This window comes from Geoglobus acetivorans, from assembly GCF_000789255.1.
GTDB classification, from domain to species: domain Archaea; phylum Halobacteriota; class Archaeoglobi; order Archaeoglobales; family Archaeoglobaceae; genus Geoglobus; species Geoglobus acetivorans_B.
Genome location: NZ_CP009552.1, coordinates 442,747 through 496,968 on the forward strand (window position 1 = coordinate 442,747; position 54,222 = coordinate 496,968).

65 protein-coding genes (2 of these 65 cut by a window edge) are annotated in these 54,222 nt (G+C 47.9%); 36 read left to right on the forward strand and 29 right to left on the reverse strand.

The window, feature by feature from the left end; genetic code table 11:
• On the reverse strand, positions 1-345 hold the 5' portion of the coding sequence (locus tag GACE_RS02575) for an aspartate/glutamate racemase family protein (RefSeq protein ID WP_048090930.1). It extends 312 nt beyond the left edge of the window; the window shows 345 of its 657 coding nt (coding positions 1-345); the start codon lies at positions 343-345; the stop codon falls past the left edge of the window.
• 71 nt (positions 346-416) lie between these two features.
• On the opposite strand from GACE_RS02575, the gene GACE_RS02580 reads away from it, so the two are divergent.
• The 11 genes from GACE_RS02580 to GACE_RS02630 all read left to right on the forward strand — a co-directional run bounded on the left by GACE_RS02580 (position 417) and on the right by GACE_RS02630 (position 8,689).
• On the forward strand, positions 417-956 hold the full coding sequence (locus GACE_RS02580) for a molybdopterin-dependent oxidoreductase (RefSeq protein ID WP_052400193.1): 540 nt from the start codon (positions 417-419) through the stop codon (positions 954-956).
• Entirely contained in the window at positions 889-1,800 is a 912-nt protein-coding gene (locus tag GACE_RS02585; RefSeq protein ID WP_084063651.1) for an EamA family transporter, read from the forward strand. The genes GACE_RS02580 and GACE_RS02585 overlap by 68 nt, the downstream gene beginning before the upstream one ends.
• A 15-nt stretch (positions 1,801-1,815) precedes the next feature.
• Entirely contained in the window at positions 1,816-2,889 is a 1,074-nt protein-coding gene (gene priS / locus GACE_RS02590; protein WP_052400195.1) for a DNA primase catalytic subunit PriS, read from the forward strand.
• A gap of 2 nt (positions 2,890-2,891) precedes the next feature.
• A complete protein-coding gene (locus tag GACE_RS02595; RefSeq protein WP_048093552.1) occupies positions 2,892-3,446 on the forward strand; it encodes a hypothetical protein in 555 nt (184 codons plus the stop codon).
• Positions 3,443-3,721, forward strand: a complete 279-nt coding sequence (locus GACE_RS02600; RefSeq protein WP_048090933.1) for a 50S ribosomal protein L44e — start codon at positions 3,443-3,445, stop codon at positions 3,719-3,721. The genes GACE_RS02595 and GACE_RS02600 overlap by 4 nt, the downstream gene beginning before the upstream one ends.
• A gap of 6 nt (positions 3,722-3,727) precedes the next feature.
• Positions 3,728-3,892 (forward strand): 30S ribosomal protein S27e, encoded by a 165-nt coding sequence (locus GACE_RS02605; RefSeq protein WP_048090934.1) that lies wholly within the window; start codon positions 3,728-3,730, stop codon positions 3,890-3,892.
• On the forward strand, positions 3,885-4,529 hold the full coding sequence (locus GACE_RS02610) for an N-glycosylase/DNA lyase (protein WP_048090935.1): 645 nt from the start codon (positions 3,885-3,887) through the stop codon (positions 4,527-4,529). The genes GACE_RS02605 and GACE_RS02610 overlap by 8 nt, the downstream gene beginning before the upstream one ends.
• 58 nt (positions 4,530-4,587) lie before the next feature.
• Positions 4,588-6,084 carry a hydantoinase/oxoprolinase family protein gene (locus tag GACE_RS02615; protein WP_048090936.1) on the forward strand — a complete coding sequence of 499 codons (1,497 nt, stop codon included), beginning with the start codon at positions 4,588-4,590 and terminating at the stop codon, positions 6,082-6,084.
• Entirely contained in the window at positions 6,081-7,166 is a 1,086-nt protein-coding gene (locus tag GACE_RS02620; RefSeq protein WP_048090937.1) for a histone deacetylase family protein, read from the forward strand. The genes GACE_RS02615 and GACE_RS02620 overlap by 4 nt, the downstream gene beginning before the upstream one ends.
• A gap of 117 nt (positions 7,167-7,283) precedes the next feature.
• Positions 7,284-8,348 carry a 4Fe-4S binding protein gene (locus tag GACE_RS02625; RefSeq protein ID WP_048090938.1) on the forward strand — a complete coding sequence of 355 codons (1,065 nt, stop codon included), beginning with the start codon at positions 7,284-7,286 and terminating at the stop codon, positions 8,346-8,348.
• 74 nt (positions 8,349-8,422) lie between these two features.
• Positions 8,423-8,689, forward strand: a complete 267-nt coding sequence (locus tag GACE_RS02630; RefSeq protein ID WP_052400196.1) for a MoaD/ThiS family protein — start codon at positions 8,423-8,425, stop codon at positions 8,687-8,689.
• On the opposite strand, the gene GACE_RS02635 is transcribed toward GACE_RS02630, so the two are convergent.
• Entirely contained in the window at positions 8,686-9,450 is a 765-nt protein-coding gene (locus tag GACE_RS02635) for an ATP/GTP-binding protein (RefSeq protein WP_048090942.1), read from the reverse strand. The two genes, GACE_RS02630 and GACE_RS02635, sit on opposite strands and share 4 nt — an antisense overlap.
• Before the next feature lie 128 nt (positions 9,451-9,578).
• Between GACE_RS02635 and GACE_RS02640 the strand changes: the two genes are divergently transcribed.
• From GACE_RS02640 to GACE_RS02665, 6 genes are read left to right on the forward strand one after another with little or no spacing between them, the layout of a single operon-like run.
• Positions 9,579-9,971, forward strand: a complete 393-nt coding sequence (locus tag GACE_RS02640; RefSeq protein WP_048090944.1) for a DsrE/DsrF/DrsH-like family protein — start codon at positions 9,579-9,581, stop codon at positions 9,969-9,971.
• A gap of 21 nt (positions 9,972-9,992) precedes the next feature.
• Complete coding sequence (locus GACE_RS02645) at positions 9,993-10,229, forward strand: sulfurtransferase TusA family protein (RefSeq protein WP_048090946.1); 237 nt, start codon at positions 9,993-9,995, stop codon at positions 10,227-10,229.
• Positions 10,230-10,256: 27 nt separating this feature from the next.
• A complete protein-coding gene (locus GACE_RS02650) occupies positions 10,257-11,396 on the forward strand; it encodes an NAD(P)/FAD-dependent oxidoreductase (protein ID WP_048090948.1) in 1,140 nt (379 codons plus the stop codon).
• A 10-nt stretch (positions 11,397-11,406) separates the two neighbouring features.
• The gene (locus GACE_RS02655) at positions 11,407-11,817 is read left to right on the forward strand and encodes a DUF1641 domain-containing protein (protein WP_048093553.1); all 411 of its coding nucleotides are present in this window, start codon (positions 11,407-11,409) and stop codon (positions 11,815-11,817) included.
• A gap of 36 nt (positions 11,818-11,853) precedes the next feature.
• Positions 11,854-12,285, forward strand: a complete 432-nt coding sequence (locus tag GACE_RS02660; RefSeq protein WP_048090950.1) for a hypothetical protein — start codon at positions 11,854-11,856, stop codon at positions 12,283-12,285.
• Complete coding sequence (locus GACE_RS02665; RefSeq protein WP_048090952.1) at positions 12,252-12,779, forward strand: PUA domain-containing protein; 528 nt, start codon at positions 12,252-12,254, stop codon at positions 12,777-12,779. Before GACE_RS02660 ends, GACE_RS02665 begins: the two co-directional genes overlap by 34 nt.
• On the opposite strand, the gene GACE_RS02670 is transcribed toward GACE_RS02665, so the two are convergent.
• From GACE_RS02670 to GACE_RS02680, 3 genes are all read right to left on the reverse strand, one after another.
• Positions 12,776-13,768 carry an L-threonylcarbamoyladenylate synthase gene (locus GACE_RS02670; protein ID WP_202962746.1) on the reverse strand — a complete coding sequence of 331 codons (993 nt, stop codon included), beginning with the start codon at positions 13,766-13,768 and terminating at the stop codon, positions 12,776-12,778. The two genes, GACE_RS02665 and GACE_RS02670, sit on opposite strands and share 4 nt — an antisense overlap.
• A 79-nt stretch (positions 13,769-13,847) precedes the next feature.
• On the reverse strand, positions 13,848-14,237 hold the full coding sequence (locus GACE_RS02675) for a DUF473 domain-containing protein (protein WP_048093557.1): 390 nt from the start codon (positions 14,235-14,237) through the stop codon (positions 13,848-13,850).
• A gap of 5 nt (positions 14,238-14,242) precedes the next feature.
• Positions 14,243-14,959: a proteasome assembly chaperone family protein gene (locus GACE_RS02680; protein ID WP_048090954.1), complete on the reverse strand. Its 717-nt coding sequence runs from the start codon at positions 14,957-14,959 to the stop codon at positions 14,243-14,245.
• 50 nt (positions 14,960-15,009) lie between these two features.
• On the opposite strand from GACE_RS02680, the gene GACE_RS02685 reads away from it, so the two are divergent.
• Positions 15,010-15,318, forward strand: coding sequence for a DUF5611 family protein (locus tag GACE_RS02685; protein WP_048090956.1), 309 nt, complete (start codon positions 15,010-15,012; stop codon positions 15,316-15,318).
• Here the strand turns inward: GACE_RS02685 and GACE_RS02690 are convergent.
• Positions 15,315-15,959: a Yip1 family protein gene (locus GACE_RS02690; protein WP_048090958.1), complete on the reverse strand. Its 645-nt coding sequence runs from the start codon at positions 15,957-15,959 to the stop codon at positions 15,315-15,317. The genes GACE_RS02685 and GACE_RS02690 overlap by 4 nt on opposite strands.
• A 246-nt stretch (positions 15,960-16,205) precedes the next feature.
• Between GACE_RS02690 and GACE_RS02695 the strand changes: the two genes are divergently transcribed.
• The gene (locus tag GACE_RS02695) at positions 16,206-17,687 is read left to right on the forward strand and encodes an ATPase, T2SS/T4P/T4SS family (protein WP_084063747.1); all 1,482 of its coding nucleotides are present in this window, start codon (positions 16,206-16,208) and stop codon (positions 17,685-17,687) included.
• On the forward strand, positions 17,671-19,578 hold the full coding sequence (locus tag GACE_RS02700; protein ID WP_048093559.1) for a type II secretion system F family protein: 1,908 nt from the start codon (positions 17,671-17,673) through the stop codon (positions 19,576-19,578). Before GACE_RS02695 ends, GACE_RS02700 begins: the two co-directional genes overlap by 17 nt.
• Here the strand turns inward: GACE_RS02700 and GACE_RS02705 are convergent.
• On the reverse strand, positions 19,528-20,355 hold the full coding sequence (locus tag GACE_RS02705; RefSeq protein ID WP_048090962.1) for an EamA family transporter: 828 nt from the start codon (positions 20,353-20,355) through the stop codon (positions 19,528-19,530). The genes GACE_RS02700 and GACE_RS02705 overlap by 51 nt on opposite strands.
• Positions 20,356-20,551: 196 nt before the next feature.
• Between GACE_RS02705 and GACE_RS02710 the strand changes: the two genes are divergently transcribed.
• Positions 20,552-22,054, forward strand: a complete 1,503-nt coding sequence (locus tag GACE_RS02710; RefSeq protein ID WP_048090964.1) for a Na+/H+ antiporter — start codon at positions 20,552-20,554, stop codon at positions 22,052-22,054.
• 14 nt (positions 22,055-22,068) lie between these two features.
• On the opposite strand, the gene GACE_RS02715 is transcribed toward GACE_RS02710, so the two are convergent.
• The 8 genes from GACE_RS02715 to trpC all read right to left on the reverse strand — a co-directional run bounded on the left by GACE_RS02715 (position 22,069) and on the right by trpC (position 29,263).
• Positions 22,069-22,992 carry a phosphoribulokinase gene (locus GACE_RS02715; protein ID WP_048090966.1) on the reverse strand — a complete coding sequence of 308 codons (924 nt, stop codon included), beginning with the start codon at positions 22,990-22,992 and terminating at the stop codon, positions 22,069-22,071.
• A 219-nt stretch (positions 22,993-23,211) separates the two neighbouring features.
• Complete coding sequence (gene trpA, locus GACE_RS02720) at positions 23,212-23,976, reverse strand: tryptophan synthase subunit alpha (RefSeq protein ID WP_048090968.1); 765 nt, start codon at positions 23,974-23,976, stop codon at positions 23,212-23,214.
• The gene (gene trpB / locus GACE_RS02725) at positions 23,969-25,135 is read right to left on the reverse strand and encodes a tryptophan synthase subunit beta (RefSeq protein ID WP_048090969.1); all 1,167 of its coding nucleotides are present in this window, start codon (positions 25,133-25,135) and stop codon (positions 23,969-23,971) included. Before trpB ends, trpA begins: the two co-directional genes overlap by 8 nt.
• Positions 25,132-25,773 (reverse strand): phosphoribosylanthranilate isomerase, encoded by a 642-nt coding sequence (locus GACE_RS02730; protein WP_048090971.1) that lies wholly within the window; start codon positions 25,771-25,773, stop codon positions 25,132-25,134. The genes trpB and GACE_RS02730 overlap by 4 nt, the downstream gene beginning before the upstream one ends.
• Complete coding sequence (locus GACE_RS02735; RefSeq protein ID WP_048090973.1) at positions 25,770-26,327, reverse strand: aminodeoxychorismate/anthranilate synthase component II; 558 nt, start codon at positions 26,325-26,327, stop codon at positions 25,770-25,772. The genes GACE_RS02730 and GACE_RS02735 overlap by 4 nt, the downstream gene beginning before the upstream one ends.
• Positions 26,324-27,619, reverse strand: coding sequence for an anthranilate synthase component I (locus GACE_RS02740; protein ID WP_048090974.1), 1,296 nt, complete (start codon positions 27,617-27,619; stop codon positions 26,324-26,326). Before GACE_RS02740 ends, GACE_RS02735 begins: the two co-directional genes overlap by 4 nt.
• Entirely contained in the window at positions 27,592-28,572 is a 981-nt protein-coding gene (gene trpD / locus GACE_RS02745; RefSeq protein ID WP_048090975.1) for an anthranilate phosphoribosyltransferase, read from the reverse strand. The genes GACE_RS02740 and trpD overlap by 28 nt, the downstream gene beginning before the upstream one ends.
• On the reverse strand, positions 28,565-29,263 hold the full coding sequence (gene trpC, locus GACE_RS02750) for an indole-3-glycerol phosphate synthase TrpC (protein WP_048090976.1): 699 nt from the start codon (positions 29,261-29,263) through the stop codon (positions 28,565-28,567). Before trpC ends, trpD begins: the two co-directional genes overlap by 8 nt.
• A gap of 98 nt (positions 29,264-29,361) precedes the next feature.
• On the opposite strand from trpC, the gene GACE_RS02755 reads away from it, so the two are divergent.
• The gene (locus GACE_RS02755) at positions 29,362-29,946 is read left to right on the forward strand and encodes a [protein ADP-ribosylglutamate] hydrolase (RefSeq protein ID WP_048090977.1); all 585 of its coding nucleotides are present in this window, start codon (positions 29,362-29,364) and stop codon (positions 29,944-29,946) included.
• Here GACE_RS02755 and larB read toward each other — a convergent pair.
• The 8 genes from larB to hisG form a co-directional block, all read right to left on the reverse strand.
• Positions 29,930-30,661 carry a nickel pincer cofactor biosynthesis protein LarB gene (gene larB, locus GACE_RS02760; protein WP_048090979.1) on the reverse strand — a complete coding sequence of 244 codons (732 nt, stop codon included), beginning with the start codon at positions 30,659-30,661 and terminating at the stop codon, positions 29,930-29,932. The two genes, GACE_RS02755 and larB, sit on opposite strands and share 17 nt — an antisense overlap.
• Positions 30,658-33,888, reverse strand: coding sequence for a carbamoyl-phosphate synthase large subunit (carB, locus tag GACE_RS02765; protein WP_048090981.1), 3,231 nt, complete (start codon positions 33,886-33,888; stop codon positions 30,658-30,660). Before carB ends, larB begins: the two co-directional genes overlap by 4 nt.
• 9 nt (positions 33,889-33,897) lie before the next feature.
• Positions 33,898-34,980 (reverse strand): glutamine-hydrolyzing carbamoyl-phosphate synthase small subunit, encoded by a 1,083-nt coding sequence (gene carA / locus GACE_RS02770; protein WP_048090983.1) that lies wholly within the window; start codon positions 34,978-34,980, stop codon positions 33,898-33,900.
• Positions 34,973-35,998 (reverse strand): phosphoribosylaminoimidazolesuccinocarboxamide synthase, encoded by a 1,026-nt coding sequence (gene purC, locus GACE_RS02775; protein WP_048090986.1) that lies wholly within the window; start codon positions 35,996-35,998, stop codon positions 34,973-34,975. Before purC ends, carA begins: the two co-directional genes overlap by 8 nt.
• A gap of 26 nt (positions 35,999-36,024) precedes the next feature.
• Positions 36,025-36,495: an AIR carboxylase family protein gene (locus GACE_RS02780; RefSeq protein WP_048090987.1), complete on the reverse strand. Its 471-nt coding sequence runs from the start codon at positions 36,493-36,495 to the stop codon at positions 36,025-36,027.
• Positions 36,495-36,776, reverse strand: a complete 282-nt coding sequence (locus tag GACE_RS02785; protein WP_048090988.1) for a winged helix-turn-helix domain-containing protein — start codon at positions 36,774-36,776, stop codon at positions 36,495-36,497. The genes GACE_RS02780 and GACE_RS02785 overlap by 1 nt, the downstream gene beginning before the upstream one ends.
• Complete coding sequence (locus tag GACE_RS02790; protein ID WP_048090989.1) at positions 36,776-38,329, reverse strand: acetyl-CoA carboxylase biotin carboxylase subunit; 1,554 nt, start codon at positions 38,327-38,329, stop codon at positions 36,776-36,778. Before GACE_RS02790 ends, GACE_RS02785 begins: the two co-directional genes overlap by 1 nt.
• Positions 38,330-38,485: 156 nt before the next feature.
• Positions 38,486-39,328, reverse strand: coding sequence for an ATP phosphoribosyltransferase (gene hisG, locus GACE_RS02795; protein WP_048090991.1), 843 nt, complete (start codon positions 39,326-39,328; stop codon positions 38,486-38,488).
• A 52-nt stretch (positions 39,329-39,380) separates the two neighbouring features.
• On the opposite strand from hisG, the gene GACE_RS02800 reads away from it, so the two are divergent.
• Positions 39,381-39,779: a hypothetical protein gene (locus GACE_RS02800; RefSeq protein WP_048090993.1), complete on the forward strand. Its 399-nt coding sequence runs from the start codon at positions 39,381-39,383 to the stop codon at positions 39,777-39,779.
• On the opposite strand, the gene GACE_RS11870 is transcribed toward GACE_RS02800, so the two are convergent.
• Positions 39,771-39,905, reverse strand: coding sequence for a hypothetical protein (locus GACE_RS11870; protein ID WP_318249274.1), 135 nt, complete (start codon positions 39,903-39,905; stop codon positions 39,771-39,773). The two genes, GACE_RS02800 and GACE_RS11870, sit on opposite strands and share 9 nt — an antisense overlap.
• 134 nt (positions 39,906-40,039) lie before the next feature.
• Here GACE_RS11870 and GACE_RS12015 point away from each other — a divergent pair, with 134 nt between their 5' ends.
• Together GACE_RS12015 and GACE_RS02805 are read left to right on the forward strand one after the other, a co-directional pair.
• The gene (locus tag GACE_RS12015; protein ID WP_346297626.1) at positions 40,040-40,135 is read left to right on the forward strand and encodes a symporter small accessory protein; all 96 of its coding nucleotides are present in this window, start codon (positions 40,040-40,042) and stop codon (positions 40,133-40,135) included.
• Between the two features lie 4 nt (positions 40,136-40,139).
• Positions 40,140-41,708 carry a sodium:solute symporter family protein gene (locus tag GACE_RS02805; protein ID WP_048090995.1) on the forward strand — a complete coding sequence of 523 codons (1,569 nt, stop codon included), beginning with the start codon at positions 40,140-40,142 and terminating at the stop codon, positions 41,706-41,708.
• Here the strand turns inward: GACE_RS02805 and GACE_RS02810 are convergent.
• The gene (locus tag GACE_RS02810) at positions 41,671-42,948 is read right to left on the reverse strand and encodes a tRNA (N(6)-L-threonylcarbamoyladenosine(37)-C(2))-methylthiotransferase (RefSeq protein ID WP_052400197.1); all 1,278 of its coding nucleotides are present in this window, start codon (positions 42,946-42,948) and stop codon (positions 41,671-41,673) included. The genes GACE_RS02805 and GACE_RS02810 overlap by 38 nt on opposite strands.
• A gap of 77 nt (positions 42,949-43,025) precedes the next feature.
• On the opposite strand from GACE_RS02810, the gene GACE_RS02815 reads away from it, so the two are divergent.
• Positions 43,026-44,753, forward strand: a complete 1,728-nt coding sequence (locus tag GACE_RS02815) for a long-chain-fatty-acid--CoA ligase (RefSeq protein ID WP_148305903.1) — start codon at positions 43,026-43,028, stop codon at positions 44,751-44,753.
• A 2-nt stretch (positions 44,754-44,755) separates the two neighbouring features.
• Here the strand turns inward: GACE_RS02815 and GACE_RS02820 are convergent, their stop codons facing one another.
• Positions 44,756-45,286, reverse strand: coding sequence for a ribbon-helix-helix domain-containing protein (locus GACE_RS02820; protein ID WP_048091000.1), 531 nt, complete (start codon positions 45,284-45,286; stop codon positions 44,756-44,758).
• Between the two features lie 234 nt (positions 45,287-45,520).
• Between GACE_RS02820 and GACE_RS02825 the strand changes: the two genes are divergently transcribed.
• The 6 genes from GACE_RS02825 to GACE_RS02850 all read left to right on the forward strand — a co-directional run bounded on the left by GACE_RS02825 (position 45,521) and on the right by GACE_RS02850 (position 50,259).
• Positions 45,521-46,714 (forward strand): ammonium transporter, encoded by a 1,194-nt coding sequence (locus tag GACE_RS02825; protein WP_048091002.1) that lies wholly within the window; start codon positions 45,521-45,523, stop codon positions 46,712-46,714.
• The gene (locus GACE_RS02830) at positions 46,711-47,049 is read left to right on the forward strand and encodes a P-II family nitrogen regulator (protein ID WP_048091004.1); all 339 of its coding nucleotides are present in this window, start codon (positions 46,711-46,713) and stop codon (positions 47,047-47,049) included. Before GACE_RS02825 ends, GACE_RS02830 begins: the two co-directional genes overlap by 4 nt.
• Before the next feature lie 91 nt (positions 47,050-47,140).
• A complete protein-coding gene (serA, locus tag GACE_RS02835) occupies positions 47,141-48,727 on the forward strand; it encodes a phosphoglycerate dehydrogenase (protein ID WP_048091006.1) in 1,587 nt (528 codons plus the stop codon).
• Positions 48,728-48,800: 73 nt separating this feature from the next.
• Positions 48,801-49,373: a DUF2150 family protein gene (locus tag GACE_RS02840; RefSeq protein ID WP_318249275.1), complete on the forward strand. Its 573-nt coding sequence runs from the start codon at positions 48,801-48,803 to the stop codon at positions 49,371-49,373.
• The gene (locus GACE_RS02845; RefSeq protein WP_048091008.1) at positions 49,363-49,704 is read left to right on the forward strand and encodes an SWIM zinc finger family protein; all 342 of its coding nucleotides are present in this window, start codon (positions 49,363-49,365) and stop codon (positions 49,702-49,704) included. The genes GACE_RS02840 and GACE_RS02845 overlap by 11 nt, the downstream gene beginning before the upstream one ends.
• Before the next feature lie 51 nt (positions 49,705-49,755).
• Entirely contained in the window at positions 49,756-50,259 is a 504-nt protein-coding gene (locus GACE_RS02850; protein ID WP_048091010.1) for a deoxyuridine 5'-triphosphate nucleotidohydrolase, read from the forward strand.
• A gap of 2 nt (positions 50,260-50,261) precedes the next feature.
• Here the strand turns inward: GACE_RS02850 and GACE_RS02855 are convergent, their stop codons facing one another.
• Positions 50,262-51,227, reverse strand: a complete 966-nt coding sequence (locus GACE_RS02855) for an amidohydrolase family protein (RefSeq protein WP_048091012.1) — start codon at positions 51,225-51,227, stop codon at positions 50,262-50,264.
• Between the two features lie 38 nt (positions 51,228-51,265).
• Here GACE_RS02855 and GACE_RS02860 point away from each other — a divergent pair, with 38 nt between their 5' ends.
• From GACE_RS02860 to GACE_RS02875, 4 genes are all read left to right on the forward strand, one after another.
• Positions 51,266-51,439 carry a preprotein translocase subunit Sec61beta gene (locus tag GACE_RS02860; protein ID WP_048091014.1) on the forward strand — a complete coding sequence of 58 codons (174 nt, stop codon included), beginning with the start codon at positions 51,266-51,268 and terminating at the stop codon, positions 51,437-51,439.
• On the forward strand, positions 51,420-52,010 hold the full coding sequence (engB, locus tag GACE_RS02865; protein ID WP_048091016.1) for a GTP-binding protein EngB: 591 nt from the start codon (positions 51,420-51,422) through the stop codon (positions 52,008-52,010). Before GACE_RS02860 ends, engB begins: the two co-directional genes overlap by 20 nt.
• A gap of 202 nt (positions 52,011-52,212) precedes the next feature.
• On the forward strand, positions 52,213-52,455 hold the full coding sequence (locus tag GACE_RS02870; protein WP_048091018.1) for a MoaD/ThiS family protein: 243 nt from the start codon (positions 52,213-52,215) through the stop codon (positions 52,453-52,455).
• A gap of 100 nt (positions 52,456-52,555) precedes the next feature.
• The gene (locus tag GACE_RS02875) at positions 52,556-53,146 is read left to right on the forward strand and encodes a hypothetical protein (protein WP_148305904.1); all 591 of its coding nucleotides are present in this window, start codon (positions 52,556-52,558) and stop codon (positions 53,144-53,146) included.
• A 33-nt stretch (positions 53,147-53,179) separates the two neighbouring features.
• Here the strand turns inward: GACE_RS02875 and GACE_RS02880 are convergent, their stop codons facing one another.
• The gene (locus tag GACE_RS02880) at positions 53,180-53,767 is read right to left on the reverse strand and encodes a translin family protein (protein ID WP_318249276.1); all 588 of its coding nucleotides are present in this window, start codon (positions 53,765-53,767) and stop codon (positions 53,180-53,182) included.
• A protein-coding gene (twy1, locus tag GACE_RS02885) for a 4-demethylwyosine synthase TYW1 (protein ID WP_048091022.1) crosses the window boundary here: on the reverse strand, positions 53,757-54,222 show its 3' portion. The gene runs 404 nt beyond the window's last position; only the last 466 of its 870 coding nucleotides appear in the window; the start codon falls outside the window, past its right edge — the gene reads right to left on this strand; it ends in the stop codon at positions 53,757-53,759. Before twy1 ends, GACE_RS02880 begins: the two co-directional genes overlap by 11 nt.

A 54,222-nucleotide genomic window follows, 5' to 3' on the forward strand; every position in this document is an offset into this window, starting at 1 on the left:
CCTTTTCGCTCCGATCTCTTCTGCCCTTCCAGCCACCGCATCGATTATGCTTACGAAGTCGGAGTCTGCAATCTCCTTAAGCTCTGGAAGGACTTTGTGCGGTGTGTTGGATGCGATTGCGAGCAGCTCTGCTCCTGCCCTTTCAAGTGATTTTACTGCACTGCTGAGAATCTTTAACCTTGTCTCCCAGTCAGAATTAAGAAATTCGGAGAAGTTGATGCTGTATATCACCACTTCCGGATAAACGTTGCTTTCAAAGTTCTCTCTCGAAAGCCGGATGAACTCCCGGTAGTAATACAGGGTGGACTCGGGACTCAGTCCACCAATAATTCCAATTCTTTTCATGAGCTTGAATTTTTCGCCACACTAAATATATTTTGGGATAAGGTTAAATGCAAAAATGTCCTATCCTGTGCATGCTCCCACCCGGACAGTTTGAAGAGGAAAAGCTCAGAGTGCTTAATATCTCATCCGTCCCAGAAATTGATGCTGATGATTACATGCTCAGAATTGGTGGATGTGTGGATAGTGAACTCGAACTTTCCTACGGGGACTTGCTGGAAATGAGACAGGTTGAGGTCGAAATTCCTGCACACTGCGTTGAGGGATGGAGCGTTACAGGGTTGAAATGGGGAGGGGTTCCGGTTGAGGAGATAATTTCTCTTTCCCGCCCTGCTGAAGCGAAATTCGTCCTTTTGAAGTGTATCGATGGATACACTACCTGCGTATCTCTGGACTATTTCCAGCGAGGAATTTTTGCCCTCAGACTGAACGGACAGACAATTCCTCCCGAACACGGGTATCCTGTCAGGGCGGTAATTCCAGACCTGTATTTCTGGAAGAGTGCAAAGTGGGTGGGAGAAGTGGAATTTCTCGAGGAGTACGTGGATGGGTACTGGGAGAGCAGGGGTTATCACAGCGTGGGTGATGCATGGCTTGAGCAGAGAAGGAAGTGACAGGACAAAGTGGATTGTTCTCACTTTCACGATAATTTTCTGGGGTCTTGCATTCACGGCTATCAAACATGCCGTCCAGAAGCTCAGCCCCTTCGAGCTTGCGTTTCTGAGGTTTCTGGTTGCCGATCTTCTTTTTATACTGACCGTGTTTTTGAAGGGATACAGAATCAGGAGGAAAGATATCCCCACGGTTTTCGTTCTTGGCTTTTTTGGGGTTACCGTCTATCACGTGTGCCTGAATGCAGGGGAGATGTACATCCCGTCGGGAATCGCCAGCCTCATCATCTCCACAGCTCCGGTATTCGTTCTTGTTCTCTCTGCCGTGTTTTTGAAGGAAGGGATAACTTACAGGAAGGTGGCGGGCATAGCGATTGCTCTGGTTGGTGTTTATGTTCTCTCGAGACCTGATAGTGCTGGACATCTGGTTGGAGTTCTTCTTGTACTGATTTCCACGATTTCTGCGGCAATATACACCGTTCTCGGCAAATCCACCCTGAAAAGGTATTCTTCAGGAGTTTTGACGTCCTACGTAATGCTCTTTGGCTCTGTGCCTCTCGCCATCTTTGCACCCTCTTCGTTCGAGAAGCTTCTGGAGCTTGATGCAGTCACCATTCTTTCGGTTGTTTTTCTGGGCGTATTTTCAACATATCTTGCATATCAGGGATGGTATTACGTCCTGAAAAGGGAGGAAGCGTCGAGAGCATCGGTCTTTCTCAATGCAATTCCTGTGGTTTCCATAGTGGCAGGCAGCCTTCTTTTGTCCGAACCGGTAACTCTATCGACTCTGGCTGGAGGGACGATGATACTTGCTGGAATTCTCATGGTGCTGAGGGCAAAAAGTTAAAACCAATTGCCATACATGCCTTTTGTGGATACAATAACCAAATCCTACCTGAAACAGAAATTTTCGGATTACTATTCCAGAAATGAGGTTTACACCCCTGAGAGATTTGAGACCAGAGAATGGGCTTTTGTAAGCGTCGATTCCATTCCTGAATTTATCATGCACAGGCACATTGCATTCCAGAGCGAAATCGAACTCAGAGGCTATCTTATTAAAAACACACCGCTCCATGCATATTTCTCATCTGCATACTACGAAAAGCCGGATGCGGAAAAAATGGACGATAAGATGTGGAAGGGTGCAGACCTCATATTCGACATTGATGCAGACCACCTGCCTAAGGGTGGACTTGAGGAGGCGAAAAAGCAGATTGTAAGGCTTTATGATCTGCTGGAATCTGATTTCGGGATTGAGGATATGATGCTTGTGTTCTCGGGAGGAAGGGGATATCACATACACGTCCATGATGAGGAATTCCTCGCTCTCGGCTCCGCTGAGAGAAGAGAGATTGTGGACTATGTATCTCTTAACGGAGTTTCGTACGATAATCTCATGCTTCAGTCAACCCAGTATTCCAGGGTGTCTGGCTGCATTGCAAAAATACTTGAGAATGCAATAAAAAGAGACATGCTTACTGAAATTTTCAGGATAAAGAAGAAAACTGCCGAAAATCTGAAGGATATTTTTGCCAGAAACAGGGAGAAAATATACTCTGGAGACTTCAGGACCTTGCCCAGAACCGTCAGAAAATCAATGGAGATGGTTTTTGAAAAGTGTGTGGATGCAGTACGGATTCACGTGGATCCGCCCGTTACCGCTGACGTGAAAAGGTTGATCAGACTGCCCGGGTCGCTCCACGGGAAAACGTCTTTGAGAGTTACACCTCTCGCCAGAGATGAGATTGAGGAATTCGAACCATTCAGAGATGCTGTCGTGTTTGGGGATGAGCAGGTTAGAGTCAGAGTGCTCAGCAATGTAAAGTTTAAATTGAAAGGCGAAGTATTCAGGCTCAGGGCGGGCAGACATGAGCTGCCGGAATATGCAGCAGTATTCCTGATATGCAGGAACAGAGCACTGTACGGGTGGTGATCGTGAATATTGACGATCTGCTGATACTGATTGAGAAGAGCAGAGAAAAGATTGAGAAAATAGAGGAAGACCTCTATTTCAGAATAAAGGAGCGAATCGACGAGCTTAATCAGCTCAAAAAAGAAGCGGATGACGATGAATTTACGAAAATCGATGAGGAGCTGAGGACACTCAAAAGAATTCAGAAAAGGATTTTCGAGATGAGGACTTTCAAGATAATCAAACTTGCCTGGGCAGACATTTGCGAGACGGAAAGCGGGATCGAGGGCAGGGAAAATCTGATTGAGGTTGAGAGAGAGTTTTACAGAAAGCTGAGAGACCTTCTGACCGACTTCCGGAAATCGGTTATTGAAGGTCAGCCCGTTCACGAGTCAGCGGAAGAATTGCCTGATTCTGAGAGGGTTCTGGTAAGAGTAAGGCAGGATGTGCCTGAATTCGAGGGTGTTGATGGAAAAACATATAAATTGAGAAGGGAGGATGTGGTATTGATTCCCTCCCTTAATGCTAACGCGTTAATCAAAAGCGGAGTTGCTGAAAAAATAGAGGTGAAAAGATGAAGTATCCGAAAAAGGTCAAGACATATTGCAGATACTGCAACAAGCATACTGTTCATGAAGTGGAAAGGGTAAGCAAGGGCAGGCAGAGTTCGCTCAGATGGATTAACAGGCAGAAGAAGAGGAAAGGCAAGGTTGGCAACCTCGGAAAGTTCAGCAAGGTTCCTGGTGGAGATAAGCCAACAAAGAAGGTGAACATCAGATGGAGATGCACCGAGTGCGGTAAGGCAGAACATCGCCCCACCTGGAGAGCCAAGAGGTTTGAACTTGTGGGGTGATGCGGCATGAACAGGTTCCTGAAGGTGAAGTGTCCGGACTGTGAGAATGAGCAGGTTGTGTTTGAGAGAGCATCCACATACGTGAAGTGCCTCGTTTGCGGGAGAACCCTCCTTGAGCCGACCGGAGGGAAGGCGAGACTGAAAGCAGAGGTGCTTCAGGCATTTGTCTGAACCTGTTCTTTCTTTAATTTCTTCCATTGAAGAGGTTGAAAATCAGGCTGGCCATGTTATTTCAGAGAGAATTGGGCAGTTTCTCGATCTGAACAGAAAGGGTAATGAAGAATGGTTTTCCGAGCTGTGTTTTTGTATTCTCACTGCCAACAGCTCTGCTGAGCTTGGCATAAAAATTCAGAACGAAATTGGGGATGGATTTCTTTATCTGTCTGAAGGCGAACTTGAAAAAGAGCTGAAAAGGCTGGGACACAGATTCTGGAGGACGAGAGCGGAATTCATTGTCAGGGCAAGGAAATTTTCCAGGATCAGAGACATCGTGGTAGATAGCATCGAGAGCAGTGGTGTGATTGAAGCGAGAGAGTGGCTTGTCAAAAACATTAAGGGCATAGGCTATAAAGAGGCCAGCCACTTTCTCAGGAACGTCGGTTATTTTGACCTTGCAATTCTCGACAGGCACATTCTTGCTGTGATGCACAAATATGGCATACTTGATGAGATTCCGAAAACCCTAACGAAGAAGAGGTACCTTGAGATCGAGCAGAAGTTTGTTGAGATAGCTGATCTGGCCGGAATGAAGCCGGGAATCCTTGATCTTTATGTGTGGTATATGCGAACAGGCAGGGTGCTTAAATAGTGTATATAAAAACTCAAATTCAGCAACTTTAAATAATGGGAATTTGACTCAGTGATGGATGATAGTGGGTATAGATGTCGGGGGGACAAATACCGATGTAGCGTTTCTCTCAGAAAATCAGGTTAAAACCTTCAAATTTCCAAATGAGTACGGTGTTGAAAACATTCTGGACAGGATTTCCAGAGAGGTGGACATTAAGCGGTCCAGATTGATCATAAGCACGTCTGTCCCTCTCAATGCCCTTACAAGCGAGTTTGACAGGATAAAGGTTTTGTCTCTCGTTTTTCCCGGTCCCGGACTGGATTACAGCCGTTATGGCATCGTCCTGAGGGGTTACGTCAATCACAGGGGCATTTATGTTGAGGAGATTGACGAGGATGAGATTGTAAAGGCTCTGGAAAGTGGAGAATATGATGCGCTGGCAATCTCGTCAAAGTTTTCGATAAGAAATCCGGTTATAGAACACAAGGTTTCGGAGGTGGCCAGGAGGTTCATAGATGGAGACAGGATAGCCCTGAGCCACCACGTTGGCCTGATAAACTTTCCCCTGAGGATAAATACCACAATTCTGAATGCAAAGATCGCTGAAAAGGTTAAAAAACTCACGGAGAGTGTTAAGGAGATCAAAGAGGAATTTTTCTATTACAAGGGGGATGGCGGAATAATACCCTGGCAGATAGCCCTGAGAAATCCTTTGGAACTTTACAACTCGAGTCCAGCGGCGGTGGCTTACGGAGCGTATTTTCTGACAGGAATTAAGGATGCTCTCGTCATTGATATTGGAGGAACGACGACAGATTTCGTTCTTTTGAAAGAAGGGGCACCGGAAGTTGAGGAAAAGGTGGAAATCAATGGTATGAGGACCCATGTGAGGTGTGTGAGGAGCCTTTCACTTCCCTATGGAGGGGATAGCCTCTACAGCGGTTCTTTGATGCCATACAGGGATGGGAAATCCGTGGCTTTTGGAGGAGACGCCCCGACCCTGACAGACCTGCTCAATGCTCTGGGGGCAGAGATTGGAAGCTTCCAGAGGTCGAGGGAAAAGGTTGGAAGGGAAGAGGCAGAAAGAGAGGTTGAAAAGTATGTGAATTCCGTAGCTGAGGTCGTCAGGAATTATCCGGCAAAGACGATAATCGGAACGGGATATCTCGCCCAGCACCTTGTTCCCAGAATTGCTGAGGCAGCGGGGAAGAGGTACACAATACCCGAGCATTACGGCTCGGCAAATGCCGTGGGTGTTGCGGTATCAAGGATAAGTCTCACGCTCTATGCCAGATTCGATACCGAGAGGAGGTTAGCAATATTCAACGGAGAGGTAGATCAGGAGCAGTTTGAGAGCATATCCGGGCATCCGGATGATGAGGAGCTTGTGGAACTTGCGATTGAGAGAGCTAAAGAACTGGCTTTGAAATATGGTGCAAATGAAAGAGATCTTGCAGACATAGATGTTATGTATTTCAACTCGTTCAATATAGTCAAGGGGGGCATAAAAAGAGGCAAGATTGTCGATGTTATCGTTCAGATAAAGCCGGGATTGTGTTGTGATGTGCTATGAAAACCGGGATCGTTTACCATCCTAAATATCTGGAGCATGAACAGTCGCCAACTCACCCTGAGAGAAGGGAGAGACTCGCATACACTCTGGATCAGCTCATGGAGGAGGGTATCTTTGACCTCGAAAATATTGTCCTTCTCGAGCCTTTTGAAGCTGAGATTCAGGACGTGCTGGAGGTTCATACGAGAGAGTATGTTGACTTTCTGATTAAGACGAGTGAAACAGGGGGTTTCATCGATCTGGACACCAATGTGCCTGTCGGTCTTGTTGATGTGGCTCTGCTGGCTGCTGGAGGTGCAATAAGGGCTGCACAGGCTGTTATCGAATCAGAGGTTGACAACGCATTTGCAATGATTCGTCCACCAGGGCATCATGCAAAGCCCCACACCGGTGCCGGTTTCTGCTACCTCAACAACATGGCCATCATGGTCAGGTGGATTCAGAAAAAGGGCTTCCGGAAGGTGGCGATAATTGACTGGGATGCTCATCATGGGGACGGAACACAGGAGATATTTTATGACGATGATTCAGTTCTCTTCATCTCCACTCACCAGATGCCGCTGTATCCTGGAACAGGGTATCCGTACGAAACCGGAAAGGGTTGCGGTGAGGGATACACGATTAACGTACCTCTGCCTCCAGGTACGTCTGATGAGGGCTATTTCTACGTTTTTGAGAAGGTTATCGAGCCGGTCATCCGGGAATTTGAGCCCGACTTCATTGCGGTATCTGCCGGACAGGACAATCACTTCACCGACCCGATAACGGGCCTCGCACTGACTGCAAAAGGTTATGCCGAGATAATGAAGAGAGCCGTAAATCTTGCCAGCGAGCTTTGCGAGGGAAGGATCGTTACCGTTCTGGAAGGTGGATACAGTGTTGAGCATGCCCTTCCATACACGAATCTTGGAATAATCGCTGCTATGGCTGGGATGGATATTTCAAACATTCGGGAGCCAGAAAACTACCTGTCTGAACTCAGGTGGAGAAAGAAATACTATGCTACCGACAGGGTTGTGGAAAATGTTGAAGAGGTCAGGAAAATTCATTCGAAATACTGGGAATGTTTTGGGGATGATTAATCGTTTTTTAATTCCCCTAAATCACTATTAATTGTTTATTAATTCATTTGTATTTATTTGTTTGCAACTTTGTGCAATACCGCAAATATTAAATACAAAAATCTGTTCGCAAAAAACATGACAGTTTCCTTTAAGCCAGAATACTGCACGGGATGTGGGTTATGTGAAGTGACGTGCCCGAAATCGGCAATAAACGTCATCAAAACCGTTTCAGGTTATCACGCTGATATTGAGGGTTGCATTGACTGTGGTGTTTGCACAGTTTACTGCCAGTATGGTGCGCTGACACTTGAAACCTCACCTTTCAGCCAGATTCTTGACAGGATAAAATATTCCAAGACAGAAGTTAACTTTGAAAACTGTGTTTTTTGTGGAAAATGTGCTGAGAACTGTCCCAGGGGTGCAATCGACGTTGAAAAAAGACTTGAGAAGGACAGGGTCAGGCTCGGTTATGTTCGCATTGGAGAGGGGTGCATTCAGTGCAGGAACTGTGTGATGTTCTGCCCCACCGATGCCGTCAGAATAGTCAGGGGGAGGCCTGAGATTGACGAGAGTAAGTGTATTTACTGCCAGATCTGTCAGGGTGTCTGTCCCAAGGATGTTATTGAGATCCACTGTGATTCCTGTAAGGTCAAGTTCGAGTATGCTGTCTCCGGACACGTGGACGTTGATATTGGCTGTTCTCTCTGCGGAACGTGTGAAGAGGTCTGTGAGTTTGATGCCATTCATGTTAACAGAATATTCGAGGGAGAGCAGAGCTTTGATGGAGACAGGTGCCTTGGGGATGAATGCACGATCTGCATAAACGTCTGTCCAAACAGTGCGATATCATACGAATATGGAGCCGGGAAGATTGTTGCGTTCGATGACTCATGCAATTTCTGTGGCAAGTGTGAAAAGTACTGTCCGGGGAATGCGATAGAGATTGAAAGGTTCGTCTCCGAAAGGTATGAGGAAATCCATCTTCCGGGGAAGATAAGTGATTATCACGAGATTCATCCGGTCATAGAGGTCAGTAGCAAGTGCATAGGATGCCATTTCTGCGAATCTGTCTGTAAAATTGCTAAGGAAATCAACCTGTCTGAAGTCAGGGGTGAGGTCGAACCTGAGAGCTGCACAGCATGCGGGCTGTGTGAGAGTGTTTGCCCGATGGATGCCATAGTTGTCAGGGAGAAGCTGTAATTCTCCGTATTTTCTTATTTTTATTGCCAGAGGATGTGATAAAGTCTAAATAAATGAATAGCCAATCTTGCAGTATGGTTGTGATAGAATTATTTGCAACCCTGAGAGAGAGATACGGGAAGAGAGTTGAGGTTGAGGCGGAGGATTTTGAAGGGGCTATAAGGAAAGCATCTGAGGTTTTTGGTGAGAGCTTTTACAGCGAGGTTTTTGAAGAGGATGGTTCGATCAGGGATGACAGAATAGTTCTCATAAATGGCAGAAACGTTAAGGATCTTGAAAAAATGCCGAAGCTGAAAAAAGAAGATAAGATAAGTATATTTCCTCCGATCGCCGGTGGTTAGTACCTTATGCTCTCGAGGTCCTCCCCGCTGAAATAAATCTCCTGAATGATGTCGTATATGTCGTCCATTCCGTAACCGCTTACTGAAGAAACCGGGATGATGGGCCTGATCAGTCCGAGGTCCTTCAGGACGTGGAACAGATCTCTTGAAAGGCTTTTTTCCTCCTGAATATCGTCATAAAGCGATTCCGGGTCATCGCTCCAGCCCGTAATCTTTCTCAGCGTGTGTTCGGGCAGGAGGTCTGACTTGCTCAGAACAGGGATCTGTGGTATGTTGAGTCTCAGTATTGCCGAGGAATACAGGAAGATCATGGAGATGTATCCTGATGGGTACTGGGAGATTACGGGATCGAAAAGGAACACTGAAACGGAATTATTCACACCGAAAGTTCTCAGAATTATTTCTCCGCTGCTTCTCATCGTGAAAAGTTCCATCTGTCCGGGAGTGTCGACAAGGACGTACTCTGCGCTGTAAAGGTCGAGATCATCGATTATATCCTGGGCCCTTGTGGCAATGAGATCTGCTGAGATTATCTGAGCGCCGTTTGGCCCGACACTGTACTTTTCCATGATGTCCGATACGGTAAACCACTCTCTCACGTCGACATCCGGCTCGTATGGGAGATAATCAGCACCGGGATCGAGATTGACAATGGCATGGTCTATTTTTTTAAAGTCGAGGTAATCTGAAAAAGCCTTGGTGAAATACGATTTTCCGCTACCGGCAGTTCCCACGGCGAATACAAAAATTCTCTCTTCCATGCTCTGTTTATGGGCTACAAACTTTAAAAATGTATACCTTAACGATTAATAGTCTGTTTTGAATGGTATTTCAAAAACCGCTAATATTTATATCCGGCAAGCCCTAATTAAATTTTGAGGTGGTTAGAATGGGGAAACTGGCTATAGTTCTGGCAAGTGGGGAGCTTGAAAAGCTCCAGGCAGCAAGCATCATTGCAAGTGTGGCCTCAACCCTGGGAAATGAGGTTGTGGTCTTTGCAACAATGGATGGATTGCTCGCTTTCAGAAAGGATGTTGTTGAGAATAAGGCGTGGAAGACTGCCGGAGACCTCGGCAAGGGCATGCTGGAAAGCAATGTGCCCTTATTCGTGGATACATTCAGACAGGCCAAAGAGGTGGGGAACCTCAAGATGTACGCCTGCGGTATGATCATGGACATGCTCAAGATGAGCAAGGACGACTTTGTGGACATATTCGACGACGTCGTTGGAGTTTCGGCATTCCTTGGAATGATTGAGGGTGCACAGGTTCTGTTTATCTGAAGTCAGAAGGGGGTGGTTGAGATGGAGGTTAAGGCTGATCGAGTTGTGGATGCAAGGGGCAGCTACTGTCCGGGACCGCTCATGGAGCTGATCAAGGCCATCAGGGAGGAGGACGTTGGCAAGATAATCGAGGTCTGGTCGAGTGATGAAAGCTCAGCCAAAGACATTCCGGAATGGGTTAAAAAGGCTGGACACGAGCTTGTAGGAGTTTTTGAGGCGGACGGATACTGGAGAATTGTCGTGAAGAAAACCAGATAATTTTTTAATTTTTGAAGAGGTGGTTCAATGAAAAGGGTTGTTATTCTCGGTGGGGGTGTTGCAGGCACCCTCACGGCGAACTATCTTGTTCCGAAAATAAAAGAGAGGATTAAAAACGAAGAAGTTCAGATAACGCTCATCTCCGACAGGAATTTTCAGATTTACGAACCTGGCTTTCTCTATATGATTTTCAACAGGCTTGGGGAGGGTGAGCTGAAGAGAAATCTTGGTGAACTGGTGGACCCCGCAGTTCAGCTTGTGATAGACAGAGCGACGAAAATAGATGCTGACAACAGCAGAGTTGTAACCGAAAACGGAAGCTACGATTACGACTATCTTGTAATTGCCACGGGTTCGAGGGTGGTTCCTGAGGAGATTCCGGGTCTGAAAGAAGGTGGCCACTGGTTCTACAATCTCGAAGGAGCCACGAGACTCAGGGAGGCGCTTGCGAAGTTTAACGGAGGAAAGATTGTTGTGAGCGTGATGGGCATCCCGCATAAATGCCCGGTTGCCCCCATGGAGGTTACGTTCATCCTGCACGACTTCCTGAGGAGGAGAAATCTGAGGGATAAGAGCGAGTTGCTTTACACCTACCCGATAAACAAGATATTCACCATGGACCCGGTTGTGGAGCTTATTCAGCCGATGTTCGATGAAAGGGGGATACAGTACAAGACGTTCTTCAACCCAATAGAGGTAGATGCCAAAAACAGAAAGGTTATCACGCTTGAAGGAGAAGAGGAGAGCTATGATCTGCTCATTGCCATCCCGCCGCACAAGGGCGCTCAGGTTATAATCGATTCAGGGCTGGGTGACAAGGGCGGCTGGGTACCGACAGACAAGTACACCCTCAGGGTTGACGGTTACGACAACATGTATGCTCTTGGAGATGCCACAAATCTGCCAGTGAGTAAAGCAGGGAGTGTTGCGCACTTCCAGGCGGAGGTTGTTGCAGAGAATCTCGCTGCAGAGATTGAAGGCATAGAGCCGACAGCGATGTTCAATGGAAAGGCATTCTGCTTCATTGAGACTGGATGGGAGGAGGCAACATACATCTGGTTCGACTACTTCACTCCACCAAGGCCTGTTTTACCGAGCAAGTTCGTACACTTTGTCAAGATGGCGTACAACAAGGCTTACTGGCTAACTGCAAGAGGATTGCTGTGAGGTGGTGAGAATGGAGGATAAGACTCAGGAACTTGTTGAAAAACTTCTCGAAAACCAGGATACGATCGAGAAGATTCTTGAAAAGATCATACTCCTTGAGAAAACAGGAGCGCTCGACACTCTGGCTGACCTGGCAGCCTTCGTCAAGGTTGTACAGGACACTCTCAGTGATGAAATCATCAAAAAGAACTCCGAGCTGATCACGAACCTCGGTCTCGTGTCTGCCAAATTCACCAGCGACAACGCCCTGATGCTGATCGATGCAATTGGAGATGCGATCTGCAGGTGCGACAAGGAGCCTGAACCTGTAGGGCTGACCGGATTGCTGAAGGCCATGAACGACCCCGATGTGAAATTCGCCCTTGGATTTCTCATCAACATGGCCAAGGCCCTCGGCAGGGCCCTCAGAGAGAGGGCGTAAAATTTATTTACCAATTTTTTCAATAAAGAGTTTCTGATGTATTCCTACCCGAAGGAAATTGTTGCGGACACATATCTGTCCAGGCTTGGCGGTTTTAGTGAGGAATTTGCCCGGAACGAAATCGGGATAAATGAGAAGGCAATAGAGCTGAACACCTCACTCATCCCGGATGAGACGAAAGTGAAGATTAGGTTTCTGGACGAGCGGGAAAGGCCCTATTTTCTCAGACCAAGATTTACTGTTGTTCCGATTCCGGCTGGCAGGAAAGCATGCGAGTACTCCCGGGATGGAGAGGTTGTGCTCTCCGCCGAACACGCGGAGGTTCTCGGCAACAGGGTTGGCAGGTTCATGGTTCTGAATTCTGTTGAGAGCTTCAGAATCGATGGTGATTATTCGTCCATGGAAAAAGCCGTTAAATCAATGCGTGAGTGGATATGGAAGTCAGAGAGCCTACGAAAAAGGAGCTGAAAATCATAAGAAACGCATTGAAATTTTTCAGGGCGGCAGACCTTATTGATAAATACAGAATCTTCATCGTGGAATCTGGAAAAAAAGAGGTCTATCTGTGTACGGAAGGGGCTTTTGAGCTTTTAATGAACACAGATGCTGTTCATGCTGGCATAAAGATTGGAGAGGTGGGCAGCCGAAGGTTTAGAATGACACTGGAGGGTGCATTTATCATCGCCAAAGACCGCAGAAGAGTGGTTGTGACTGAAAGAGGAGAAATGCTCTTTCTTTACGGCAGGGACGTTTTTGCGGGTTCGGTTGTCGATGTTGATGATGAAGTGAGGGCAAATGACGTTGTGCTGGTGTGCAACAGATATGGCGATGTACTTGGCCTGGGCAGATCGAGGTATGATGCGGATGTTATTGGAAAGCTTCAGCAGGACAGAGTGGTTGTGGAGAATCTTGTTGATAGAGGGGAGTATCTGAGGAAGGAAAAGCTCTACGATGCCTACTAAACCCTGTAAACTCTGCCCGCCTTCGAAAGCCTGTTCATTATTGCCAGTCCCAGCCCTTTTTCCTCAACTCCCTCGACTATGATCACATCGCAGACTCTGTCAAGCTCCCGAAGAGCATCAAAGAGTCTTTCGGCAAACTCTCTCAGAGTGCTGCCGAGGTTGTAGGTGGCAATGCCCTCGAACTCATCAGCCTTCATTGCAGCAATGCCCACTTTTCTTCCATCTCTGGAAAGCCTCTCTGCAAGCTCACGCATCTCATCTCTTGCCGTATCCCCGACGAGAACAATTACATCTGCCTCGGGAGAATAGTGCCTGTACTTCATGCCCGGACTTCTCGCGACATCGGATTTTTTTATGACCTTCACTTCGAAAAACTCCTCGAGCATTTCCCGTGTAATCGCTCCGGGTCTCAGGATTTCCAGTGGATATGTGGTCGTGTCCACGACAGTGGATTCAAGCCCGATCCGGGTTTTTCCGGCATCGATAATGCAGTCTATCTCATTCCCGAAATCTTCAATTACATGCTCTGCCCGAGTGGGGCTTGGCTTTCCGCTTTTGTTGGCTGAAGGGGCGGCTATTGGAACGCCGGAAAGCTCTATCAGTTTCAGGGCGACTTTGTGGGCAGGCATTCTGACGGCCACCGTGTTCAGACCGCCGGTGGTTTCCCCTGGCACAACCTCTTTTTTCCTCATCACCAGTGTAAGTGGGCCGGGGAAGAATTCTTCAACGAGCTTCTCCGCCACCCTGTTTGGTTTGGCCAATTCATATATTTGTTCATGCTCGTGAACGTGGACGATCAGAGGGTTATCCGATGGCCTACCCTTTGCAGCGAAGATTTTTCTTACAGCCTTCCCTTCAAGTGCATTTGCTCCAAGTCCGTAAACTGTCTCGGTTGGGAAAGCGACAAGATTCCCTGCTTTTATCAATTCCGCCGGATAAGATAGTTCTTCCTCGCTGAATTTTTCGGATGATATTCTTATTATCCTCACTCTGAATACTTGCCACGGCTCTGATTAAAAATATTGGCGGGCGATACATCAGGTCAGTCCGCATTTGTTCTTCCAGTTACTATCTTGCCAGAAAGTGGTCAAGCTGAATAACCTCTGCCTCAACCGGACTTAAAATGTCTTTTCTGAACACCTGGATTATTCTTCCAACTCCCCTTGGCCTTATTTTAAGCCTGACAGCGGTCATCTCACATTCCTCGAAGTAGTCATTTCTTGAGTAATACATCGTGTGGGTGGTAAGCTCCTTTCTCTCCACCTCTGCTATTATTCCCGTAACCCCTCTCGATAGATCTACGTTCTTGGCGGTGGTTATGAAGACGCATTCGCCAATTCCCGCATTCAGGGCGCTTGATATGTTGACGACGTTTCTCAGCTCCAGAGTTCTCAGATTTCCCTTCAGCACCTCCTCGATTGTGTATCGGGAAATGCCGGAGATAACATAGCACCTCATTTCCATCACCCGTACATTGGATGGTAATCTTCTTTTACCTCCTGCATCTGTGTCTGCTCTGCGAGCTTCTGCATCTGTGCCTCAATAAACTCCGCCTCCTTTATCAGTTTCTCCGTGCTTATGTCCCATTTGTAAATTCTGTTGAGGGTCAGGATGACCTCTGCAGCAGCCCTCGGGTCGGGATTGAATCCTGCTGTCTCGCCCAGGAGGGCAAATGCCGGAAACTTTCTTGCCACGCACTCGTTCATCAGACTTCCTGCTATGCCGCTTATCGTTCCTGTTCTGAATACCTCCACATGCTCCCTTATCTCGTTCAGAACTTCCTCGGATGTGGCTGCACCGTACACCCTCTTTTTACCCTCAAACGTTGTCAGTCCAGCGAGCGATACCAGCCTTTTTGCGCTGATTGATTCTGCCCATTCAAGAATTACTGAACTGAGGTCGTATGCTATTCCCGGATGAACCGGCACATCGGAGTGTATCAGAACAAAGTTGAGTTCCGGGCACCTGTATATTCTTACAGGAGGCTGGACGACTCCCTCGAAAAGTGTGGCTATTGGAGGAAGCAGCTTGGATTCGATAACTCCAATCTGTTCGAGTTTGAGTTCCAGTATCAGGTGTCCGCTTGCTATTGTTCCAACGAGACCTATTCCGGGAAAGCTTGTAATCAGAATTGGGTTTTCCATGTCTGTGCTTTCGGAATAGACTCTTGTATCTCCCATGAACACAGTTGGGCGGAAAAATATATTACTCTTACTGAATATCTCATTCCATGCGAGAGTACCGATTTAAAAGGGGTTTCAAGCCCACAGCAGAAAGGCTGGAGGAGATGATAATCAAGCATTTTGGCAGCTTCGAAAAGGACGGTGATGTTTACGTTGTCAGATACAAGGCTCTCGAAGAGCTTAGACTCTGGCTCGAAGGGAAAATCCTGAAGGCTGAGACCAGAACGAATCCAAATGTGGACAATGAGACCGCATTTGAAACCCTTAGAACCTACAACAGGTTCCTTGACGAGCTCACAGGATACACCGCAAAAGAAAGAAAAAAGCACATGATGAAGGATGTGGAGGGAAGTTAGACCGGCATGCTTCCAAGCTGTGTGAGGTTCTGGAGGTTCATTATCGAGTATACTGTGTATCCTAAGTAAAGGGCTGCCGGTATCGAGGCAGATATAATTGCTTTTTTGAGTTCTATTTTTCTAATCTTTGCAATTCCATTGCTCCATATTGCAATACTCCATACGAGCGTTGCCAGGTTGACGAACAATCCGCTGTAAATCAGGTTTTTGTTTGTGATTGCCATCAGAAATTCCTGCAGAGTTTCTGGAGATGCTGACTGCAGGAAGTAGTACTGTATTGCGAATTGAATTACTGATGCGATTGCCAGCGGGTAAAAACCGTAGGCTGTAACACCAATGGTTTTGCCAAATTCGCCCTCTCCTCCAAAAAGGCTGGAGATCACGTGAATTATCCCGGCGATTACGACAAGCAGTATGAAAAGCACTATGAATGCTGAGATGAATCCGATCACCGGAGCAATTGCCAGCATGTTCTGCATCAACTCTGATCCGCTGAAAAGCGGTTTCATGTACGATGAGATCAGGTACTGGCTTACTGCGCCGATCGTGGAAATTATGATAATTGGTGGGAGTGCAGCCCTTATCTTAGGCACACTCTCCTCTTCGAAAAACCTTCCGGGATTTGTTAGAGCTTTTATCATAATACGAACAAAACATTGCGAAATATAAAATTTGTGTTTTTGTGGGCCCTGGAGCCACGGAGCATCATGCTTCTCAGCCCCGTCGGGTTCCGGGCCCTGTTGCATTTATGCAGCGCTCCTTAATAAAGTATCTGTTTCGAACAACGGAAAAGTTTATTAGATTTTGATGATAATAATGATTCGGTGAGGTTGAAACTCTCTTTTCGAAAAAAGGAAAAGGAAGAACCTGCCAGATCAGAAGCTGAGATGAGACTGGAAGAAGTCAAATCAGAAGAAGAGCCCGAATACGTTCTTGTAGAAGAATACTGGATAGATGAGCCTTTCTCCAAGATTCAAATAAGGTTCAATAAAGACACTCAGGAACATGTGTATTATGTTGTAGTTCCCAAGCTTGATGGTTATCTGTTTTCCGTGTATTATGTTCTGAAAAATACTGTTGTGGAATACCTGGAAAGCGATGTGGAGCAGGTGGATGACAGAGTAAAGCATCTTGAAGAGATGTCGAGAAAGCTGCTGAAAGAACTTGGGATAGAAGTCGAGGAGGAAGATTTTCAGAAGATATTTTACCACCTCAAGTCCGACTTCATTGAATACGGCCCCATAACCCCCCTCATGAAGGACCGCCTGATAGAAGACATCTCCTGCAACGGCTACAACAAGCCCATATACATCTACCACCGCAACTACCAGAACATCAGAACAAACCTCACCTTCAGAGAGGACGAGCTTGACATGTTCGTCATAAAGCTTGCCCAGATGTCGGGCAAGCACATAAGCATAGCCGAACCTCTCCTGGATGCATCCCTTCCAGACGGATCAAGAATCCAGATGACCTTGGCCAGGGAAGTCACGGACCACGGCTCCACATTCACCATAAGAAAGTTCAGAGAGGAACCCGTAACTCCAGTGGATCTCATCGCCTGGGGAACCTTCAGCATAGAGCAGATGGCCTACCTCTGGCTCTGCATAGAGAACAAGAGGTCCCTCATCTTCGCAGGAGGAACTGCAAGCGGAAAAACCACGTCCATGAACGCCGTCTCAATCTTCATCCCGAGAAGCTCGAAGATAGTGACCATTGAGGACACGAGAGAGATAATGCTCCCCCACGAGAACTGGATTCCCGCAGTCACAAGGGAAACAGGAAAGGTAGTGGACATGTACGATTTGCTGAGAGCAGCCTTGAGACAGAGACCCGAATACATAATAGTTGGAGAGGTCAGGGGAAAGGAGGCACTGACCCTCTTCCAGGCAATGTCCACCGGCCACACCACCTACTCAACCCTGCATGCCGACTCTGTCAACGGCGTCATCCACAGGCTTGAAAACCCGCCCATAAACGTCCCCAGAGCAATGATCGAAGCTTTGGACATAGTCAGCATACAGGCCCAGGTCTTCATGGGCAAGAAGAGGGTGAGAAGAAACTTAGAGATAGCTGAAATCATAGGCGTTGACCCCCACACCAAGATCATGAGAACCACAACAGTCTTCACCTGGGACTCAAGCAAGGACGAACACGTGATGGTCGGCAGTTCAAAGGCCCTTGAAGAACTCAGAATCATGAGGAACTGGTCGAGAAAGGAACTGGAACAGGAGCTTAAGAGAAGGGAAGCAGTCCTCAAATACATGCTCGACAAAAACATAAGAGACTTTAAGGAAGTCGCCAGAATAATTCAGACCTATCAGGTAGATCCGGATAAGGTGGTGAGTGAATTTGGTATTCAGATCTGAGAATAGTTTTACCAAACTTGCGGACAAATTCTTTGGAGACCGGGCGAGAAGGAGACTTAGTGATTACTATGACATGGGGCAGAAGCTTCAGCAGGCGATGATAAACATTCCGCCAGATGTGTATGTTGCGACTCAAATGCTGTTCTCGATTGCTCTGGCAGCGTTCGGCCTGATTCTCGGTGCAATCGTTGCGATAATCGTTTACTTCTTCGTTGAAATTCCAACATTTGACATATACTTTCCAGAACCTTTCCTGTCCTTCTGGCTGGCATACAGAAAGATATTCATAAGCCTGTTCCTTGCAGTGTTTCTCGGAGTTCTTTTCTTCATGATCGGGCAGTTCATCTTCGCCATCTATCCGGGATACGTTGCCAGCGACAGGAAAAGCAAGATCGACAGACTCATGCCCAATGCGGTAATGTTCATGTACTCTCTAAGCTCGGGTGGCATGCCGCTCATTCAGATATTCAAATCCATTGCGAGCTACGAGGATGTTTACAACGAGCTTGCAAAGGAATTCTCAAGGATCGTCCTGGAAATTGAGGAGCTCGGCCATGACCTTGTAACAACTCTGACAAAGGCGGTTGAGCTGACGCCATCCAAAAATCTTGCTGACCTCCTTCAGGGTCTGATCACTATTATTGAGAGCGGAGGTGATTTTACCAGCTATTTCAGAGAGAGGTCTGACTACTATCTTGAAATGGCGAGACAGGATCAGAAAAGCTTTCTCGAATTCCTCAGCCTGATGGGTGAGAGCTACATAACTGCATTTGTAGCAGGACCGCTATTCTTGATCATCATCCAGACGGTTATGGCCGTCATGGGTGAAAGCGATGTTATGCTCCTTTATGCTGTTGTGTACATGATAATACCCGTTGGAGCGTTCTTCTTTGCCTTTATAATAAAGCTCCTCACACCTGTGGAGGTGGGAAAGGCTCCGGTGATTCAGGAGAAGCATGTTCTCAGGAGAGAGATTGATGAGGACGTTATGAAGAAGTGGAACAGCTGGAAAATGAGAAAGAAGCTCAATCCAAAAGAGCTGTTTATTGAAAATCCTCCGGCTGTGTTTTTGATCTCCATCCCTCTCGCAGTGGCGTTTGCTCTGTTCGGCATAATGCAGTATACCTTTTCTCCAACCATTGACTGGTTCTTTCTGGTTGATGACAACATCTTCATCTCGATTGTAATTGCTCTGCTCCCCTACGCTGTGGTTTATCAGATCAACAAAAGGAGAACCGGGATGGTTCTCAAATTCACGCCCGTTTTTCTGAACAGAATAGCCTCCATGAACGAAAGCGGTATGAATATCACAAGGGCGATAAGGACACTTGCAAAAACAGATACCACACCCTTGAGGAAGGAAATAGAGAAGATAAACAGGGATCTGGAGTGGAATATCAGCCTCGTTGATGCCCTGATCAGGTTTGCAAACAGACTCAGAACATTTGAACTCACGAGAACCACCATTTTGCTTGTTGAGTCTCTGAGGAGTACACCAAATGTTACGGAGATCCTCAGAATTTCAGCAAAGGATGCGAGCAATGCCGAGCTTCTCAGGAGGGAGAGGATAAAGAACATGTCGATGTACGTCATGATCATCTACATCAGTTTCTTCGTTTTCATTGGAATAGTGTACATCATCTCGACCACCTTCCTGTCCGTGCTTGCCGAGAGCACTTCAAAGGTGGCTGCGGCGGGAGGAGGATTCATGTCAATGGGGAGCATTGATGAGGAGTTTTACAAGGGAATCTTCATGCATGCGGCGGTTTTCCAGGGTCTGTTCGCCGGGCTGGTTGCCGGAGTGATGGGTGAGGGAGACTTCTCCTCTGGCGTCAAGCACTCACTGATCATGCTCATCTTTGCCTACGTGCTTTTCACCGTCTTCATTTAATGCGATTATGACTGCCACCATGATCAGAACGGCTCCGATGAGCTGAACTCCTTCAAGCATCTCCCCAAAAATCATGAAGCCGATGAACCCCGCGACAACCGGCTCGATAAGGGCTATTAATGGGCCCTTATCGACTCTGGTTCTGCTCATGCCGTATGTGAGCAGGAGGAAGGGTATTGCTGTAGAAATCAGGCCGAGACCGATAACAAGCGAAGGGTCTGCCGGCGTTATTCTGACAAACGGTATGGCCAGGAGTGTGGGGATGAGCAGGTTTGAGAAGGTTATCTGCAGTGAGGAGTACAGCTTTCCGAACCTGTTCAGAAGAATGAACAGCACAGCGTAGCTTATTCCTGATAGCATGCCCGCAATGATGCCTGTGTTGATATCGTTTTCCGGACTCAGTAGGAGATAGAGGCCAGATATCCCGAGAATAAGGGTGAACAGGCTTTTTTTAGAGAATTCTCCGGTGAATATTGTGTATGCTGTTACATAGACCGGCGCCATGTACAGCAGCAATGCGGCGGTTGCGGCGCTTAGCTGTGATATGGCAGTGATGTAGAAGAAAACAACACCAAAATTGAAGAGACCCAGAATCAGCAGCCTGAGGCTGAAAGCTGGTTTTTCTCTCTTAACGAGCATGAATAGCGAGATGAAGAGGAACGCGATACCCGTCCTGTAAAACGTCATTGTGAGCGGGTGAAGGTTGAGTGATTTGATGAAATAGGGCAGAGTCCCCATGAGGACTGCAGACACCAGCACCGCAAGCTCTCCTCTCATTCTTCAGCCGAATACTCTATTTGCATATAATCTTTTTTCTGCTGAACCGTTTATGTGCCAGTTTGAGCCACACTGATAGGCGATAAAAAATTCTCCGCCTTTTGCGGAAAGGGGACGGTTTAACGCTCCCCACTGCCCTGATGTGTAGAATGATATCAACCGTTTCATTTATTTTCACCCAACACGAAATGTCTGCATGGACATTCTGGTCGAACTTCTATCGCTGCTGCTGATTGCAATACTGATTGCCACCGCGGTAAAGTATATCCGCGTACCCTACACTATAGCCCTCGTTCTTGTGGGCATTGCGGTGGGGCTTTCGGGTCTATTTCCACCAATTCAGCTCACAGAAGAGTTGGTTTTCACTCTCATTCTTCCTCCCCTGCTGTTTGAAGGGGCACTTGCGATGGACATCGGAGAGCTGAGGAGGAACCTTAAACCCATCCTCTCCCTCGCAACCCTCGGACTTGTTGTCTCTATACTGGTCACGGGGTATATTGTGAGTCTTGCGGGACTTCCTCTGCTTTTGGCCTTGATATTTGCCGCAATGGCATCTCCAACAGACCCGGTTTCAGTCCTTGCCACATTCAAGAAGCTCGGAGCGCCCAGAAAGCTGACGACAATAATGGAAGGAGAGAGCATAATAAACGACGGCACGGCCGTGGTAATATATTCGATACTGTTCGGTATGCTGGAAGGCACATCGACGCTATCCCAGGGTGTGATTGAGTTTTTCTTTGTGTGCGTGGGTGGTGCTATCATAGGTTTTCTGCTGGGGTACTCTGCCCACAGGCTTTTGAGGCACATTGACGATGCCCTGATAGAGGTTACACTCACGGTAATCCTTGCCTTTGGAACGTTCCTGGTAGCCGAGAGCCTCGGAGTTTCCGGGGTGATAGCGGTTGTTTCTGCAGGCCTCATTGCAGGTAATTACGGCACCGAGTTTTCAATGTCTCCGACAACGAGAATAACACTGGTCAACTTCTGGAGCGCAATAGTGTTCATAGTCAATTCCCTCGTCTTCATACTCATAGGCCTCGACACTCCGGTTTACAGGCTCGCAGACAACCTCTGGCTGGTCGGACTTGCTATACTTGCCGTTCTTGCCGGGAGAGCGTTTGTTGTCTATCCAACTTTGACGGCATTCCGGATGAACCTCCCGTGGCAGAACATAGTGTTCTGGGGAGGGCTGCACGGCACCATACCGGTCGCACTCGCGCTGAGCTACGAAGGGCCCATGAGGGAAGAGATCGTCTCGATGGTTTTTGGGGTGGTCATATTCTCACTGGTGATTCAGGGATTGAGTCTTGACATCTATGCGAGGAGAGTTTTCAGGAAAGACGAGAGCAGGGCCGAATACGAGGAGCTGAGGGCGAGGCTGTACAGCATCAGAAAGGCGATGGAAGAGGTATCCAGGATGGCGACCAGAGGAGAGATTGACCACGAAGTTGCTGCGCAGACCATCGAAAGACTTGGTAAAATGGCGGAAAGTGTGAAAGCAAAGCTTTCCGTGGTCGTGGACAGAGAGAAGATACGGGAAGAGGAGTACAGAAAAGTCTGGAGAGAGGTTCTCGAAATAAGAAGAAGTGCCGTAGGTGAACTCATTCGAAAGGGTATAATCGGCGAGGATGCTGGCGGGAGGGTAATGCGGGAGATTGACGAGGAACTGGTCGAGCTTGAAAGTGGCGAGAGCGAATAGCTTCGAAAATCAGGCTATAATTTTTCAGAGTTCATGACCTCAACCAGGTTCCAGCATATCATCAGCTTCGCAACCTCTGTGGAGCTTGCATACTCTCCAACGTCCCACTTGAGCTTTTCTCCCGTCTCGTCCCTCAGAACGTCGAGGAGCGATTCGAAAATTTCCACGCTCAGAAAGCCATCCACGTCTATGAAGCTCGCCCTTCTTCCGTGGTAGTAGTCCGAGAAGAAGGATATGGCGAAATCCCTTTCTCCGGCCTTGATCATCCTCGAGAGGTCCAGTTTCAGGCCGACATGCTTCATGTTCACCGAAAGGTTGGTGAAGACGAGCCTTACCCGGTACATCTCCTCCTGGGAGGACAGGTAGGCTATCCTTTCCGAGCTCTTCAGCATGCTGGGGTAGATCTTCACGATTGTGTCGGCATAGATTTTCTGGAAGTCCACGAATCTCTTGTAGTCCGGCTCCCTCAGGATTATCTCCCTGATGACGTCCTCTCTCCTGTAGCCTCTCTCCTCAACATCCCTTTTCAGCTTCCACATCCTCTTGATCTCTCTGGCAGGATCAACGAATATCCTGTAGTCGTAAATCTCGTTGAGCCCTTCGTAGAGGGTGTGCAGCCCCTCGGCGATCACGATTTCCCCTGGCTTAAAGGTCTCGCAGCACCTCCTCTCGCCGAGAGAGTGGTCGTAAACCGGCTTCTCAATCGCTTTTCCATCCCTGAGATTCAGCAGGTGCTCCCTGAACAGCTCCAGGTCAGTCATTTCAGGATTGAGGGGCGTTATTCCCCTCTCAAGCCTCTCCCTCCTGGACAGGGTGTGGTAGTCGTCCATGCTGAACGCTGCAACTCTTCCGGGAAACATCTTCCTGATGCCCTCGGCAAAAGTTGTTTTGCCTGAACCGCTGTCTCCGGCGATGCCTATCAGGAAAACCCTCCCCATCGGGAGGATTTTACACTGAAAAAAGAAAAGCTTTTCTCATTTCATCCCTGTGCTGAGGGCTGTTTTTGAGGTGTGTCTTCATGGCTCCACTACAGCGTTGGAGTGCATTGGGTTCCTGGATGTTCGGCAGAGTTTCCCGCCGCGGAAACTCCTCCACAAAATAGGGTGTAAATGGGCTCAGTGAATGTTTGAAAAACCCTGTGTGTCGATGGGCTTTCATTAGCTTCCAGGATCGTCGGTCAGCCCTTTCGCAAGCTCCCTGACTCTTTCCTCAATGTGCTTGTCCGCATCCTCCCCGTACATCTCAATAAGCTCCACTATCGCGCTGCCGACAATCACTCCATCAGCTCCAGCCTGAATCAGCGCTCTCACATGCTCCTCTTTGGAAACTCCAAATCCCACGCCGACAGGATTCCTGCAGATGGATTTTGCCCTGCTGAGGAGGTCGAACGCCCTCTCTCCGATTCTTTCTCTCTTTCCCGTGGTACCGTAATCAGAGGTGAGGTAAACGAATCCCGTGCTCGCCTCGTCAATGACCCTCAACCTCTCGTCCGTTGTGTTGGGTGAGGCTATGAAAATCGTTCTGATTCCGTGTTTTGTGCAGAGCTCCACGTATTCTCTGCTGCTGTCTGCTGGCAGGTCAACTGCAATTATCCCATCAACCCCAGCCTCAGCTGAAAGCCTGATGAACTTCTCAACACCCATTCTGAATACGGGGTTGTAGTACGTCATCAGCACAACCTTCTTCTCAGAGTGGTCTCTGAACCCCCTGACGATCTCGAAGACGTCTCTTACTCTGAAACCTTTCTTCAAAGCTCTGATGCTGGCTTTCTGAATCACACTGCCATCGGCAACCGGGTCGCTGAAGGGAATCCCGAGCTCGATCACGTCGGAATACCTCTCAAGAACGAGCATGAAGTCCAGGGTTTTTTTCGGGCTGGGATCGCCTGCGGTGATGAATGTAACGAGCGATTTTTCAAGCATTTTCCAGCACCTCCATAACTATGCCCATATCCTTGTCCCCCCTGCCGGAGAGGTTCACCACGATTGCATCGTCCCTGTCAAGCTGCTCCGCGAGTTTCATCCCATATGCCAGAGCGTGGGCAGATTCGAGTGCTGGAATTATCCCTTCGGTCCTTGACAGCTCCATGAAGGCCGATAATGCTTCCCCGTCTGATGCTGTCACGTACTCCGCCCTTCCTGTTTCCATGAGCCACGCATGCTCTGGCCCTACTCCCGGATAATCAAGCCCGGCAGAAATGCTGTGGGTGTCGAGAATCTGACCATCCTCATCCTGAAGGAAGTAGGATAGCATTCCATGCAGCACACCCTTCTCTCCTGCACTGAGGCTTGCAGCATGCTCCCCGCTCTCGATGCTCTTTCCTCCAGCCTCAACACCTATCAGCCTCACCTCTCTGTCTTCGATGAACTCGTGAAACGCACCGATGGCGTTGCTCCCTCCACCGACGCACGCAATTATCGCCTTCGGCAGGCAGCCCTCGGTTTCGAGGATCTGGGCTTTGATCTCTTTCCCGATAACGGACTGAAAGTCCCTGACGATTGTGGGATAGGGGTGGGGACCTACCACAGAGCCAATGAGGTAGTGGGAATGTTCAAAGCTCCTGCTCCAGTCCCTCAGGGCCTCGTTTATCGCATCCTTGAGGGTTCTGCTTCCGCTTTTAACAGGAATGACGTTCGCTCCAAGCAGCTTCATCCTGAACACGTTCTGCCTCTGCCTCTCAACGTCCTCAGCTCCCATGTACACGTCCACCTTCAGTCCGAGCTTCGCTCCGGCCATCGCAGTGGCAACACCATGCTGGCCCGCTCCCGTCTCAGCTATGAGCCTGCTCTTCCCCATGTGTTTCGCGAGAAGAGCCTGGCCGAGAGTGTTGTTTATCTTGTGCGCTCCGCTGTGTAGCAGATCCTCCCTCTTCAGGTATATCCTCGCCCCACCAGTTTTTTTGCTCAGATTCCTGGCATAGTAAAGCGGGGTGGGCCTTCCTGCGTAGCTCCTCAGCAGGTAATCAAGCTCTCTCCTGAACTCCTCACTTTCCTTAAGCTCCTCGTACTTCTCCTCCAGCTCCTCGAGCGGAGGTATGAGCATCTCGGGGACAAACCTTCCTCCAAACTCGCCAAATCTCATCTGATCACCCTTTCTGAGATTCCCGCCTTGACGTTTTTCACAAACCTCCTGACAAGGGATTCGTCCTTCCTGCCGTTTCTCTCAACCCCACCCGAAACGTCAACACCAATAGGCTTCACGAATTCAACCGCCGATCTGACGTTCCCGGGATTGAGGCCGCCAGCAAGGATCACCCTTTCCACCTTTGCCACCTCCCTGCTCACTCTGAGATCGTGGAGCTCACCGGTGCCCCTCCCTGTGTCGAGGAGCGCGAAGTCGGGCTTGTACTGTTCGATTCTTCTGACTGTATTCTCGGCATCCCTTCTGAAGTCCCTGGAACGCTTTGGTATCCTGAACGCTTTAATAAGCCTGAATCCGTGGTCTTTCAGCATTAGAAAATCACTCACAGGAAAAATCCCGGAATGGATCTGCAGACATTCTGCGTTTATTTTCCCTGCGGTTCTGCAGGCATCATCGAAGCTGCTGCATGTGAGAACAGCAAAGACGGGGATTGATGCCACCTCGATTATTTCTCTTGCCACCCCATAATCTACAAATCTTTTAGAGCTGCTGTCCATAACGACTCCGGCAAAATCTGCGTACCTCTCAACGAACTCGAGCTCCTCGATGCTCCTTATGCCGCATACCTTCACGATCATCTGCACACCTCCACGAAATTCTCTATTATCCTGAGACCCTCCTTTTTCGGGGTGAGCACGCTCTCCGGGTGGAACTGAACACCCTCCAGCAGTCCATCCCTGCTCCTGATGCCCATGACCACTCCATCTGAGGTCGCAGTAACCCTGAATCCGTCCGGAACCCCTGTTACCGCGAGAGAGTGGTACCTCCCTGCCTTCAGCGGGTTAGAAACCCTGCGGAAGACCCCTTTTCCATCGTGCCTCACCACACTTGCCTTTCCGTGGGCAGGGTTTATCCTCTCCACTCTGCCTCCAAACACGTGGGCGATAAGCTGGTGTCCGAGACAGACTCCGAGAACTGGCACATCTGACCTGAGAATGATTTCCGGGCTGTTGCCCACATCCTTGCTTCTGGGATGCCCGGGACCGGGAGAGATGATTATGCCATCCGGATTGAGCCTTCTCACCTCTCCTGCATCTACGGTATTCTCCACGACCTTCACCCTGTCGAACAGCGAAACGTATTCGACAAGGTTCCACACGAACGAATCGCGGTTGTCAACGACGAGAATCATCTTTCCACCTTCAGGGCCCTTAAAACCGCCTCCATCTTTCTCTCAGTTTCGAGGTACTCCCTTTCCGGATTCGAGTCTGCTACTATTCCCGCTCCAGCCCTGACCCTGACCTTTTTTCCGAATTCCGCCATCCTGATGGCTATTGCAAAGTCGGCCTCTCTGGAAAAGTAGCCCACCGCTCCACCGTAAACTCCCCTCTTCGAGCGCTCTATCTCGTCTATGATCTCGATCGCCCTGATCTTCGGCGCCCCTGTGAGCGTTCCGGCTGGAAAGCATGCGGAGATCGCGTCGAAAACGTCGCACTCATCTCTCAACCTGCCCCTGACCTCACTTTCGATGTGCATCACGTGGCTGTACTTCAGCACCTCCATGAACCTGACAACCTCGACACTGCCGGCTTTGCACACCTTTCTGACGTCGTTTCTTGCCAGGTCAACAAGCATTACGTGCTCGGCCCTCTCCTTCTCGTCTTTTAGGAGCTTCCTGGAAATTTCAGCATCTTCATCCTGATTTCTGCCCCGTCTCGCAGTGCCCGCTATGGGATTGACCTTCAGGTACCCATCTTCAACGCTCGCAAGGGTCTCGGGGGATGAGCCCGCAAGCGCGACGTCGAACTCGAGGCAGAACATGTAGGGGCTGGGGTTCAGCCTTCTCATGTTCAGGTAGGCCTGAAATGGGGACATGTCTGTGTCCACTAAGTATTCCCTTGAGATAACGACCTGAAAAACGTCTCCTGCAAAAACGTGATCCTTTGCCCTCAGAACGTCCTCGACGAACTCCTCCATCCCCGAATCCTGTCCCGCAATTTCGGAAGTGCAATCCTCGAATTCGGGATCAACTCGCCTTGCCCTCATCACCACGCTCTCAGCCCACTCAATCTGCTCGTCGCTATCAGCGAAGAAGTACAGCCCGTTCTCCAGGTGGTCGAATACGAAAAACGAGCTGTAATGCCCGAAGACGGAGCTCCTTTCCACCTCATTGCCGATGTGCTGAAGGACGCTGTCGTACGGGATGTAGCCAACGAACCCACCGGAAAAGCGCTTTCCGGAAAAGTTCAGGCTGAAACTCTTGAGAGCCCTGAAAGGATTTTTCTCCTTTGAAACGAGCTTTCCGTCAACCCTCGTCCCCCTCTCGCCTGTCTCAACCACAAAGTCGGGATTTGCAGAGATGTAGGTGTATCTGGCTCTCCTGCTGTGTCTGTCGGCAGACTCAAGTATGAACGGGTAGCTTTCCTCCCTCAGGACGCTGTAGAGCTTGACCGGCTCTACCGGTTCGAGCCGCCTGACGCGCATGCTATTTCCTCCAGCTTTTTCATGGCACTGCCATCGAGGGTGCTCTCTGCCACCTCTCTCGCCTCGATGAAGTCGTCAAAACCACAGATGTAGAGTGCGAGAGATGCGTTCAGCAGGATGAACTTCCTGTCCTCCTCCAGACCGTTTCCCGAAAAAACCGCTCTAACTCTCTCCACGCTCTCCTCAGCTGATAGGCATGGAATGAGCCTGCACCTCTTCATGCCGAAGTACTCGGGAGTTACAGTGTAGCTCTCCAGCCTGTCACCGTCAACCTCCCACACGAGAGTTCTTCCGGATGGACTGACCTCGTCAATCGGATAGCCGTGCACGACCGCTGCCCGCTCAACGCCGAGGATGTTCAGAGCCACGGCGATCTTTTCCGCCAGCACCTCCTCACTCACGCCGAGCAGAATCTTTTCTGGCCTTGCGGGATTTGCGAGGGGGCCCAGAATGTTGAAAACAGTCCTTATTCCTAAGCTCTTCCTGACGGGCATCACTTTCGACATGGACGGGTGGTAGAGCGGTGCGAAGAGGAACGTGAAGTTTGTTTTCTCGAGCAGTTGCCTCGCTTCACCCGGGTCGAGCATTATTTTAACTCCAGCTTTTTCGAGAAAGTCTGCCGAACCGCTTTTCGATGTTACAGACCTGTTACCGTGCTTTGCCACCCTTGTAAACAGCGATAGGATGATTGCTGCGGCACTGCTCACGTTTACTGTGGCCATTCCGTCACCACCTGTTCCAACAATGTCCGTAACCTCACCCAGGTTCAGAGAGACGGCACGGTCAATCATCGCCCTTGCGAACCCTGCAATCTCCTCCGCCTCATAACCCCTCACCTCGAGGGCTGAAAGAAAACCTGCAACTCTGTAGGGATTTTCGTCAAAAAGTTGCGAGAACACCTCGTACGCTTCATCGAACGTCATCCTCTTGGGTGAGATTACGTGTTCAAGCATCCTCAACACCCCTCACGAACTGCCTGACCTTCCCTTCCATGTTTTCAGCCACCATGAAGGCCGTGCCAACAAGAACGGCATCCGCATGTTTCAGAGCGCGGCTCAGGTGGTCGAGGGTGAATATTCCGCTCTCGCTGACCTTTAAGGCGGGCGATTTCAACAGGGGTGCGAGCCTCTCGGTTACCTCCACGCTCCCGTCGTCGAGCTCGAGCTTCGAAATGTCCCTGTTGTTTATCCCAACGAGTTTTGCGCTAACCTCGTTTGCAAGTTCCACGTCTTCTGGAGAGTGCACTTCGACGAGAGCCTCGATTCCGTGGTCGTTGCATGCATCAACGAGCTCCGCGGTTCTCTCGCCGAGAAGTCCTGCTATCAGCAGCAGTGCGGAACCTTCAGCCTCAGCTGTCCTTTCCACTTCATCAACGCTCGTTACGAAGTCCTTCCTGAGCACAGGAAGGTCCGTGTTCCTGCAGATCTCCCTGAACGTCCTGAAGTCTCCTCTGAAGTGATCCCTTTCAGTTATGTAGGATATTCCCGCAACGTCGCACCTCTCGTATGTTCTCAGGATGTCCTGGATTTTCCTGCCTCCCAGCAGGTCTCCGTGCTTGGGGGAGTGGACCTTGATCTCGGCTATCACCGCGTTGAGCTTCTCCTGTTTTCTAAGCTTAATCATTTTTGATAGGTATTTTCTCATAATTTGGGAACATACTTGGATAATTTATAAAGCTTTCCAGAATAACGGAAACGTAATGTGCTGGAAATGATTTATAGAGTGACTGCAGCACTTAAAACATGGAGCCTGAAGTCGTCCTGAACTTCGGCGGTATGGCTGTAAAGCTCGTCCAGGGAGACATCACGGCATATCCTGCCGAGGCCATTGTCAATGCGGCAAACAAATACCTTGAGCACGGAGGTGGAGTGGCTTACGCAATCGCGAGGGCATGTGCGGGAAATGCTGCTGAATACACGAAGCTCAGCAAAAAGGCGATGAGGGAGCAGGTTGGCAGGGATTACATAGAGCACGGTGAGGTCGTCGTTACTCCAGCTATGAGGCTCGAGGAGAGGGGGATAAAGTACGTCATCCACACCGTCGGACCAATCTGCAGGGAAAAGTGGGGCGAGAGCCTTGAGAAAAAACTCTACCTGGCGTTTGAGGGGCCGTTGAGAAAGGCTGATGAAATGGGGCTTTCAAGTATCGCCTTCCCTGCGGTGAGTGCAGGTATTTACGGCTGCCCCCTGAACATGGTCGTTGAAACATTTATCGATGCTGTGAAGACTTTTTCTGGCAGAGCCAAGAATCTCAGAGAGGTAGCTCTGGTCATCTATGACGAAAAGTCTACAAGAGTTGCTGCGGAGATTTTCAGGGATTTCCTCTAATTCTTCTTGAAATGAGGTACGCAAAAACCGCCGCCCCGAATCCGTTGTCGATGTTTACAACAGCGACACCTGAGGAACAGCTCTGTAGCATGGAAAATAGCGTTGTGATCCCGCCCAGATTCGTGCCGTATCCCACAGATGTTGGTACGGCTATGACGGGTAAGTCAACCACTCCGGCAATCACCGATGGCAGAGCCCCCTCCATTCCGGCAACAACTATGATCGAGTCCACATCCTCTTCAGACAGAATTTCGAGGGGTTCGATCAGCCTGTGTATTCCTGCAACGCCAACATCGTAGAACTTCAGCACCTCAAGACCGAGGAATTCTGCAGTTTCCTTTGCTTCCTCAGCAACACATGCATCCGAACTCCCGGCAGAGAAAATGGCCACCTTTCCCGTATTTTCGTGAAGTTTCAGATACCCTGCAGTTCTTGCTTTTTTGTTGATGTTCAGACCGAGCTTCTCCAGCTCAACCATCTGTTCTTCACTCAGCCTGGTGAAGAGGATTGGTCTTTTCTCTTCAACGGCATTTTTTGCGATTTCAACGACCTCCTCCTTTGATTTGAACTCAGCGAGAACCGCCTCTGGTTTACCTGCTCTCAGGTGTCTCAGATGGTCGATGTTTATGTTTTCAGATAATTTTGAAAGAAATATTCTGGAAATTTTTTTCCCGTCCAGCCTTTTCAGGAGTTCCTGAAACTCCTCCTCTTTCATTCGAACTCACCGTGGTACTCCTGAATGCTCTTTATGGTCATCTGTGCTCTTCTCATTGCCTCCATGCCCTTTACGGCAGCAATGGCTCCACTTACTGTGGTTATGTACGGTACGCCGTGATCGACTGCGGTTCTTCTTATCATGAACCCCTCCGTCTTGCCCCTCTTTCCGCTGGGAGTGTTTATTATGAAATCAATTTCTCTGTTGATTATCTTGTCAATGATGTTTGGCCTCCCCTGACTTACCTTTAGAACAATCTCTGCATCGATTCCGTTCTTTCTCAGAAAATCTGCGGTCCCGTCCGTGGCGAGTATTCTGAATCCCATTTCGTCCAGCTTTTTGATCGCCTGAATGATTTTTGGCCTGTCTTCCTTTCTCAGGCTTACAAAGACCGTGCCTTCAAGCGGCAATCTCATTCCTGCGGCAAGCTGGGCTTTGTAATAAGCAACGCCGAAGTCGTAATCCACGCCCATGACCTCTCCGGTGCTTTTCATTTCAGGTCCGAGGACGGGATCAACGCCCGGAAGTTTGATGAACGGGAAAACCACCTCTTTGACAGCCACATGCTTTGGAAATATTCTTTCCTTCAGATTGAAGTCTCTGAGCTTTTTCCCGAGCATGAGCTTTGCCGCTATTTTAGCGAGTGGAATCCCTGTAACCTTGCTCACGAATGGGACAGTTCTGCTTGCCCTCGGGTTTGCTTCGAGGATGTAAACTTTCTCATCCTTGACGGCATACTGAATGTTTAACAGCCCGACAACTCCCAGTTCGAGGGCGAGTTTCCTCGTGTAGTCTATCACCGTATCGATTATGTGTTTCGAAACACTCTGGGGTGGCAGTACACAGGCTGAATCACCGCTGTGGACTCCAGCTTCCTCAATATGCTCCATTATTCCTCCAATGAAAACGTCCTCGCCATCGCAGAGGGCGTCAACCTCTATCTCAATCGCATCTTCCAAGAACTTGTCGATGAGGATTGGTTTTTCAGGGCTGACCTCAATAGCCTCTTCAATGTATCTTTCAAGCGTTTCCTCGTCGTAGATTATTTCCATCGCCCTTCCTCCAAGCACGTAGCTGGGTCTTACAAGCACGGGGTATCCGATCTGTCCCGCTATTCTCTTTGCCTCTTCGATGCTGTATGCTATACCGTTTTCTGGCTGGGGTATTCCGAGCCTCGTGCATATCTCTGCGAACTTTTCCCTGTCTTCTGCAAGGTCTATGGAGTCCACCGACGTGCCAAGAATCCTTGCACCACTCTCTTCAAGCTGCCTCGCTATGTTGAGCGGTGTCTGGCCACCAAACTGGACGAATACACCCTCTGGTCTTTCGTTCTCGTATATGTCCATGACATCTTCATGCGTTATGGGTTCGAAGTAAAGCCTGTCAGAGGTGTCGTAGTCTGTTGAGACGGTTTCCGGATTGTTGTTGACCATGATTGTTTCGAAACCCTCCTCCTTTGCACTCAACACTGCATGAACACAGCAGTAGTCGAATTCAATACCCTGACCGATCCTGTTTGGACCACTGCCCAGAATCATGACCTTCTTTCTCTCCGTTGGAGCAGCATCGTTCTCGAACTCGTATGTTGAATAGTAATAGGGTGTCTTTGCTTCGAACTCTGCTGCGCAGGTGTCCACCATTTTAAAGGTGGAAATCAGGCCTTTTTTCTTCCTGGCTTTTCGGACTTCCTTTTCGGTTGTGTTGAATATGCGTGCAAGCTGAACATCACTGAAACCGTACTGTTTGGCCTTCTTGAGAACCTCAGGGTCAAGATCGTCTATGGAACATCTTTTTGCAAGTTCTTTCAGCTCCTTTTCGACTCTAATTATGTTCTCAATTTTCTCGATAAACCAGGGATCGATTCTGGTAATTTCTGCAATTTCTTCAACGGAAAAACCGTTTTCGAGAGCGTATTTTATGTAAAATACTCTCTGATGGTTTGGAGTGATGAGCTTCTGAATTATTTTGTCCTTTGATGGTTTCCTGTCCTTGCCATCGGATCCAAGCCCAAACCGCCCGATTTCGAGGCTTCTGATTGCTTTCTGAAGTGCCTCCTCAAACGTCCTCCCTATCGCCATTACTTCGCCAACGCTTTTCATCTGGGTTCCGAGGGTTTTGTCCGCAGTCGGGAATTTGTCAAACGCAAACCTGGGGATTTTCACAACGACATAATCTATCGTGGGCTCGAAGCTTGCAGGGGTTTCCTTCGTTATGTCGTTGGGAATTTCATCGAGCGTGTAGCCCACAGCGAGCTTTGCAGCAATCTTTGCTATGGGGAATCCCGTTGCCTTAGAAGCGAGAGCAGAGCTTCTGCTGACTCTCGGGTTCATCTCTATTGCCAGAATTCTCCCGTTTTCCGGGTGTACTGCAAACTGAATGTTGCTTCCTCCCGTCTCGACTCCTATTTCTCTAATTATCTTTATTGCGTAATCTCTCAGAGCCTGGTATTCCTGATCCGTCAGGGTTTGGGCGGGAGCGACCGTTATGCTGTCCCCAGTATGCACTCCCATGGGGTCGAAGTTCTCGATCGAGCAAATGATGACGACGTTGTCTGCTTTATCTCTCATCACCTCAAGCTCGAACTCCTTCCAGCCGATAACGCTCTCCTCTATCAGCACCTGGTTTATCATTGAAAGCTCTATTCCTCTCTCTGCTATCTCCTTCAGCTCGTCCCTGTTGTAGGCAATTCCTCCTCCCGTTCCTCCAAGAGTGAATGCAGGTCTGACAACAACAGGGTATCCAAGTCCCTCCGCAATTTCAAGAGCTTCATCAACACTTTCCGCAATTTCGCTTCTCGGGACGTCAAGTCCTATGTTTTCCATGGCCTTTCTGAAGAGGTCCCTGTCTTCCGCCTTTTTTATTGCGTCTATATTTGCACCTATCAGCTGGACACCATACCGTCCGAGAATTCCCTCCTCGTAAAGCTGAACAGCAAGATTCAATCCCGTCTGACCGCCAAGCGTAGGTAATAGTGCGTCGGGCCTTTCTCTTTCAATTATCTTTTCAAAGACATCCGGTGTGAGCGGCTCAATGTAGGTTCTGTCCGCCATGTCGGGGTCTGTCATAATCGTCGCAGGGTTTGAGTTGACAAGCACGACCTCATAACCCTCTTCTCTCAGGGCCTTGCACGCCTGACTCCCCGAGTAATCGAATTCTGCAGCCTGACCGATTACTATCGGCCCGCTACCAATGACCAGAATTTTCCTGATATCTTCTCTTTTCGGCATCGCATCACCCTAATAGCTCCTGAGCATTTTCACAAACTCGTCGAAGAAGAAGTACGTGTCATGCGGTCCTGGTCCCGCCTCCGGATGATACTGGACGCTTATAAGCGGTATCTCTTTATGCCTCATCCCCTCTACAGTCATATCGTTCAGGTTGATCTGGGTAACCTCAAAACCTTCCGGCAGGGTTTTTTCGTCAACGGCAAATCCATGGTTCTGGCTCGATATGAACACTCTGCCTGTTTCAAAATCCTTTACAGGCTGGTTTGCACCGTGATGTCCAAATTTGAGCTTGAAAGTCCTGGCTTTGAACGCTCTCGCAATGAGCTGGTGTCCCAGGCAGATGCCTGCAAGCGGGAGCTTCCCTGCCAGCTTCTTTATGGTCTCGACACTTTCCGAGATTCTGGCAGGGTCTCCAGGACCATTGGAGATGAATATTCCGTCAAAGTCGTATTCAAGTATTTTTTCAGCTGGATAGCTGTACGGGAACAGGGTAACGCTCACACCCCTGAGCAGAAGCTGCCTTACAATGCTGTTCTTTATTCCGTGATCTATTAATGCAACTTCAAACTTCTGCTCTTCTGCCTCAAATCTTTTCGGCTCTCTGACGCAGACCTTATCCACGAGGTCAAGCTCTGTTATTGAGGGCTGGTTTTTCGCCCTTTCAACGAGTTTCTCTCTATCAATGTCATCTCCAACGGCTATAACTGCTTTCATTGCTCCATGAATTCTCGTTTTTTTGGTCAACATTCTCGTGTCAACACCCTCTATTCCGGGGACTCCATATTCTTTCAGGAGCTCATCAACACTCATCTCACTTCTCCAGTTGCTCGGATGCCTGCAAAGCTCCTTTACAACGAATCCTTCCACCTTCACTCCGTCGCTTTCGAAATCCTCTCTGCAAACTCCGTAATTGCCTATGAGCGGATAGGTCATCATGAGAATCTGACCCTTGTAGCTCGGGTCTGTCAGAGCCTCAACATAACCCGTCATGGCTGTATTGAACACAAGCTCTCCTTCAGCATCTTTCTCAGCACCGAATGCCTTTCCCTCAACCACCGTCCCATCTTCAAGGGCGAGATAAGCTTTAACCATCGTACACCTCCATAAACTCGGAAATTCTTTTCATCACGTCTTTCAGACTGGGCGAGTCGAAAAACCTCATTCCTGTTATTTCGTTGCAGGCTGACATGTACATCTCCGAAACAGCATTTTTCAGGTCTTCTGGAAGTTTGGGAGGTCTTCCTGCGAGGACTCTCCAGTTCTCCTCTCCCTTGAACTTTTCGACAAGTCTGTACCATTCCGTTTTTCTGTAGTATTTTCTTAGGATCTCCTTGCTCATCTCAATACCATCGAAACTGAATCTGCACTCGTCCGGTGTGCCGACAGCATCGACCAGCATTATTTTTCTGTTCTCGTCCAGTGCAAACTCAACCTTGCCGTCCAGGTTTTCTATGCCTGCCTTCCCAACCTCTTCGGTTATGATCCTGTCAATTTTTTCAGCAAGCTCTACAAGCTCTTCAAACTCCTCTTCGCTCAATCCCGAAATCTTCAAGGCCTCCTTTCTTCTGAGATATCTGTCCGTGTCCTCAAGCTTGGTGGAAAAATCGATAACCGGTTTTTCAAGCCTTGAACCTGGACCTGGTATTTCCGTCAGCCCGAGGTCCTCGGGACTGATTTCTCCTTTCTCCAGCCTCCTGAAAACGCTGCTGCCTTCAGGCAGGGAATTCCTGTAAATCACTTCGAGAGGTATGAGGTAATTACCATTCAGATTTTTGAAAATGCTGTAATCGTATCCCGATCCAGTTTTTTCCGGCTCCACCACTCTGACCAGCCTTACCTCCATTTCATTAACTGCATCGTCCAGCTCGTTGAGCCTCTTTACCTTTCCGCCTTCAACAAGACCGATGTAGTGGGTTGAAATGCCGTCATTCTCAAGAATCTCGAAGAAATAGGCAGATATGAGACAGAGAGCTTTACCCTTGTTCTCTATGTGATCTGACATCTCTCCATAGTCGAAAACGGAATACCGGTCTGAAAAGAGAAACCTTCCGATCCCGGTTCTGTTTTCTTCCGGTTTTTTGATAACTGTCAGGTCTTTAACACTACCCATCCGGGATACCTCCTATGAAATGCATATTAAATACTTTTTGCTTCCTCATCGGCTCTCTCAATTTCCTCTTTCTTTTTTCTCTGATATTCTCTGACCTTTTCGGCCACTTCTCTGCTTTTTAAGGCGAATATCTTTGCCACCGCAAGGGCAGTATTTTCGGCGTAAATTACGAGCATCGGGGCAACACCCGAAGGCATGTTTATGCTTGAGAGAATGTCCATGCCAGCAAATTTATCGCTGATGGGTGGCGAGGCGATTACCGGCCTGAATGTGTTTGCATCTGCAAACCCGCTCAGGGCATTGCTTCTTCCTGCAATCGTTACGAACACCACGTCATCATCCTCGTATTCTCTCAGAATTTTCAGGGCTTTTTCGGGAGTTTTGTGAGCCGATGCAATTCTCAAAACGGCTTCAATACCGAAAAATTTCAGCCTTTCAGCTATTTTCTTTCCGTATTCCATATCACTTTTCGAACCCATAATTATTACTGCCTTCATCACTCCCTCCTCCTGAGTTCTTCAACAACTCTCTCATACACCTCGAAAAGGTCTTTCAGAGACTTTAATTTTATAAAATAGTATTTTTCAGGGTGTTTTACCTCGTAATCCAGTATTCCGAGGTCGTAAAGCAGTTTCAGATGTCTTGATGCGTTGTATTCTGAAATACCGAGTCTTTCGGCAATTTCATGCACGCTGAGCTTTTCGTTTTTCATGATTTCCTTCAGGATTTTTCTCCGTATTCTTGCCCTCAGCGCTCTTGCCAGTCTTTCGTCGGGCATCACATCCACCCCAGGCTTCTCAGTCTGTGGTATATCTTCCAGGGCTGGCTGACCTTTGCCTCAACAAGTCCCTCTATTCTTTCGTTTTCAAGATATGCCATAACCGCCGATACTGCGATTGCCACTGGATCGTAATCCTTTCTGACTCCATTCATTCCACGGAAAATGTCGTCCAGCCTGTGCTTCAGGTGCCTGATGTTTTTGATCGAAGCAAGAACTCTTTCCGGGATGTGTCTCTCGTCAACAAACTTTGTGTGGGTGTTGCCCTTGGCGAACTCCTCATCCTCCACAACGACCATGTGGAACGGGATGTTCGTCTCCACTCCCTCGATTATGTACTCGTAGAGCGCCCTTCTCATCCTGGCAATTGCCTCTATTCTGGTTCTTCCCCAGGTTATAAGCTTGGATATCATCGAGTCATAGTATGGTGAGATTTCATAACCCATGTGCACTCCGCTATCCACCCTTACTCCCGGACCTCCGGGGGATCTGTAATGCGTTATCCTGCCACTTCTCGGAAGGAAGCTTACAGGGTCTTCGGCATTTATTCTCGCCTCTATGGCATGTCCTCTGATCCTGACGTCCTCCTGATCGAAACTTATCCCGGTTCCGTATGCTATCCTGATCTGTTCCTTCACTATATCCATCCCGGTAACCATCTCGGTTATTGTGTGCTCAACCTGCAATCTTGTGTTCATCTCCAGGAAATACAGCTCTCCATCCTGATACAGGAACTCCATTGTGCCTGCGTTCGTGTATCCAATGTGTCTTGCACCCTTCACGGCGATTCTTCCAAATTTTTCCCTCATCTCCTCGTCGAATATTGGTGATGGGGCCTCCTCGATCAGCTTCTGATGCCTTCTCTGAATGCTGCACTCCCTCTCGCCGAGATGGAGGACCTTGTTTCCATCGGACAGAATCTGGAACTCTATGTGTCTGGGTTTTGGAAGGTATTTTTCAATGTAGACTGTTGAATCCCTGAAATACTTTTCACCGAGCTTTTTGCTTTTTTCAAACGCCCTCCTGACCTCTTCGCTGCTGTAGGCTATTGTTATACCTATTCCACCCCCACCTCCGCTGGCTTTAATTGCCACAGGGTACCCAATTTTTTCAGCAAAATCAACGGCATCATCCTCGCTTTTGAGGACGTCACTTCCGGGTACCACAGGTACTCCTGCTTCCTTCATCAACCTCCTGGCGCTGATTTTTGACCCCATTGCCTCGATAACCTCAGGTTTTGGTCCTATGAAGACGAGACCTTCCTCCTCACATCTCCCGGCAAACTCAGGATTTTCTGCGAGGAATCCGTATCCGGGGTGTATTGCCTCAGCCCCGCTCCTTTTTGCAGCATCGATTATCGCGTCAATGTTCAGGTAGCTTTTTGATGGCTCGGGCTCTCCTATGAAGTAGCATTCATCAGCATAAACTCTGTGAAACGCATGCAGGTCAGCTTTGGAGTAAACAGCAACAGTTTTAATCCCGAGCTCCTTACAGGCTCTCATAACTCTAACTGCTATCTCTCCTCTATTTGCAATCAAAATCTTCCTGAACATTGCATAGTTGCACAATATTGCAAGTTAAATAGTTTTCGAAATCTCAGAAGAGGAAATGCCCTCCAAAAAGGTTCGGCCACTTCCGGTCAGGAATAGGTGGTTTTTTGCCAGCACCAGTAAATGATTGGGTGTTGCAATCCTCCGCAGCCGTCTATGTTAAAATATCAGTCTCTGAACGGGGATGACGAGGATGTCTCTCGCTCCAGCTTTTTTGAGTTTCTGCACAACTTCGAAAAGTTCGCTCTCATGGATCACAACGTGAACTGCAACCATGCCGTTGGATTCGACCCTCATCACGGTTGGCCCCTTCAATCCCGGTGCGACACTTTTCACGTCCTCGAGCATATCTTCCGGTACATTCATCATGAGGTATACCATTCCCCTTGCATTCAGAACACTCTCGATGGCAGTTTTAAGGGCCTGAACATTGAAGTCATCGATGTAATCTCTGTTGGCTATTAAAACGGCTTCAGTTTCAAGTATCTCGTGAATGACTCTCAGGTTGTTCAGCCGGAGCGTCTCTCCAGTCGATGTCAGGTCAATAATCGCGTCCGCAATGCCCATCGCGGGGGCGATTTCGCATGCCCCGCTAACCTCAACTATTTCGGCATCAATTCCGTTATTTTCCAGAAAGCGTTCTGCGATTTTTCTGAATTCAGTGGCGATTGACTTTCCGTTCAGATCATGTATGCTGCTAATTTCGGAATTCTGAGGTATGGCAACCACTATCTTTGCCCTGCCGAAACCGAGCCTGAGGAGCACCTCAACATCGACTCCTGTTTCCTCGACCATGTCAAGCCCGGTTATTCCCACCTGTGCGGCATTTTTGTACACGTATTCCGGAATGTCCTTGGCCCTGACGAAGAGAACAGAGATGTCCTCTCTGTTTGTGCCTGCAACGAGTCTCCTTGTATCCGCCTCTACCTTTATCCCGGCAGATTTCAGCAGTTCGACTGCTGGTTCCCTGAGCCTTCCTTTATTTGGCAGAGCAATTATCATTCTGACACCACTGCATCAAAGCTTTTTAAAATCTTTATGGAGAAATTGGAACATGAAAGTCAGCGAAGCCCCCAGAACAGCAACGTCAATTATAGTCAGGAGTACTGCAAGTGCAAGGATTACCCAGTCAAAAAATCCGTTTCTCGAACTCATGAGGAGAGTTTTCAGGAAGGAAGAGGTAGCATTAAAGGCGATAAAATTTGTAACTCTTGTTGAAGAGAGGCAGAAATCCGGAAACCCGCTGAGAGTTGATGAGTGGGAGGAGACGATGAGAATGTTGGAAATGAACAGGTCCTCCTTTTATTCCATGAGAAATAAGCTGCTCGGTGCGGGAATGATAGCAATAAGGAATGGAGAATACAGGCTTTCGGGAATGTTCAGCAGAGATCTGATGGACATGGCCAGATGGTGGTGGACAGTTGTGCTTGGAAACGACCCTGAATCACTCTGATTCCTTTATATCATACTCAACAGACTCAAAACCGCATTTATGGCACTTCTTTGAGGTCCTTTTTGTCCCATTCTGCTCCTCCGTAGCTATCTCAAGTTCGTTACCGCACACGGGGCATTCGTTCATTATTAATTATTGAACAATTTTCATTTAAAAATTTTGCTATTTTTTATGTTGATGCCACTATATTTCCCGGGAATTCAGAAAGTTTTATATATTTGATACTATGTCGCACTGTAACAAATTGACAAGGTGATGAAATGCTGGGGTTTGGAGACGCGTGGACGGCAGCAGGATACGTTCTAACTCTGCTGAGTGTGATTGGAGGGATACTGTACGGTCTTTTAAGGAGGTGATCCGGTGAATACGGCGTTTTTGATTTTTATTGTTGTGCTGTATTTACTTGTAACGGGATATCTCGGGTATTATGGATTCAGAACAACAAAAAGCTCGGAAGATTACCTGGTTGCGGGCAGGAAAATACATCCTGCGGTAATGGCGTTATCTTACGGGGCGGCGTTCATCTCAACTTCCGCCATCGTCGGGTTCGGAGGTATAGCGAGTATTTTTGGCTTCCCGCTGCTCTGGCTGGCGTTCATGAACATATTTGTGGGAATAATAATAGCTTATGCGGTCATAGGCAAGAGAGTTCGGAGAAAGGGTCTCGAGCTGAACGCACTCACCTTTCCGGAGCTTCTTGGCAGGATGTATGGTTCAAGGTTCATTCAGGTATTCTCCGGACTGGTTGTTTTTCTCTTCATGCCCCTCTACGCGGGAGTGGTCCTCATCGGAGCAGCAAGGTTCATAGAGGTGTCTCTGAACGTCGATTACAACATTGCTCTGCTCATAATGTCTCTTGTGATAGCTGTTTACGTCGTCTATGGCGGGATTATTGCGGTTCTCTATACAGATGCCTTCCAGGGGCTGATAATGCTCGCGAGTATGATTCTGCTCCTGGTGTCAGTCTATGCGTGGTTTGGTGGAGCCGTTCCTGCACACGAAACGCTGACAGGTCTAAGCGACATTGCGATTAAGACGTTTGCAGGTAAGATTGACGGATATGCAGGCTGGACTGCTTTTCCGAAATTCGGCAGTGAGGCGTGGATAACGCTTGTAACCTCTCTGATCCTTGCTGTGGGTATCGGTGTTCTTGCTCAGCCACAGCTTGCCGTCAGGTTTATGACTGTTGCAAGCGACAGAGATCTCGACAGGGCAGTACCGGTTGGCTCGATTTTCATATTCTTCACGGTGGGTACGGCATTCATTGTTGGGGCTCTCAGCAACGCTTACTTCATTGAGACTGCCGGCAAGCCATCCATTGCCGTCGCAGGTGGAAACGTTGACAAGGTAATCCCTGCCTTCATCAATGCCTTCATGCCTGACTGGTTTGTGGCGGTGTTTCTTGTAACTCTGCTCGCTGCAGCGATGTCAACACTGAGCAGTCAGTTCCACACCATAGGCTCGGCTTTGGGAAGGGACGTTTTCCAGGCAGGCTTTCTTGGAGGGAGGCATGCCGAAAGGACGGTCCTCATAACAAGATTTGCAATTGCTGCAGGGATACTTTTCAGCATATTTCTCGCATACGTTCTGCCTCCCGGAGTCATTGCAAGGGGAACCGCCATGTTCTTCGCTCTCTGCGCTTCATCGTTCATGCCAGCATACATTGGTGGACTTTACTGGAACAGAGCAACGAAAACAGCGGCTGAGGCAAGCATAATTTCAGGATTCGTGGTTTCGATGATTTACATTGCCTTCTTCCACATAAAGGAATCTTCGGCTCTGGGAATAGCAAAAATGCTGTTTGGAAGGGAGGCACTTGCAGGATTCCCGTGGACGGTTCTTGATCCGATGGTTATCGCTCTGCCAGTCTCTGCACTGGTTTTTGTAGTTCTCAGTTTTCTGACAGGGGGTGGCCATAGAGGTAGTTGAACTTCGCCTCGACTATTTTCACTTTTTTGAATTCTCCTATTTTTCCACTGTCCAGTATTACCGGGCGGTACGAATCTGTTCTTGAAAGCAGTGTTCCGTTTTTGCCTTCCTTTGTTACAAGAACCCTCTCCGTTTTTCCGATAAATTTAATGTTGTTCTCAAGGCCGATCTCTCTCGTAAGCTCCGTAAGCTTTCTGCTCCTTTCCTTTTTGATCCAGTCCGGGATATCTCTGAGCTTCGATGCGGGAGTTCCTTTCCTCGGTGAGAATCTCGTTATGTTCACGATGTCCGGTTTTGTCCTTTTGATCAGTTCATAACTTCTCCAGAACGATTCTTCGGTTTCTGTTGGAAAGCCCACGATTATGTCTGTCGAGATAACAACATCATCAAAATTTCCTCTGAACTCTGAAATAACTTCCTCATAATCCTCGACAGTATGTCCCCTTCTCATATCCTCGAGGATTCTGTTGTCTCCACTCTGCACAGGAATGTGCAGGAACTTGTAGACCTTTTCTGATGAATATGCGTCAATCAGCTCGTCAAGAATCAATTTTGCATGCTGGGGATTCATCATCCCCACTCTAACTCTGAAATCTCCTTTAAGGCCGGAAATCTTCTTCAAAAGCTCAGCAAGATTTGTGCCTCTGTCCATGCCATACGCTCCCGTGTCCTGGGACGTGAGCTGTATTTCTCTGAAACCGGATTTGAGGGCCATTTCGATTTCTCTGGCTATGCTGTCTGGAGAAAAACTCCTCAGTCTGCCTCTGGCGATTTTTGTTGCGCAGTAGCTGCAGCTCCCGAGACATCCCTCAGAAATGGACACAATGGCGATGGCATTTTCGTTTAGCCTTCTCTTAAACCTGCAGAGTTCCGATTTGTCCGTGTTGGATACCTCCAGAATTTCGGCTTTTTTTCCCGATATGACATCTTCAACAGCCCTGTCAATCACATGAATGTTATCCGGGCTTACAATTGCATCTGAAATTTCAAGCATTCTCTTCCTTGAAATTCTTGCAAGACACCCTGTGGATATCACTCTTTTTCCCGAATTTTTAAGCTCGGCAATTCTTCTGATGATTTTTCTCTCTGTGTATCCTATCACCCCACAGGTGTTCACGACAACGATGTCTGCGCTTGCATCGGTATCCACAATTTCGTATTTTTCTGACAGAATCCCTCTGATCAGGTCTGAGTCTGCCTGGTTCGTTGTGCATCCGTAAGTCTCTATGTATATTTTCACAGTCTGATCTGCTCCCGAATGGCTATAAAAATTAACCCACATGGTAAATTTTAAATTATTAATCACGTAATTGAGGTATGGATGTGGAAAACATTATTGGTGTTGAGGGAAAACACCTTGGAGAGGTTAAAATAGAGGAAATTAACAGAGTATGGCTGAAACATTATGATGAATGGGTGAGACCGAGTCTTGAATTCCCTGAAATCCCGCTTTTCAGGCTCCTTGAAGATACTGCCAGAGCCAAGCCTGAAAACACAGCGATTGTGTTCTTTGGCAAAGAGATCACCTACAGGGAACTTGATGCGCTTTCGAACAAACTTGCCAGCTATCTGAAATCCCTCGGTGTGAAAAAGGGCGATGGTGTCATACTTGCAATGCCCAACATCCCCCAGTATGTCATTTCATACTATGCAGTGCTCAAAGCCGGGGGCATTGTCGTTCAGGCGAATCCAATCTACACGGAGAGGGAATTCAAGCACATCGCCAGCAACAGTGAGGCGAGGATTGCCATAATTCTTGATCAGATACTCGATAACGTCTATCCTCTGAAGAAAGACGGTTTGGTGGATCACATAATTCTTGCAAAGGTTGAGGACTACCTGCCGTTTCCACTGAGCTTTCTGTACAGTTTCAAGAAAAAGAAGGTCAGGGTGCCTGCTGTACCTGACATTCATGAATGGAAGGCTGCACTTGCCAGTGAAGAGCTTAAAGAAAGGCCTGAGGTGAATCCAAAAGAGGACATCGCAGTGCATCAGTACACCGGTGGAACCACGGGCTTTCCGAAGGCTGCCATGCTCACACATTACAACCTCGTTGCGAACGTCTATCAGACGATCGAATGGATTCCGGGCAAGGGTGAGGGGGACGTATTCCTTGGCGCGCTGCCCTACTTCCATGTGTTTGGAATGACGACAAGCATGAATGCTCCCATAGCCGTCGGAGCCCCAATGATTCTGGTTCCGGATCCGAGAGACATCAAGAGGGTGATACAGGCCATTGATAAATACCGGGTTTCAATATTCTGTGGAGTTCCAACACTTTTCAATGCAATTCTGAATCATCCTGACCTCAAAAAGTACGATCTCAGTTCCCTTAAGGCCTGCATAAGCGGAGCTGCGCCCCTCCCGGTTGAGCTGAAGAGATCGTTCGAAAAAGAGACCGGTTCCAAGCTGATCGAGGGCTATGGGCTGAGCGAGACATCTCCGGTCACTCACGGAAATCCGTTTTACGGCATGAACAAAGAAGGGAGCATTGGAATCCCGTTCCCCGATACCTACGCCCTCGTCATAGACGAGGAAGGAAAAGTCCTTCCTGTGGGCGAGATTGGAGAGCTCGCAATCTTCGGCCCACAGGTGATGAAGGGCTACTACAAGATGGAGGAAGAAACAAGAAAAACCTTGGTCAGCGGATGGCTTCTGACTGGAGACATGGCGAAGATGGACGAGGACGGCTACTTCTACATAGTGGACAGAAAGAAGGACGTCATCATAGCGGGAGGATACAACATCTATCCGAGAGAGGTTGAGGAGGTCCTCTACGAACACCCCGCCGTACTTGAGGCTGCGGTTGTTGGTGTCCCTGACAAATACAGGGGAGAGACTGTAAAGGCATTCATCGTCCTGAGACCCGAACACAGGGGAAAGGTCTCAGAAAAGGACATCGAACAGTTCTGCAGGCAGAAACTTGCAGCCTACAAGGTCCCCAGAATAATCGAATTCGTCGACGAACTTCCAAAATCAGCAGTCGGCAAGGTGCTGAGGAGGGTGCTCAGAGACCAGGAAGTTAAGAAAATGGAACAATCCTGATATCAAATTTTTTCTGTTTTTATTCTGAGCTTTGCAAATTCCTCTTTTATTTCAAATTTCAGCCCCATACCCTCGAAAACGCCTTCGAGGAATTTTTTCGTGAACTCCTTCACCTCTTCGTTGCCCGTAACTAATGTGTACTCGCCCTCTTTAACGTTCAGTCTGAAAAAGTTACATGTTTCGAGTCTTTTCAGGATGAAGTTTACGTCTTTACCCCTGAACTCGTCTGCATGAGCTTTTGAAATGTTTTCATGCACTTTCCAGAATTTCTCACTGTCCGGGTGATTTTTGATGAATCTGAGAAATGCCACCAGGTGGTCAATATCGAGTATCACATGCTCACCTTCGGAGAGCATTTCCACGTAGGTTCTGATTTTGAATGGATCATAATCTTCGAGAAAGCTGAATTCCCGGTAAAATTTGAGCAATTCTCTAAAGAACTCGCTTGCGCTGCTGAATGATTCTTTAAGCTCGTTAAATATGCTGTAGGTTTCGTCGTCAAGTGCTATGGATATTCTGGGCGGATTCTTCATAATTCTGCCATTTTCCCGTGAACTTAAAAAATTTTTGATTAAACGGAGAATACGCTAAAGATTGTTTACCTGTCGGGCCGAATTGCATAAAACTTGATAGCCTGCCCGGATTTAAATTTTGAATGGAAGATAATTTAAAATTTTTTTAGTTTTTCTGGCATTTCGCTCATGTTTTATGAAGTTTTAAGAAAATTTACTAAATAACTTTAAATACGCAATCCTGTTTGCCGGATCATGAACAGTGGAGATGTGGCGTGGATACTGACGTCTACAGCACTTGTAATGCTGATGATCCCTGGAGTGGGATTATTCTACGCCGGAATGGTGAGAAAGAAAAATGTAGTGTCAATGATCTCCTTGAGCATAGTCTCTGCAATCCTGGCTGGGGTAATATGGGTGCTGTACGGCTACTCTCTGGCGTTTTCGGGTGATGTCGGCGGGATCATTGGAGATCTTGGCAAATCACTGCTTGCAAATGTGGGTCTGGATGGCAGCGATGCAATACCTGAAATGCTGTTCATGATGTTTCAGATGATGTTTGCGGGAGTTACGCTGGCGATCATAACCTCAGCAATTGCTGAGAGGATCAGGTTTTCTGCATTCGTTCTCTTCGGGGTTCTCTGGCTGACTCTTGTTTACATCCCGTTTGCTCACTGGCTGTGGGGCAATGGGTGGCTTGCAGGCATTGGAGCGCTGGACTTTGCGGGCGGTATTGTGGTTCACGTGAGCTCAGGGTTTGGAGCCTTAGCTCTGGCATTTGCAGTTGGTAAAAGATACGGGTACGGGGAACATCCAATCGAGCCACACAGCATCCCGTTAACGCTGATAGGGGGATCGTTGCTGTGGTTTGGGTGGTTTGGTTTCAATGGGGGCAGCGCCCTGCTTGCTGACAGAATAGCCGTGAATGCCATAACTGTGACGTTCATCGCCTCATGCTTTGCGGGAATGACGTGGATGATCCTGAGCTGGATGAACGGTAAACCGGGAAGCTTGGGAATAATAACAGGTGTTATAGCAGGACTTGCGTCAATAACACCGGCTGCGGGATTCGTTGATGTTCCTGGGGCAATAGTGATCGGGATACTGGCGGGAGTGATATGCTTCATGGCACTGGAATTCAGAATAAAGAAGGGGATTGATGAGAGCCTTGATGCTTGGGCAGTTCACGGTGTTGGAGGTGCCATGGGGAGCATTGCGGTAGGCATATTTGCAAATCCGGCCATTTCAGGATATGCTGGCCTTCTTCACGGAGGCTTCGATCTGCTCCTGACCCAGTTGCTCGCAGTTGCGGTAACTGCAGCATATGCGTTCATGGTAACCTTTGCCATCGCCAAGGCGGTTGATTACGTGGTGCCGCTTAGGGTTGAGCTTGAGGAAGAGTACGTGGGCCTGGACATATCCCAGCACGGTGAGGTGGGTTACGCATGAAGATGGTTGTTGCAATCATAAGGCCTGAAAGATTTGAGGCTGTTGAAGATGCACTGGCAGAAAAGGGCTACATTGGGATGACTGTGACGGAGGTTAAGGGCAGAGGAGAGCAGAAGGGAATAAAACTTCAGTACCGAGGCACCACGATAGACGTAGATCTTCTCCAGAAAATAAAGCTGGAAATCGTGGTTGATGACAATGACGTGGACAGGGTTATCGAGATAATCTGCAAGAATGCAAGGACTGGCAAATACGGGGACGGAAGGATATTCGTGATCCCGGTGGAGAAATCAGTCAGAGTCAGGACCGGTGAAGTCATAACCTCTGACAGTTAGATGGTCTCTTATTTTTAATTATTTTTTCAGACAGTATTGTTCGAAACCGTGTTCAATAAAGTTTATATTAAGCCGAATTCTGCTGATTTTGATGAGAGTTCTGATAGCAAGCAACATAGACAGCCACGCCATTGAGAGAATGGAAAAAGAAGGTCTTGAAGTTGATGTAATGCCGGGACTCGATGAGGAAGAGCTTGAAAGGATTATTGAGAATTATGATGCCCTTGTGGTCAGGAGTTCTCCAAAGGTTACGGCAAGGATAATTGACAAGGCGAAGAAGCTGAAGATAATTGGAAGGGCTGGAGTTGGCGTTGACAACATAGATGTGAACTACGCCACCCAGAAGGGGATCGTGGTGGTCAATGCTCCTGGAGGAAACACCGTTTCGACGGCAGAACTCACAATCGGTATGATACTTGCCGCTGCGAGAAAAATCCCTCAGGCTGATAAGAGTGTGAAGGAGGGAAGATGGGAGAGGAAGAAATTCGTTGGTAAGGAACTGAGGGGCAAAACAATAGGTATAATTGGGCTCGGAAGAATAGGATACGAGGTTGCCAAGAGGGCAAGGGCATTTGAGATGAATGTGATAGCTTATGACCCTTACATCTCCGAGGCGAGAGCAAGGGAGGTGGGTGTCAGGGTTGTTGATCTGGACGAGCTTGTCAGGAATGCCGACATCATCACGGTTCACGTCCCCAAGACCAAGGAGACCGAAAACCTGATTGATGAAGATGAATTCGAGAAAATGAAGGACGGAGTCATAGTCATCAACTGTGCCAGAGGAGGTATTATTAACGAAAAAGCGCTCATCAATGCCCTTAAAAGTGGCAAAATTTATGCAGCAGCACTTGATGTTTATGAAACCGAACCTCCTGACTTCGACAGTGAGCTTTTCGGCTTCGATAATGTTGTAACCACTCCCCATATTGGTGCCTCGACAAAGGAGGCTCAGGAAATCGTGGGTATGATCATTGCGGAGGACATAATAAACATGCTCCATGGTTACCCTGTAAAAAATGCGGTAAATCTTCCGTCCCTGAGCCCAGAGGATTTCGAATTCCTCATGCCATACCTCAAGCTTGCCGAGAAGATGGGTAAGATAGCAGCAGCAAGGCTTTCGGGCAACTTTGAAAGGGTCAAAATAACATATCGAGGAAAGCTCGCTGGGAAAGACACATCCTACCTGTCGAGGGCAGTACTCAAGGGTCTGCTGGAGTACATACTGGGTCCGAACATCAATCTGGTCTCCGCACCACCCATCGCCAAAGAGAGGGGCATAGAGGTGGAGGAAAGCAAAATAGAGAAGACCGATAGCTATGAGAGCATAATCGAGATGGAAGTTCTGGGACGAAACGGCTCCATCTACATTGCCGGAACGAGCTTTGGCAGGGACGATTACCGGGTTATAAGGATCGACAAGTACAAGGTGGATTTCGTGCCTGAGGGCCATTACATTATATCCCTTCACGAGGACAAACCTGGAGTCATCGGCAGGGTTGGAACTCTCTTTGGTAGGAACAGCATAAACATTGCTGGAATGATTGTTGGCAGGCATGGAAACAAGCCGGGCGGAATACAGCTGATGCTGCTTCTCGTGGATGACCCGCCATCAGACGAAGTTCTTGAGGAAATGGAAAAGCTTGATGGCATACTGGATGCGACATACATATGTCTCTGAGCTTGGCCAACCTCTGCATTATTTTTCATCTCCATCAAAAGACTTATAACCAATCGAAGTGTTGGTGTTTCTGATGTTCTACAGTGAAGAGAGACTCGCAAACTGGCTGGAGAGGATAAACTCAGAGAAAATCGACATTGAAACCGGTGAGGGTATAGACGTATTCGACAGAATGCTCGAGGATTACATCATCGCCTGCCGAAACCTGATGAGAAGCATCAGGGCAAGGGAAATAACCAAAAAAGAAGCCATAGCGCTCATCAACGAGAGTGAAAAGGTTCTTGAACAATCATTCGACTTCGGAGACGAGCTGAAGGGAGAGCTTTTTGAAATAACCAAAGAGCAGATGAAAATAGTTCTTGAGGCTCTCAAACTTGTTATTGAGGGCAAGGTTAGCAAAAAAAGCTTTGATAAGCTTTTGAATGAGGCATTTAAGAAAGAACATGAGGGTGACATCGAGGGAGCGTTTGAGAGCGTCGTGAAAATTGCGGCGAAGGTTCTCGCTGGTGAGGAATTTCCGGAGGATATAGAGATTCCTGATGAGGACCTCATCGTGGTTGGCTGGCTGGATGCAGTCGATGCAATAAACACGATAAATGTTCTCTCCGAGATTGATAAGAGTGAGATAGAGGACGATGTGGAATAAGATCAGAGAACTCAAAAAATTCGATAAACTTGATTTTTCTCTTTACCGGTTTTTGATCGATAATTTTGGGAAAAGGGGCGATAAGGCTTTTTTCTATGTTAAGGAGGAGAGGGTCAAGAAATACAGGGACTTCTTTGTTGTTGTCGGCAATGAGGAGTACATTGTGGATGATGAGTTCTGCACCTGCAGGGACTTTCAGCTCAATTTGAAGGGTCTTAAGCCATGCGCTCACATTATAGCCGTCCATGTTGCCAGAAATATTGGCAATTTCGATGTGGTGGATGCATACTACATCGACTTCACGAATATGGGGCGGAGGATAAGAATCTGATTTTTATGGACGCCGGTTAAATTTATTAAATCATGCCCGTTTTCACCCATCATGACTGCCCTTTCAAAAAAGGAGATAAAGAACCTCATTCTGGAAAAGGAGCTGGTTGCAGATTACATTGACCTTGATACACAGCTTCAGCCAAACGGTTTTGACTGCACGCTGAGAAAGGTTGCGAGAATCTCCGGAACTGCAAAAATAGATTTCGACAACTCTGAGAGAGTCTTACCTGAAGTTGAGGAAATTGAATTCGAAAACGAATGGGTCTTTCTTGAAAAGGGGTATTACAGGGTTTATCTCAATGAAGTGGTTAGAATTCCTGAGGACATGATGGCACTTGCAAGGCCGAGATCGAGTCTGATAAGGGCCGGAGCAAATGTGCTGACAGCAGTGTGGGATGCAGGATACATTGGGCGGAGCGAGGTCGGTCTTGTTGTGTACAATGAAAACGGGATATATTTGAAGAGAAACGCCAGAATCGTCCAGCTTGTGTTTTTCAGACTCGATGACAGGACTGAGGGCTATTCTGGAATTTACAGTGGAGAAAACCTGTAAACTCAGCTGAAATAAATTTTTTCCCTTATTATGCATTCGATATCGCAGCTTTCGAGTCTTTTTATTACTGAGATTGCCGGGTTTTTCAGGTTTGGAAATCTATCCATTCTGGCCACCGTGTAGCTCTCGTAGAATGGGTTTCTCGTCGCTGCGCTGAAGAGTTTGTCAGCCTCAATGAAATTGCTTGCGAATTTGAGTTCATCGAGCATTGAGGGCGTGGCTATCATGGCATTGTCTGTCCCTATGTGCCAGTTTTCATATTCTGAAAGCGTTCTGTAGGTTTCAACGCTGAACACGTCGAAAAATGCGTTTGATCTGAAGCATGTCACGATTTTTATTCCCTCATCCAGCGCTTTTTTCAGCAGACTCTGGCCCGCCATGTTCATGTGTATCAGAAAATCCGGTTCGAGTGTTATTGCGTCCTCCACGTCTCTGCTGTCAACCTCTCCAGCATGAATAGCGAAGATCAGCCCTCTCTTTCTGGAAAGCTTTCTGCAGTATTCCAGAAGCTCTGAATCCACATCTCTCGTGCTGCTGAAATTGAATCCTGGAGAAATTTTGGATAGTGCCTCTGCCTCCTCTACGTTTGACGGTCTTGAAAGGGCTATGAGCCTTTTTTCCTGATCTGCTTTCAGGTATAGTCTGTACCCGTCAATTCCGCCCTCCCTGAATTCAAGGGATGTTGCGGAAGTTTTTTCTATCAGCTTTATGGATTTCCTCATACCCTCAATAATTTTCTCCTCCCCTGCTTCTCTTAGAACCGAAAATTTGTAGCCACCAGGCCCAACGAGCTCATAAACACTCATTTTTGGAGCTTCCACGACTGAATCTGCTATGTGGGTGTGAGCGTTGAAGAATGAGGGGAACAGAACGCAGTTTGGAGAGACGTCCGAAGCCTCGAACCTCCAGCACCTGTCTTTAATGAGAAGTCCGGTTTCACCGCTTGTGAGGTCGAGGACTTTATACATAGCAAAATTAAAATACATCCGGTATAATACACTTCCTCATGGCAAAGAAGGAAAAAGCGCCACCATTGATGTCATCTGCTGGAATCATGAGGTATTTCGAGGAAGAAAAGACTCAGTTCAAGGTAAGTCCCAAAGCTGTTGTCGCCTTTGGACTGGCTGTGGGCATCCTTGCAATAATAATGAACGCATACTATGGACTCTGGCCGGGTTAATCTTGAGATAATCTTCACTGGACGGTCAAATGTGGGAAAATCGACCCTTTTTTCTCAACTTTTTGGCGTGAGTGTTAGGAAGGGTAAAAAGCCAGGAACAACAATTGCGCCCAATTTCTACCATTACAGGGATTTTCTCGCCACAGATTTGCCGGGTTTCGGGTATGTGAAGGGTGTCAGCAGAAGGTTCAATGAACGGGTGAAGGATTTTATCGTGAGGTACATCGAAGATTACGCAGAAAGGATTGCTGCGGGAATTATAGTTCTCGATTCGGGTTCTTTTGCGGAAATTGTGGAGCGGTGGGACCGGCGAGGTTACATTCCTATTGATGTTGAAATGGCCGATTTTCTGCGGGATGTGGGGATTGAGGTGGTGGTTTCAGCCAACAAGTTTGATAAGGTGGACAGTCCGGAAGAGACAATCGAATACATATCTGAAAAGCTGAAAGTCTCGAGGGAACGGATCATTCCAACTGTGGCAAAGAAAGGCGATGTTGGTGGTGTGAAGAATTTTATAAGACAGATTTTCATAAAAAACAACAGGCATGATTTGATTAAGGTTTTAAAATAATATAGGTGGAAACATCTTCAAAAGGAAGCTGAGAAGATTAATATAGTTGAAATAACATATATTATACTGTGATCGAGTATGAGGCGGTTTAACTGGAGACTTTTCAGAAGAAAAGGTACGAAAAAGGAAAGCATGAAGGATGAGAAACTTCTCCTGAAAAATGTTGATGATATCAAAAACCCCCGGGATGAGAGGGACATTCATGAAGTCGCAAAAGAGGTCCTCCCAGAAGAAGATTAAGGCCAAATTCATTTTTTTGGGAGGCTTCGAATTTAGGGAAAAGGAAATCGAAGCCGACCCCGGTGTCAGGTATTCGGAGCTTCTCAGCTCTCTCGGGATAAATCCTGAGACCGTCGTTGTTATACGAAACGATGAGCCAGTTCCCATCGATTCTGAAATTGAATCCGGTGAGGTCAAGGTTTTGAGGGTCATTTCTGGTGGATGATGATAGTAATTATTGGGAAAATATTTAAGAAAACGAAACTGAATATTTGACCACACACCTCTGTGGTATCCAATCATGACAAACACGCTGGTGCATGTTGATGAGGTCTCATACCATAATTTTGGCAGATCCCGGATATGGAGGCCCGTCTCTGGCCTACAATATCTCCTCAACCATTTCGGATAAAGTTCTGTGGTTCTCTTCGGAGAATCCAAAAGTAGCTGAGAATATCGCAAAATCGTACGGGAAGAGGATCAGGCTGGACGTCATCAATTCGAGAAGGATAAACATCGCAAACCTCAATGAGATCAATATCCAGCTCTCCAGATATCTGGAGACTGTAAGGGATGTACCTGCGATCTGCCTCACTCTGGTTTCAGAACTGATTCTGATTCATGGTCTTGAAAAGGTGTATCTGTTTCTGAGTAACCTGATCAATAAGGTTGAGGCCAAGAGGGGGACAGTTATATCTCTGGTAATCAGGGGGGCGCAACAGAGGAGAGACGAGATACTGATTTCAAGGCTTTTTGCCAATGTCTTTACACTTCATGGTGAATACGAAAACGAAGTTAGAAAATTCGTCCTTGAGAGCGATGGACCGATAAACGACAGATTTCTGTTTGAACTCCAGTCAGAGGGCTACAGGATAGACCTTCCTCCCGATGTTGAAAAATTCATCAAGGGACTTTAAAATCGGGTCTAATTCAGCCTGAAACCCGCGCTTCTATTTATCGAGCAGGTTTATAAGTTTTGCAGACAGCAGATCTGATTTGGTTCTCTCTATGGAGTTTCTGGCAACGTCCAGCTTTGGTCTCAGGTTTCCGGTGAGCCTGTCGTGGAAATCGAATTCAATAAGGATGTGGTACAGTTCTTCCATGATTTCGACAACCTTTCTGATTTTTTCGTCGCTCTCCCCCTTCACCATCATCGTCAGCGCAAACCTTCTCAGCTCTCCGACGCAATCTGCCATTCCTGGAAGCAACGCCTGCGGTATGCTGACCGGAAACCTTTCGGGAATTTTTAATCCTCGAACAATGTGTGTGAATGTATATGCCTCAACAAGCTCCTGAAGAGCATCGTGTGCAAGGTAAAACTGATCTGGGTGCTTTTCTCTGTAGTCCAGCAAATCTCTGGCGAGGGAGAGGGCGTTGCTCAGGTACTCCTCAGCAGCTTCCAGATTTCCCTTATGCACATTTGCAATCGCTTTTGAGCTGTTGAGTCTGACCGTTCTCGATTTTACTATGATTTCTTCCCGTATCTTTTCTTTTTCCTCAAGCTCACGTCTGATTTCTTCGAAAATCTCATCTCTCAAGAAGAACCACCCTGCTTATCTCGCTTTCATCCTTTATTTCATACCCGCTCAGTTTTGCGAGCCGCTCAGCAAAAGCCTTTACTTCATCGTGTTCCGGCATCGCATCCCTGCTGAGCCTCAACCTTGAATGTCCGAGATGCATGTATGCCTTCGCCTCTATGTATTCCGGCTGGGCAGCGTTTATCACGTCCAGAAACCTTTCGGGGTTCATGTTTATCCCTCTTATCAGCGTCAGTCTGATCACTGTTTTTGCATCTTTCTCCGACATTATTTTCATCGTTCTCTCTATCCTGTCCCACAAACCGGCGTTCTGCAACCTTCTGTGTGACTCTTCGTTCCAGGCAGTAATGCTCAGATACAGCTGGTATGGCTCGACTTCTTCCACGGCGTCCGGGTTTGTTCCGTTTGTAACGAGAAACGTCGTGAACCCGTTTTTGTTGTAAATGTCCACGAGT

Excerpts from the sequence above, each read along its gene's own strand:
- GACE_RS02600 (WP_048090933.1), top strand. The coding sequence starts at position 3,443 with ATGAAGTATCCGAAAAAGGTCAAGACATATTGCAGATACTGCAACAAG.
- GACE_RS02580 (WP_052400193.1), top strand. The coding sequence starts at position 417 with ATGCTCCCACCCGGACAGTTTGAAGAGGAAAAGCTCAGAGTGCTTAAT.
- GACE_RS02665 (WP_048090952.1), top strand. The coding sequence starts at position 12,252 with ATGGAAGTCAGAGAGCCTACGAAAAAGGAGCTGAAAATCATAAGAAAC.
- trpC (WP_048090976.1), bottom strand. The coding sequence starts at position 29,263 with ATGAGAAAATACCTATCAAAAATGATTAAGCTTAGAAAACAGGAGAAG.
- GACE_RS02870 (WP_048091018.1), top strand. The coding sequence starts at position 52,213 with ATGAAGTCGCAAAAGAGGTCCTCCCAGAAGAAGATTAAGGCCAAATTC.
- carB (WP_048090981.1), bottom strand. The coding sequence starts at position 33,888 with ATGCCGAAAAGAGAAGATATCAGGAAAATTCTGGTCATTGGTAGCGGG.
- GACE_RS02685 (WP_048090956.1), top strand. The coding sequence starts at position 15,010 with ATGCGAGAGTACCGATTTAAAAGGGGTTTCAAGCCCACAGCAGAAAGG.
- GACE_RS02625 (WP_048090938.1), top strand. The coding sequence starts at position 7,284 with ATGACAGTTTCCTTTAAGCCAGAATACTGCACGGGATGTGGGTTATGT.
- GACE_RS02675 (WP_048093557.1), bottom strand. The coding sequence starts at position 14,237 with ATGAGGTGCTATGTTATCTCCGGCATTTCCCGATACACAATCGAGGAG.
- priS (WP_052400195.1), top strand. The coding sequence starts at position 1,816 with ATGCCTTTTGTGGATACAATAACCAAATCCTACCTGAAACAGAAATTT.
- carA (WP_048090983.1), bottom strand. The coding sequence starts at position 34,980 with ATGGTTAAAGCTTATCTCGCCCTTGAAGATGGGACGGTGGTTGAGGGA.
- GACE_RS02715 (WP_048090966.1), bottom strand. The coding sequence starts at position 22,992 with ATGGGGAGGGTTTTCCTGATAGGCATCGCCGGAGACAGCGGTTCAGGC.
- GACE_RS02730 (WP_048090971.1), bottom strand. The coding sequence starts at position 25,773 with ATGATCGTGAAGGTATGCGGCATAAGGAGCATCGAGGAGCTCGAGTTC.
- GACE_RS02620 (WP_048090937.1), top strand. The coding sequence starts at position 6,081 with ATGAAAACCGGGATCGTTTACCATCCTAAATATCTGGAGCATGAACAG.
- GACE_RS02585 (WP_084063651.1), top strand. The coding sequence starts at position 889 with ATGGGTACTGGGAGAGCAGGGGTTATCACAGCGTGGGTGATGCATGGC.
- GACE_RS02650 (WP_048090948.1), top strand. The coding sequence starts at position 10,257 with ATGAAAAGGGTTGTTATTCTCGGTGGGGGTGTTGCAGGCACCCTCACG.
- trpB (WP_048090969.1), bottom strand. The coding sequence starts at position 25,135 with ATGAGATTTGGCGAGTTTGGAGGAAGGTTTGTCCCCGAGATGCTCATA.
- trpD (WP_048090975.1), bottom strand. The coding sequence starts at position 28,572 with ATGCTTGAACACGTAATCTCACCCAAGAGGATGACGTTCGATGAAGCG.
- GACE_RS02815 (WP_148305903.1), top strand. The coding sequence starts at position 43,026 with ATGGATGTGGAAAACATTATTGGTGTTGAGGGAAAACACCTTGGAGAG.
- GACE_RS02660 (WP_048090950.1), top strand. The coding sequence starts at position 11,854 with ATGTATTCCTACCCGAAGGAAATTGTTGCGGACACATATCTGTCCAGG.
- GACE_RS02690 (WP_048090958.1), bottom strand. The coding sequence starts at position 15,959 with ATGATAAAAGCTCTAACAAATCCCGGAAGGTTTTTCGAAGAGGAGAGT.
- purC (WP_048090986.1), bottom strand. The coding sequence starts at position 35,998 with ATGGGTAGTGTTAAAGACCTGACAGTTATCAAAAAACCGGAAGAAAAC.
- GACE_RS02710 (WP_048090964.1), top strand. The coding sequence starts at position 20,552 with ATGGACATTCTGGTCGAACTTCTATCGCTGCTGCTGATTGCAATACTG.
- GACE_RS02605 (WP_048090934.1), top strand. The coding sequence starts at position 3,728 with ATGAACAGGTTCCTGAAGGTGAAGTGTCCGGACTGTGAGAATGAGCAG.
- engB (WP_048091016.1), top strand. The coding sequence starts at position 51,420 with ATGGACTCTGGCCGGGTTAATCTTGAGATAATCTTCACTGGACGGTCA.
- GACE_RS12015 (WP_346297626.1), top strand. The coding sequence starts at position 40,040 with ATGCTGGGGTTTGGAGACGCGTGGACGGCAGCAGGATACGTTCTAACT.
- GACE_RS02640 (WP_048090944.1), top strand. The coding sequence starts at position 9,579 with ATGGGGAAACTGGCTATAGTTCTGGCAAGTGGGGAGCTTGAAAAGCTC.
- GACE_RS02680 (WP_048090954.1), bottom strand. The coding sequence starts at position 14,959 with ATGGGAGATACAAGAGTCTATTCCGAAAGCACAGACATGGAAAACCCA.
- GACE_RS02825 (WP_048091002.1), top strand. The coding sequence starts at position 45,521 with ATGAACAGTGGAGATGTGGCGTGGATACTGACGTCTACAGCACTTGTA.
- GACE_RS02705 (WP_048090962.1), bottom strand. The coding sequence starts at position 20,355 with ATGAGAGGAGAGCTTGCGGTGCTGGTGTCTGCAGTCCTCATGGGGACT.
- GACE_RS02840 (WP_318249275.1), top strand. The coding sequence starts at position 48,801 with ATGTTCTACAGTGAAGAGAGACTCGCAAACTGGCTGGAGAGGATAAAC.
- GACE_RS02740 (WP_048090974.1), bottom strand. The coding sequence starts at position 27,619 with ATGCGCGTCAGGCGGCTCGAACCGGTAGAGCCGGTCAAGCTCTACAGC.
- GACE_RS02785 (WP_048090988.1), bottom strand. The coding sequence starts at position 36,776 with ATGCCCGACGAAAGACTGGCAAGAGCGCTGAGGGCAAGAATACGGAGA.
- GACE_RS02735 (WP_048090973.1), bottom strand. The coding sequence starts at position 26,327 with ATGATTCTCGTCGTTGACAACCGCGATTCGTTCGTGTGGAACCTTGTC.
- GACE_RS02695 (WP_084063747.1), top strand. The coding sequence starts at position 16,206 with ATGAGACTGGAAGAAGTCAAATCAGAAGAAGAGCCCGAATACGTTCTT.
- GACE_RS02630 (WP_052400196.1), top strand. The coding sequence starts at position 8,423 with ATGGTTGTGATAGAATTATTTGCAACCCTGAGAGAGAGATACGGGAAG.
- GACE_RS02855 (WP_048091012.1), bottom strand. The coding sequence starts at position 51,227 with ATGTATAAAGTCCTCGACCTCACAAGCGGTGAAACCGGACTTCTCATT.
- GACE_RS02845 (WP_048091008.1), top strand. The coding sequence starts at position 49,363 with ATGTGGAATAAGATCAGAGAACTCAAAAAATTCGATAAACTTGATTTT.
- GACE_RS02830 (WP_048091004.1), top strand. The coding sequence starts at position 46,711 with ATGAAGATGGTTGTTGCAATCATAAGGCCTGAAAGATTTGAGGCTGTT.
- GACE_RS02780 (WP_048090987.1), bottom strand. The coding sequence starts at position 36,495 with ATGAAGGCAGTAATAATTATGGGTTCGAAAAGTGATATGGAATACGGA.
- larB (WP_048090979.1), bottom strand. The coding sequence starts at position 30,661 with ATGAAAGAGGAGGAGTTTCAGGAACTCCTGAAAAGGCTGGACGGGAAA.
- serA (WP_048091006.1), top strand. The coding sequence starts at position 47,141 with ATGAGAGTTCTGATAGCAAGCAACATAGACAGCCACGCCATTGAGAGA.
- GACE_RS02645 (WP_048090946.1), top strand. The coding sequence starts at position 9,993 with ATGGAGGTTAAGGCTGATCGAGTTGTGGATGCAAGGGGCAGCTACTGT.
- GACE_RS02850 (WP_048091010.1), top strand. The coding sequence starts at position 49,756 with ATGACTGCCCTTTCAAAAAAGGAGATAAAGAACCTCATTCTGGAAAAG.
- GACE_RS11870 (WP_318249274.1), bottom strand. The coding sequence starts at position 39,905 with ATGAACGAATGCCCCGTGTGCGGTAACGAACTTGAGATAGCTACGGAG.
- GACE_RS02820 (WP_048091000.1), bottom strand. The coding sequence starts at position 45,286 with ATGAAGAATCCGCCCAGAATATCCATAGCACTTGACGACGAAACCTAC.
- GACE_RS02800 (WP_048090993.1), top strand. The coding sequence starts at position 39,381 with ATGAAAGTCAGCGAAGCCCCCAGAACAGCAACGTCAATTATAGTCAGG.
- GACE_RS02655 (WP_048093553.1), top strand. The coding sequence starts at position 11,407 with ATGGAGGATAAGACTCAGGAACTTGTTGAAAAACTTCTCGAAAACCAG.
- GACE_RS02790 (WP_048090989.1), bottom strand. The coding sequence starts at position 38,329 with ATGTTCAGGAAGATTTTGATTGCAAATAGAGGAGAGATAGCAGTTAGA.
- GACE_RS02635 (WP_048090942.1), bottom strand. The coding sequence starts at position 9,450 with ATGGAAGAGAGAATTTTTGTATTCGCCGTGGGAACTGCCGGTAGCGGA.
- GACE_RS02615 (WP_048090936.1), top strand. The coding sequence starts at position 4,588 with ATGATAGTGGGTATAGATGTCGGGGGGACAAATACCGATGTAGCGTTT.
- trpA (WP_048090968.1), bottom strand. The coding sequence starts at position 23,976 with ATGCTTGAAAAATCGCTCGTTACATTCATCACCGCAGGCGATCCCAGC.
- GACE_RS02875 (WP_148305904.1), top strand. The coding sequence starts at position 52,556 with ATGAGGTCTCATACCATAATTTTGGCAGATCCCGGATATGGAGGCCCG.
- GACE_RS02860 (WP_048091014.1), top strand. The coding sequence starts at position 51,266 with ATGGCAAAGAAGGAAAAAGCGCCACCATTGATGTCATCTGCTGGAATC.
- GACE_RS02755 (WP_048090977.1), top strand. The coding sequence starts at position 29,362 with ATGGAGCCTGAAGTCGTCCTGAACTTCGGCGGTATGGCTGTAAAGCTC.
- hisG (WP_048090991.1), bottom strand. The coding sequence starts at position 39,328 with ATGATAATTGCTCTGCCAAATAAAGGAAGGCTCAGGGAACCAGCAGTC.